Origin of the sequence: Alkalihalobacillus sp. BA299 (assembly GCF_017745675.1) — a bacterium.
Lineage (GTDB): Bacteria > Bacillota > Bacilli > Bacillales > Bacillaceae_F > Alkalihalobacterium.
Genome location: NZ_JAFLJM010000026.1, coordinates 1 through 53160, shown reverse-complemented (window position 1 = coordinate 53160; position 53160 = coordinate 1). Strand labels below are relative to the sequence as shown.

Here is a 53160-nt window from a genome sequence, read left to right as displayed (position 1 = left end):
AATATATCTACTGGTATAACCATGAACGATCAAAAGAAAAATTGGCTGGGATGAGTCCAGTTGAATATCGAACTCACTCCAGCCAATCAGCTGCATAATAAAACTCTAACTTTTAGGGGTAAGCACCGTGAGTGCCACTCTTTATTTTTTAAATTTTAATAGTTTTTGGATTTAAATAAGGATACCATCTGATAAAATTAAAGTTACCACACCAAAACCCATCGGAGGTATCCTTATGTTTAAACATTATACCATGACTCAACTCATTTTGCCGCTAGATTTAGAAGTAAAACTTCAAGAAAATGATATCGCCTACGCCGTCCATGATCTTGTGGAACAGATTCCTGATGAAGCATTCGCTAGCTTCCTACGTGAAACGGGTAACCCTGCTTACCATCCACGGATGATGATGAAAGTCATTTTATGTGCTTACACGCAATCTGTTTTCTCTGGAAGAAAGATCGACGCATTACTCAAAGATAGTATTCGCATGATGTGGTTAGCTCAAGGATATGAACCGAGTTATCGAACCATCAATCGTTTTCGTGTCCATCCAGAAGTTCAGGAATTACTACGCCAATGCTTCGTCCAATTTCGTTGTCAGCTCGTACAAGAAAAGTTGATAGAGGAAGAAGCCATTTTTATTGACGGAACAAAAATCGAAGCGAATGCCAATAAGTTTACGTTTGTTTGGCGTAAAGCGGTTGAAAAGTACAGCGCCAATTTGGTAGAGAAGTCCAACCAAATGTATGATGAGTTGTTGGAAAATGAAATTATTCCAGAAATCAAACGAGAAAACCTGGATGAACTATCTACGGAAGAACTCGTAAAAGTAGTGGAAAAGCTTGATGCCAAGGTTGAGGAATATGATAACCAAATCGAAGCAAGTAAAGATGTAAGTGAACGAAAACAACTTCGTTCGGAACGCAAAGCTCCGAAGCAGTATCGGAAGCAGTTCAAAGATTTTGTAGCTCGCAAACAAAAATACCAAAACGACATGGCCATATTCGGAGAGAGAAACAGTTATTCAAAAACAGATCATGATGCCACTTTTATGCGAATGAAAGATGATTACATGAAGAACGGCCAACTAAAAGCTGGTTATAATGTGCAAATTGCGACGGAAGGACAATACACGCTAGCTTTTGATGTATTCTCTAACCCGACAGATACACGTACACTCATCCCTTTTCTGGACAAAATCGAGGAAGGTTTCTTTAAGCTGCCCCCATATATTGTCGCTGATGCAGGCTATGGTAGTGAACAAAACTACATAGATGTAATCGAACATCGAGAGCGTACCCCATTAATTACTTATAACATGTATCGTAAAGAGAAGAAGAAAAAATATAAGAATAACGCTTTCCACTCCACCAATTGGGACTATAACGAGGAAACGGATTTTTACACATGTCCAAATGGGAAAAACTTAGTGTTCCGATACCTATCAAATCGAAAAGACAAAGATGGATTTACACGAACGTTTAAGGTCTATGAGTGTGAAGACTGTTCAGGCTGTCCATTCCGTTCCCAATGCACCAAGGCTAAAGAAGGCCACCATCGGAAAATACAGTACAACGAAAAATGGGAACAACAAAAAGAATACGTTAGACAACAGCTTTCAGAAGAGAAAACCGGTGAAATCTACGGTAAGCGTAAAACCGATGTGGAACCAGTTTTTGGATTTCTGAAGGCTAATTTGCATTTCACTCGTCTGTCAGTGAGAGGCAAAGAGAAGGTGAAAAATGAATTAGGGTTTGCGTTCTTGGCGGTGAACTTGAGAAAGTACATCGCCACAAGCGGTTAATCGGAGAATAGAATATGAAAAAACTAACTAAAAAGGTTCCGAACATCGTTTTCTTTGATGTTCGGAACCTTTTTACAATTATTTTAGCTAGTTATGTCCCAGCCTCTACTAAGACATCTAGTATAAGCTTAAAAATTCTCCTGTGAGCTCACTTCGTTCTAAGCGGAGCGGTGCCTTTACACAGGGTGGTCTCCTTTGGTAGCCTCTAGCGACGGGAGGAGCGGGTGGTTGGAAGGTGCTTTTCCTTCCTTACATTCGGGTTTCCAAAGGGGATAGGGCCCCAGTGTCAAGGCTAGAACAATGAGTTTTTTTATTTTTATATTCTTTAGGTTGTCGGACATCATGCAATGTCAGTAGATCTTTCAAGACGAAATTAGAGGTAAATTATACCTAGTAATATGTAAAGACGATGTTCTTAATATGAGATTTAATTATATTAATGAATTTTTATATTACAAAACATTTACAATCAAACTAACATTCAGAAAAGTATTGAATTTGCTTCTCATAGCCATTAGTATTAGTTCTTGGGATAAGTTTTCAGGGGAGGATATTATGTTAGTTAAGTTAAGCTATGATGATTTGTTGGAGGCATATAACAAAGCCATTGCATGTAATTTACCAAAAGACTTTATTCAATTGTTAGAACACGAGTTAGAAAGAAGAGAAGCAACTGAAACAAGTGAAACTAAATAGTTATTTAGTACAGTATATCTTTTCTTGTAACCATTTTATATATTCTATTTCTTTTTCTAATAAACTTCTATTTAATTTAGTTTCAAAATATATCACTAATTGATCGAATTCCTGTTTGGCCGACAAATTCCTCACTCCTTATCAAAAATATATGGAAAATGCCTGCTAATTTCAACCGTCTTTTGTCCCCTCTTTTTTTGAGTGGGCTTTTTATTTTTTAAATTTAGGTTTTCATTTTACGATAAAATTTTCTTTTTGATCATAGAAACGTAATATATGTTTTACATATTTTCTTGATCTTAACACGACGTCGTTCTTTACCCCACCACTAATTTTCGATATAATTCTACAATGATTGCAAAAGGCAAACTTGTTGAAAAATAAGGACGCAAAGCTATAGGGACTAATGGGAAACCGATGTCAGCCAGCTGCCAATGAAAAGTACTCCTTTAGAATACCATCACGAAGTTTTCATTTGGCACCAATTTTTTTGAAGGAGTGTAGAGGAAATTAAAATGGAATTAAATGAACCAGAACTTAAAGATGCATTAGAAAAAATGGGCAATATGCTTGTTACTCTGCCCGATAAGAGAGATTCTGTATTACCTTTTAAACATTTTATTACTTCATTTTTAGGAATAACAACCACAAACGTATCTTTACCCGTCACTGAAGTCATGGCATTCATCAAAAATAAAAAACCTACTGTATTCTCAATCTTAAAAAATGAATATCAGCGTAATTTAATTGTTTATGCAGTCACTCAAGTCGATTTTGAATATAAAATAGCCTCGAAAAGACTTTATGAGTTAAAACTAAAATTAGGAATTTTACAAAGACAATAGTTTCTGTTCGAATGATACTTAGGAATAAATTAATACAAACTTGAGATTATTATGTGGGTTAATCATTCTTTTTTATGCAACCGATGAATAAAGGACTTCTTTTTTCGTAAAGACAGAGTTCCTCATGACAAGTCCCATTAAGTGGGACTTGTTTATTTAAAGAAGTATTAGTATTTTTCCTCCGCGCAATGTACTATGATAGCTCAATCACTATTCCTAACCCTCACCTATTAAGCAACTCTTTCCTACACTAAAATCACAATTAGCTTTTGTTGGTAATCATCCTATCTCATTAATCCACTTTTGGTAAATAAGATAAAAAATAACTATACATTATGCCATTACTTTACCATCCAACCTACTCTTTTCATTTTATTCTTTAATTAGGTAGAGCGATTAATGAGGTGATGAAATGAAAGGATACTTTCGAAAACGTGGGGATAAGTGGTCATTTACAATCGATCTTGGAAGAGATGCTAATAACAAGAGGAAACAGAAAACCCAGTCTGGCTTTAAAACCAAAAAAGAAGCACAACATGCTTGCAATAAGCTAATTAACGAATTAATGAAAGGGGAATACGTTGAGCCAAGTCAAAAAACAGTGGAAGAAATATTACTCGAGTTTATGACTACGCATGGTAAACACGCATTCCGTCAAAAAACGTACGAAACCCATATGTATATCATTCAAAAACACATCATACCAAGCCTCGGACATGTCAAAGTCCCCAAGTTAACACCTGCGATGGTGCAAGGATTTTATTTACAAAAGCTCCAGGATGAAAACTATTCGGCTGAATATGTACGAACCATGCATGCCGTATTACGGAAGGCTTTTAACAAAGCAGTTAAATGGCAATACATCAATAAAAGTATTATTGAACTAGTCGATCCCCCACGTCTCGAAGCGAAAGAAATAAGAACGTGGACGCTAGAAGATGCAACAACCTTTCTCGAGTATGTGAAAGGCAAACGGTTTTATATCGTCTTTCTCCTTGCAATCTATACTGGGATGAGGCAAGGCGAGATCCTCGGCTTACGCTGGAAGGATTGTCATTTAAAAGATGGAAATATCAGTGTAACGCAAACGCTTTCCAGGACCGCTAAAGGATTAATTTTTCAAGAACCTAAAACTCGCGGATCAAAGCGACTTATCTCAATCCCTAAGCACGTCACCGAAGAATTAAAGCAGCATAAAAAAGAACAAAACGAACAAAAGATCTTACTCGGCCCCGCCTATGAAGATTACAATCTAGTTGCATGTATCGAAACTGGAAAACCTATTGATGCTAGAAACCTCATCCGATATTACAAAAGAATGATTAAAGAAAGCGGCGTACCCGACATTCGTTTTCATGACTTGAGACATACCCACGCCACGATCATGCTGCAGCTGGGGGAACATCCGAAAGTCGTATCCGAGCGGCTCGGCCATAGTAAAACAAATGTCACCCTAGACATCTATAGTCATGTTGTACCAGATATGCAGAAAAGTGCGGCAGATAAGTTTGAGCAGGCGATGAGGAGTGTGAATAACAACAATATAGTATGATGATTTTACTAATTAAATAAAAGCAAAACGATGATATAATAGAAGCAATTAATCGGAGGGATCAAAATGGAGAATACATTAAAACTTATTCTTAGTGAGTTAAAAGAAATGCGGTCGGATATTGATGTACTGAAAGATGGACAACAAGGCCTTGCTCAAAACCAACGAGAAATGCAATCTGATATAAGTGTACTGAAAGACGGACAGCAAAGCCTTGCTCAAAATCAACGAGAAATGCAGTCCGATATTAGTGTACTGAAAGATACCCAACATAGCCTTGCTCAAAACCAACGAGATATTCAATCTGATATTAATGGACTAAAAGCCGGTCAAGCAAAACTCGAACTTAGCCAACAAGAAATTCGTTCGAATATCGTTGAGATGAAAGAAGGCGTTGAGAAGTTAAACCAAAACTTAATTGATAACCTAGGTGCTTATACAGAGAAAATTGCTCATCATGTGGATGATAAGACGGCAGCTTTGAATAAACGAGTTTTTGATATTGAGACGGTGGTGCAGCGGATTAGTAGGCAGTGATTTTTTCATTTCCTTAAGCTTTATTTATATTTTTCATACTTATAGGTAACGCGTTCAGTTTCGGGAGGAGACGTATTCACAAGCTAGATAACAGTGTATTTTCACATTTAAATCCTCTACAAATTTATAATTAGCATACAAGAACGCACAGGTTAATACCTGTGCGTCTTGCTTTTATTTTCCACTAAAGCACACGTTTGTAATATAAGTACTTTAAGTACATTTTTTTCACAAAGTTGTTGATTCAATGCGCAGTATCGTTGTACTGTACAACAATGTAACTCTGTTTTAATAGTTGATAATCTCAAAATAAAATTCAATTAAATATAGTTGCAAAGTGTAAAAAAAGAAAAAGACCTTTATTAGCAATAATACATCAATGTGAACTGTGTTAAAATAAGGAAAAGCTAAAGAATTATGGGAGGAATCAATGAGTAAAGAATTAACTTTAAATGATTTGATTAAGCAAAAAATTGATCCTAAAATACAAGCGGTGGACATATCAACCCAGATTAAAGATATTCAACAGAAACTTGAAAAACAAAAAATTACCATTGATCCTGAGATAACCAGGAGCTTCCAAAGGTTAAGCGAAAGTTATAAAAAATCCACTGAATCTATTGCTACTGCCTTAAAAAAAGCAGTTAGTATGAATAGTATTTTTCTTAGTAATTCATCACTCCATTTACCGCTTGCCGTAAATAAAACATTAAAGAACATAGACTTTAATCGTATTAGAGAGGGGCTAAGGATAAGGCTTGAGGCATATGAGAATTCAATGGGAAAATTCGATAAAGATCTATGGGCAATAGATCGAGATATGTTCGATTTATTGGATGAATTTGAAAGTGAAGATACTCCTTCGGATGAAACAATCGAGCAATATGTAGAAGAGCGAATTGATTCTTATATGGATTATTTTAAAACTGATGAAATATACAATAAATATGCTTTAATTCTTGAACAGTCGTATTCAGCATTTAAAACGAAACAATATGCTCTTGCTACTTTTCCTCTTTTTTCTGTAATTGAAGGTCTGATTGGTACTACTTTTGAAGAATACGAGATTGATATAACATTGAAACCAAAGCTAAAACATCATAAAAATAAGCTATATTTTAAATTAGTTGACTATGTAGAAAATACAGAAGACGAGCTTGCTATAAACTTACTTTTCTTTAGAAGAGTATTTAAAGTTTTTGAAGAGATTTTTAAACCTTCCTGGGAAGAACATCCAGAGAATATTAATCGTAATTGGATAATGCATGGGGCTTTTAATTATGAGAGTATTACAAGGAAAGACGTTCTCAAGCTGTATCAGTTAATAAAGGCAGCAGAAGTAGTGAGGAATATATCTTTCGAAAAAGATGATAAAGAAGCGTCATAAAGACGTAAGACTTAGACCTTCAATAAATATTTAATGCAAAACTCAATATATATTGAAGGTCTTGGATTATTGAACTAACGCTTCCGTTAGCATTCCTGTAGTGCGTTAATTTCAACTTTGAAAAAAATAGAGCCCCTCAGTAAGATATGAGTAAAGACACCACTCTAAACTCAAAAATCTAAGGAGGAAGCTCTACTATGAAGTATAAAATGCAAAACAAACAAAATCAATTGATTGAAAGAATTACACATGAACACCTTGTTGTAGGAGTAGATATAGCCCAACAATTTCATGTAGCTCGTGCTGTTAATTTTCGTGGGATTATCGTTGGTGAGCCTCTTACATTTGAAAATAAAGAAGATGGCTTCGCTAGATTATTAGAATGGATAAATCATTTAATTACTAAGGCGAACTTTAAAACAGCTATTGTTGGAATGGAACCTACGGGACATTACTGGCTAAACCTCTCCAAATGGCTCTACAATCATAACGTTGATGTTGTAACTGTCAATCCTCACCTTGTAAAAAAGAATAAAGAAAACCGAGATAATACACAATCTAAGAGTGATATTAAAGACGCTCTAGTTATTGCTGATATGGTCAAGAATGGGTAATATGCGATTATTCGCCCGACTTCAGAAGCCTTTGAACAATTACGAGTACTTATGTCAAACCGTGACGTGATCGTTAAAAGATTAGTCAGTTCTATCAATCAGATTAACCGTTGGGTCGATTTTGTATTTCCAGAACTTCGACAAGTATTTAAAGATGTCAAAGGCAAAGGAGCTATCGCAACTCTCCGTTTATTTCCTACACCAAGCGATCTTCAATCTTTAGAACCTCAAGAAATTATTGATGGATAGAGAACTGTGATGCAACGACACGCAGGGTTACATAAAGCACGTTTACTTATTGAATTAGCTAAACACTCTGTTGGAAGTACACAAGCTACCGCTGCTTATAAACTTCATTTAGAACAATTACTTGAAGAATTTGATTTAGCTACAGCTCAACTTGCAAGGGTAGAAAAAGAAGTCACAAACGCACTCAAACAGATTACTTTTACAGACAAACTACTTGCCATAAAAGGTATTAGTAAAATTTCTCTGGCTGGAATCCTTGGAGAAGCAGGAGATTTAAGTGGTTTCGCACACGGTAATTCTCTCCTACGACACGCTGGTTTACATCTAGCAGAGGCGAGTTCAGGCAAATGGAAGGGTCAAATTGTGCTGTTCAAGCGTGGAAGGTCTAGGTTACGCCGTTTCCTTTACTTAGCGACCATATCACTTATTGCAAATAATCCTGAATTCAAAGCTTATCACGCCCACAATGTACATGTTAAAAAATCAAAAAAATGAAATCCATTATGAAATTGATTGGCAAGCTCGCAAGACTTTTAGTTAGGAATGGCTAAAAGAGATGAATCTTATTGTCCTAAAAAACTACAAACTTTTTCACCTATTGCAGCTTAATAGCTAGAATAATTATTTTGAATGTTGTCTTATTCGTTGGATCTCAAAAAAGCACGGAGTACTGGATCTCTTAAACAAAAGGGCACTGACCCGTTCCGTTAGCAAAACAGCCTCCACCCCTTGGATAGGCATGACGAAGGAATAAAAGGGCTTAGACCCGTTGAGACATGGGAGGGATAGCCTCCAGGGGCGGCGTGGAGAATACGTGCTTATATTGGTAATAAATGGAGTTAGATACTACCTCCTCTATTCCCGCACGACTTCATGTAGCTCTTACTCTCAAAACACAATCCATTATTAAGTCATAGTACAATCAAGTAGTTTGAAATCCTGTGAATAAGTGAGCATTTGAGAGATATATCTATCTAACTTAGGGAGTTTAATAAGATTAGCGACCCCTAATTCATTAATCGCGCTCTATTCCTGAAGTAGGCAGTACATCTTTCAATTAGAATGTACTGCTTTAACTAAATGATACTCCTCTATGAATTCCATTATTTTATTGCAACTCAGGGTTCACATTTCCCCTTAAAAATTCGTCTATTTTCAGTTTTGTATCCTCTAATTTTCTACCTCCTCTCGTTGGATTGTACGACCTTATGATGACGTTTTTGTAGGGTTTATCTAAGCAATGTTGTTTGAAGAAATCCCATGCAAAATTTCTTGTAGAATCACTTAGATTTTTTTTAGTCCCTGCCATATAATCAAACTTATTATTAAAGTGATACAAATTACCATCATGTTTAATGGATAACAGATAATACTGCCCACCTGGATTTGGTACTTTAAACTCCCATATTTCAAAGTAATGCGACTGTGGAGTGCTCATTAATGTATCCTTATATTGCTCAAACATAAAATCAAAACTCTCTATTCCTATGGGAACTTGAGGCAAATCGCCAACAACATTCTTTATTGCAGTTAAAGGATTACTATAAATACCTTCAGTCTCATCATCCGTAAAACTGCTAATTTCCTTAATTTTCTCGAAATTAATTTTCATCGGAGTAATATTACAGTATTCCATGGCCAACTTTAATTCCTTTGAAAATCCCTTTGCTAATATATAAACTTTATGTACATTAATATTTTTCATTTTTAATTTTGCGTAGTACTCCATCACCTGTGCAATATTTGGGTAATCAGCTTCATGTCGTTTAATCTCAACCAAGTGAAGTGTTCCGTCTTTTTTGCTTTTATAAATAACATCACATCTTAGATTCGTTGCAACCCATTCTTGTTTTGAATATATCACCCAATCAGGATTGAACTTTTCTGGATGATTAGCATACATACTTTCAAAAAATGATTCTCTTTCATCAATGGTTGACAAAGGGTATCATCTCCTATCCTTATGTAAGATTAAATATTCTATCAATCTTTGATTTTGCAAAGTAACTTTTACAACAACAGTATCCTGACTTCTGTTTGAAGTGATTCTTTATGACCTATCTGTTATTTAATAAATAAGGAAAACATCTTTTTAATTACTATGGTCGAAGTAAGCTATCTGTACCCAAGACCTAATTATATAATCGGTTCAAACCATCATCCGTATCTATTTTACTTTTCTTAAGTTCTTTGTCTTTACTCAACGATTTCACTACCAAATTTACCTTACCATTAACCTTACCCCCTATTAATTCTAATTATATTTTACAGTAAATGCTCATTCCTGTTGTGACTTCTTATTGCACATTATGGCCTGTTTGTTGAACACAATTTAAACATTGATCTTCAACTAAACTCCCTCTATAAATAAAGGACAATCTTACGATTTCTCTTGTTTTCTCATGATTTCATCAGTGATCAGCTTATAATAGAGATTGAATGGTTGGAATAAAGTCGTATTAGAGGTTAATTCTGGAGTCAAAGAGCAAAAAGAACCATAGTTTCCTAGCCACTTTAACCCAAAAAGTGGATATCTAGCTAATTTATGATCGCACTGGTGGATGTCCACTTTTCTCAAGGAGGTCAACCCTCCCATGTCTCACAGAGTCTATGCTCCAAAATTCCTTCGTCCAACCTTTCCATGAGGTAGATGTCAGTACATGCTGCTCGACAGGATCAATGTCCGTACGTTAGTTGTTTTACTTACTAATCCGTGCTTCAAATGTCTATATAAAATAAATCCAATTATTAAAATCAATAAGAATATTACAATCGAAATCTAAGCCGCTACTTGTTGTAATCTGTCCATATGAGGAATATCCTTTAACATTTTCTCTTCACTAAACCTGAATTGCTTTTTACCAATAGCGAACAATACACGTATTAATTTATTACATAAAGCGATAAGAGACTGCATTTTCTTAAGTGGATTTTCAGGCCGTTTTGTATAATAATACTCATGTAAGGCTTTAAAGGCTGAATTCTTGGCGACAAGTGGCATGGTAACTCTGAATAAGAGGGCTCTTAGGTTTTTCCTGCCTCTCTTTGTAATCTTTGTTTGTCCCTTGTGCTTTCCAGATGTATTTTCTTTTAAGCTAAGCCCTGCAAGTTTTATAATTTGCCTTGGATGAGAGTAATATTTCAGGTCTCCGACCTCTGCAAAAAAGCCCGCAACTGTATCTTTTCCTATACCAGTTATCGCTAACATTTGTTCAACTCCAGGGATTTGTTCTAGTAAGGTATCCCTTTTAGATTCAAGCTCTTCGAACTTCTGAATAATTAATTCGTACTTATCTATCAAAGTACTTAGTTCTAATTTAGCCATATCAGAACCTTCTCGGATTCCAATTGATTCACTAGATACTCGCTTTAAATCTTGTATTCTTTTAATACCAACTGCACGTGTTACAGCTTTTCTTAGATGGGTTAATATCTCTTGATCAGATAGTTTTATTAACTCATGTGGTAACAGGTTTAGTTTTTTATATTTGTAGGGCTGATAAACCTTCCCAGTCCTTAAATACGGTCAGGAACTCTGGGAAGTACCGATCAATCCAATTATGAATTTGACCTTGTACAGATTGGAGGTCAACAGATAAGAGATCGCGTAATTTTTTTGCCACACGAAGCTCTGCATAGACGGAATTAACTGATGAAGAAATCACAAAGTTGAAAGCTGAAAAGTATGATAAATTAAGAAAGCCGTTCGATGAGCTTACTGAAAGTGATTACAACAAGATGATTTTCGGCGCAGCTAGTCTTTTGGTAGATTCTTGTCTTCAGGACAAAAAAATAGAGGAATTAAAACAAGAAATTGAAGAATTGAAGTTATTGGCAAGAAAGAGTGTAACTAAGGAAGACCGGATGGTCTTGAAAGGTTTGGGAGTCTCTATTTCGGAGATTACCGATAAATTACCTGACAAGTTGACAGTGTTAAAGGGGTTGAAGTATTAGATGCCCGTCACGATTCTATTAAAATTAATTTTATATACAATAATTCAAATTATCGAGCTAACGTGCAATCTTCTAATCTCTACTCAGACAAGAAACTTGATGAATGGACCATTTACACTATGAAAAAAATCGGTGGTAGAAAAGCTAACCAAACAACTGTAAGAAAAATTATCCACGATGCTGTTCGTAAAACCTTCCTTGAGTTATATAGATTAGAAAGAGAAAGTGGTGACTCGTTTTATTACTTGTTTTGAAAAACTAACTAGTTGACGAAACATAACATAAATACCATGTTAAAAGATAGTATTAAAAAACCTTAGAGATTATCTTAACGGGTTTACGTCAGAGGTGCAAGCCATTCACAAGCAAAAACACATGCGATTTCACACCAGGAATCACATGTTTTTTTTGTTGTTACATCAATGTTTTATTACTTAATAGACATGAAATCAAATAGTAATTCAGACACCTATTCACATAGGTGAAAATATAGATACTCTAAAAGAGTAATTAAGCTAACGGATACGTTACTTTAAGAAGCCAAACTAAAAAAGTCGATTCCTTATACCCCTACATATATTTTTATAACTTCCCACAGCAAACTTTGTACTTTTTACCAGAATTGCATGGGCATTTTTCATTTCTACCTATTTTATATTTTTTCCGTGATGTTAAGCTATTATCTGTTTTCACATCAGAAAAATGATTCCAATTTAAAATATCATCAAAATAACTTGACGGTGGTCCGTATAAAATGGTTAATGTGTCATTCATTACTCTTATTTTCGGTAAATATTCATCTAATATTACACATACATTATTAACACAATCCTTTTTAAAAAGGTCAGGATATTTTTCTCGAACGTAGGTAGTGGCGACAAGCATCCTTACTCTTGGCGGGTACTCCTCCCAAGGAGTGTTTTCTTTAATGCTCAATAAATCCTTTTCGTACTCTTCAGTTTGTCCTTCAGGAAAGCCACCAATAGTATCTAAATTCTTAGCTAAGAAATCCCTTGCTTCTAACCATTCATCATTATTAAAACGTATTAAATTTAAGGTTGGGATAGTGTCATTTATAATATTAATCATATCTTCGATAGAAATCATACTCCCTTTGATTCCATCTAATCGCATTGATAATAATAATATATATGAAGCTACCTTAATTGGTACAGAGCACCCCAATGTTAAGTCATGAAATTCAAGTAGCGTTATAGTTTTATCTTCATTATACTCAATTGCACAAATAAAAGATTTTCTTGCTTCGTTATCTTCATAGTACTCCGCATCACCAGATGCTCCAGCATACCTGCCAGGCTTCCCGTTTTCAACTGCACCATTTACTGCCACCATTAGAGCTTTAACCAAAGGGTGAGGTATATAATCTTCATCTTTTTTCATCTGTCTGTTTACATAGTTTACATATGCTTTTAAGCTTAAATCAAATTCCTCAGTCTCTAATTCTCTGTTCTCTCGCATCAAAAAGAACTCCCATCATACTATTATTTAATCTTTCTCTTTCTTTGTGTATTTTAGCGGTGCTTGAGGCATAGTCCCAGATACCATAAATAGCGGATAACCCACCTATTACTGATGATAGCCCAAATGTGGCAGGTATACTAGCGATTGTCCCTCCCGCAACGATAATTGAATCTATTCCAAGTTTCCTTTTCAACTGCTTTGAGTAGTCAGTTACCTTTTTAGAATGTTCAACTAAAGCTTCTTCTAAATTTCTAACTGCTTGACGTGCAACTTTTTCTTCATTAAATTCACCTATTGTTGTATGGATATTTTTTCTAATTACACTTCGTAATTTTAAGATTTCTTCTTCGTTCCTAGCTATATTTAATTTATCTATGTCTATATTTTCAAGCCATTTAAAATCGTCCAACTGCATTGAATTTAATAATATATGCTCTATATCAAATGTAACACCTTTTTTTTGGCTTAAATCCCATTTATATAAATCCCAATATTCTCTTCTATCAAATACTATTTGAGACGACAGGCGTTGTGCCTGAAATACTTGCGTACCTATATTAGAAAATTGACCATAAATTTTATATCCAAGCGCAGTTCCCACTGTAATGTTATTATTATTTTTCCATGATTCTTTAATATCAGTATATAATGAAAAAACACGTTCAGGTTTATCTGTCGTATCAGGAAAAAAGAAATTAGAATTCTGTACTTTTAACATTAAGTTATTTACTGAAGTAATATTGTTTAAAAAATCAAATACATCCTCGGTATTCATAAAATCTCTTTCAAATAATAATTTGAAATACTCATCTCCACTTTGATTTATAATACCATTTATTTTAGACCTACTCTCATCATTGGTAAATGGTGGAAAAATTATTAATAATGGTACACTCCCTTCACCATAAAACAACTTTTTCAAGTCAAGAAGGTTAAAGGCGTGTTTTATCATCTGGTTTAAGTAAGCTCTATCGGTTGCGACTTTTTTAGTTTTTAATAAGAACATGATAGGGTCTTCAATAAATAAGGAATCCAAATAAAGAGCTGTTCTTTTTACAAAAGTAATACCGTTAAGAGGTGAAGGATTACCACAGTATAAAACTTTAAATGTATTAGGATCTTTTGAAATTTCAATGAGACTTTCCCCGTACTTGTCCCAAAGTTTATTTAGGTCTTCCTCTAAGTCATTTAAACTTAGTATAATAGTTTTAATTGCGATATCCATATGGCTAATTTTTTCTGCCATTAAATACTTGTCCAGACCTGGCTGGTAAATACCTCTAAAATATTCTTCTAGAATTTCAAAATATTCCGTTGCAATATTTTCCATTCTTTTGATTTCAAGAAAATTCATAATCTTTTTCTCCAATAGGGTTTATAATAGATTGTTTATTTATAACTAATATTACTGGTACACTACATCAGTCTTCCATAATTGAGTCTAATTGTTCGCTGATTTTTGTAACATCTAACACTGATGTACCATATGCAGCAAGATACCTTTCGCATTGAACTAGCATAACCTAGAAGTTTTTCATTTTTATCCTGTAACCCGTCTCTCTCTATCTTGTACAGTTTTGCCATTTGCTTTTTTGTTTCTAATTCCTTAGATAAATTTGCATTTTTGTTTCTTTCTAATCCAAGAGTTGAATTTAGATATTTAAAAAATCAATTTGTTCAGGATTTTTTTTAGCATTTCTAACGACAAATCGATGTACTTTCATAGCTGGGTTCATTTTTACCATCATTTTATCATAAACACCATATTGCTTTTGTAAATACTCATCTACATCACTGTGTTCAGTCGGTTCAGGCGGCACTGTATTGTGAGGAAAGTCAAAAAATACAAACATATGATATTGCCCTTCTTCCATCGGCTTTAGTTGACTTATAGTATCTATTTTTTTCGCTTCGTCCTCTCCATAGGAGCACCCTATTAGCAATAAAGAAAGCAGTAATATTATATTTAAAAATCTAAAAGTTGCACCTCTCCAATCATTATAAATGTTTGAAAAGCTTTTACTAAAAAGTAGCATAACCTATAAAACTTCTTAAACTATAAGCACCCGTTACTTTAAGTGCAATATTTCACAAACTCAATTATATTTTAACATAAATATCCAATTTAAAACTCATTAGGTTATTCCGAATCTCACTTAATTTGTTGCACAGTATACTGTCTAGCAGAAACTATAAGATATTACTCTACCAAGCTGTTTATGTTCTATACCAGGACTTTCACCAATATCATTTGCAACAATTGCTACACCATCTAATTTTGTATCAGGTTCTACTTTAGGTTGAATGGATGTATTACTATGTTGTTCCATCATATTTAAGCTGTGCAAAGAGTTCGATACCTCCTCCATAAAAAAAGAGGATACTTTTAGATTGAAATCATAGGTTCTTCTTATCGATCATCTCTATATACGTGTTGATCATAAAAAGGAAGCGTTTTAGGATAAAAACAATGAAGAGTAAAAAGTATCCAAATAAAACCAAATCCTTTTCTGGTTTGAAATTCCTATACAATCTTGGGCTTACTTAAAGGAAACTGTCTGTGTAGGAACTTAACCTATAATTAGCTTCCGCCATATAAGGGGTTCACCGTCAAAAAGCATATTTTATACGTTAAGGCTGAAACACCTGATGTGTTAGGCTTTTGATTACAACTATCCAAAAATGATATCTGCTATATCTTTTGGTGTTTTGATTTTGGTATGAGTTTTGGTATGAGTTTTGGTTATGAAATTCTATATTTTTAGCAAATAATGAAGCTATTTTATAAACGTTCGTTTTTGGGTAATCTCTTAAGGTATAATATCCCCTTTGTCGGCTGAACCCCTTATGGTAAATGTAAAATTTATTTTTGTTATTTAACTTTTAAATATTACATAAATTTAGATAGATATTTGTTGTTATTTTAATAATTCTTTCATTTTTTTATTTAAATTTGCTTTCGAAACAACATCTTTATATTTCCAGAGGATTAATTTAATTCCATTATCCTTGCATTTTTTTTCTTTCAGCTGATCCATTTTCTTTCTATAAATAAACGCTTCTTCTCCACCAAAAAACTCAATAGGTTCATAATGTTGTTGCCCTTGATATTCAATCGCTATTTTAAGGCTAGGGATATAAATATCCAGTGATTGATACTCTAACCATCGCGCTCTATATTGAAATATTGCATCAGAGTAATGCTTTTTCACAAGTTTAAATAATTCTATTTCATTTTTCCATTTAACATTCGCTTTACCTTCAATAATAAGTCTTTGATAAATATCATCTCTTTTTTTCTTATATTCATCTAGCGGCATAATAATATTATTTTCTTTAAAGTATTCTTGCCTATTTAATAAATAATTAGTGATTGGTAATAGAAAATTGTAGTGTAAATAACACGCTAAATGAAGCTCTGTTTCAATTTTCGTTTTATCCATTAAGCTATTAATAACAAATCTAACCGTATCATCATCTTCATTAGTTTGTAGTCGATTTAATGGAGTTACTGTTCTGATAGATTGATAAAAACGATTAAAATTTAATTCATAAAATTCAGGTTCTTTAATATTCATTCCATTAAATTTACACCTCATAATTATGGTAGGAAGAGAGATTCCTAATAATTTAACACCTTCTAATGGATTTTGCATAAACTTCATGGATAAAAGAAAACTCATAAACGCTAAATCTTCTTTTTGTGTAAATGTAATAAAATAATTCTCATCCTCATCGTCTAAGCCTTCAAAGTTTAATAACGTGCTACTATTCGCTTTTTTGATGTATTCTGTTACAATCTCTCGATCTTTGCCCACGTCAGGAGTAATAAAAAATCCAATTCTATCCTTATCAAACGTTAAATTGGTAAAAAAATTGTTTTTCATTTTCGACTCTTTAATAATTTTAGGAGAAATAACTTCTAATTCTTTATTAATAGCTCCTCCAATACTTATTCGTTTAGATGCGTTTTGTTGGTACTCTTTGATTCGATTCTTCTCAGCAATCACAAACTCGTTAACTTCTTCCATCACTTCTTCACCCAGAGAATGAATCATCTCTTTCATTTTAGCGACATATTCTTTGTTATGCGCATGCGTAAAATGCGATTCTCTTAACAATTGATTTACTTTTTTTCTAATTTCTATATTAGTGGTTCGCTTCGTTTTTCTAAAATACTTTTGAAAGTTATCATAATTTTCATGTATGTCCTCATCATTATATTTAAATTCAAGCAGCGCCTTCAAAGCTTCGAGATCTTCCCGTTGTTCTTTTACTAAATAAGGTTTCTTTGCCATCTTGCTAACGATTTTAGAAACCTCACTGTGCATTTCTTTTCCGCTCTTAAATCGAACTTTATAATAAATCTCTCGATAGTTACGAGGCATTTTATCATATTCGTGAAAAACGTTCACTATATTTCCCCCATCCCTAATTTATTCAATTCTAAAAATGTATTTATATCTCTCCTGGGTTATTAAGTAACATAAACATGCGCTTTAATAAACATTAGAACTTTATAAAGACACCTATACTCATTATCCACTTCACGTACCCTTTGCTTCTTTGCCGTAAATGGGTGATAATGTCCATAAAATTTCTTTAGAACGCCGTTGCTATCTTGCCAATCATACCAATACTCTACGATTTCGTCTGTAAAATTATCAATTTAATCTACACAATCAAGAGGTGGAATATCTAAATCAATTTTAAATTTTATGCGCTTTACCTGGACTGAGACATTTGAGCCGTGGTGAACTGAAACTGTTATGTATTTGTAGTAAGTCAGTTTTCGCCAATAACTTGTCCGTAACTTCCCCTCCCCCATCAGGATTATCTATAATAACCGTTCCGTATTCCAACGATCTACCAAAAGTGTTGTTCTCAACATTAGGTTCTATTCGCACTCTATAGTTGTGAGACCCAGATGATCTAGCTCCAACGATGAAGTACTTAAACTCACTAATTTCAATAACTGCACCAGTAGCATTTAGGCTAGTAGACCCTGACGTTACATTAAAATTTAACCTTTCAGCTAATAAAACTTTCCTGCTCGGTTTAAGTACATGTTTCACAAAATCATCTGAAAAAGAAGACATTTATTGCACAGTATAATGTCTACTTCACATTAAAAGACCTAAGACTTTCTTATTTTTGGATCTTGATTTTAAAATTAATTTCCTTCTAATTGATATAAACTAGTATGCAAATTTAATGTGGTCAAAATGTGGTCAAAGCTATTTGAAGAGGAAAATTGAGGTCGAGTAGTGAATCCGCAAAAACAACAAAACCCCTTGCTATGCAAGGGGTTGAACGTTTATATGTATGGTGACCCGTGACGGGATCGAACCGCCGACCTCCACCCTGTCAAGGTGGCGCTCTCCCAGCTGAGCTAACGGATCATGAGTCATATTTCTTAGCGACAAAATAAATATACCTCATTTCTCCCATAGTGTCAACTCCTTTTTAATAATAGAAGTTCGTACACCTACTCAACTAAATATAACACTCCTTCTTGTTCCAACACTCTCTACTATATTATTATTCAAAAATAACACTATACCAAAAAGTAAACGCTATTTTCTAGATGAATATACTACAATGTACATTTCAATCACTTGGAGGTCTACTACAAAATTATATATATAAAACATTTTTTCGATATTAATACTGCTAAATTTGTAAAATATCGTAGAAAATAGGCTGAAATATGTATATTATTAATTAATAGGAGAGTCAATTTTTGTTCTTTCAGTAGGGAGGAACTTCACTTGGGTTTAGAAGAACTTTTATTAAATTTTTTATTTATTATTGCTAGTATATTTTTCTATCAATTTTTCTTAGCTGAAAAACTGCAGAGATATTCTACTCAAACTGAATCTATTCTAATTGGTATTATTTTTTGTATTCCTGCTATTTTTTGTTTGATGTTTCCCTATTTAATAGGTGAAAATATCTTTTCCATTGATATGCGGGCTGTTCCACTAATACTTAGTTATTTATATGGTGGGTTACCGGCCGGAATTATCACAAGTATTCTCATTTTCATCCCACGTGCATTTATTGGGGTAAATTACGGGTTGCTAGCATTTTTTCTTATTGAAGTTATTATATTTTTCGTTATGATCTTTATTCTACCAATTTATAGAAAGGGTAGTAGTAAGCAAAGGTTAATTTATGGGACTACACTATCAACTCTTTTCAGTTTACTCATTGCAGCAACTGGTTTGTTTCTTTTACAACTACATGCAAGTGATTATTTAACGGATATCCTACATTATTACTCATTATCCATCTTGTTTGTTTTCTTTACAATATGGGGAGCGATTTATTTTATTGAGCATCATCATCGCCATATGAAGATGAAACAAGAAATGACTGAAATGGAAAAGATGAAGCTTGTCAGCGAATTAGCTGCATCAATTGCTCATGAAATTCGGAACCCAATGACAGTTGTTCGTGGCTTTATTCAAATTTTTAAAGATGATGATCAAATCAATACAAAATATAAAGCGTATTTTGACATTATGTTAAAAGAATTAGACCGAGCACAATTTATCATTACTGATTACCTTTCTTTAGCAAAGCCGCAAAAAGATCAAGAAGAACCAATCTCGGTTAACCAGCTAGTGCAGACGACAATTGAAGTAATCATCCCTTTTGCGAACTTGAATTCGATTCATGTACATAGTAATTTAAATGACGATTCTATCATTTTCGGAAATGCAGGTAAACTTCAGCAATGCCTAATCAATATTTATAAAAACGCGATCGAAGCGATGCCTGATGGCGGCACTTTGCAAGTCACTACATATGAAAAAGATCATCAAGCTGTAATTGAAATTAGCGATACTGGTATTGGAATGACAGAAGAAGAGTTAAATCGCTTAGGGAAGCCATTTTATACGACGAAGTCAAAAGGAACCGGACTTGGAATGATGGTATGTTATAGCATAATTTCTAGCATGAATGGTATTATTGATGTCCAAAGCCAAAAAGAGGAGGGCACGATTTTTACCATTATCATTCCTATTCACTTGTCATAGTACAACACATGAAACGATAAAATATAAAATAGACCGTTCACAGACCACTATTTTTGATATTGAAAGTTAGGAGTGATCACATGGCGAGAAGCATTTGGGGGGTTGATTCAGCAGCGGCCGTAACTCCTGCCTTATACGATTGTGTCATTGAAAACTTTGGAAAACCGGAATATTGGGGAAGATACTTAACAACGATACCGAATGTGAATGATGGATTGACGTCAGAAGAAATTAATAGGTTACGAGGAAATGGTGTTCGTGTCATGCCAATTTATAACAATTTTGATGAAGCTGTCGGTTATCGTGCTGGGGAAATTTCAGCAGCAAATGCTATATTTCAGGCAAGAAGGCTCGGCTTTCCTACAGGTGTGAGAGTATATGCAAATATTGAAAATTTCTTTGATGTTGATGAAGCTTGGCTACGTGGATGGGTAGATGCGTTCTATCCAAGTGGTTACAAACCAGGGTTTTATAACGATCCGGTAGAGGGACCTTTTAGTGAAGCCTATTGTGCAGCGATTGCAAACAATGAACAAGTGCAGATTCAAGCAGTGTTATGGAGTGCAGAACCGGAACGCGGTGTCACATCGAAAAAAAACCGACCACAACGGTTTAATCCTAGCAAACCACCTTGTGATGCCAATGTTTGGGCATGGCAATATGGACGTGATGCAGAAGCATGTCCTATTGATACAAACTTAGTGGACCGTCGTTTATATGATGATATGTGGTAAACAATCATAAAAAATTTATGTATGAAGATCGATAAAAAATGGTGACAGGCACCTTTAGTCTAAAAAGGTGCCTGTCACCATTTATATATCATTAGTGGCCTGACGTAATTCCACCGACTTTATTCATTAAACTTCTACTATCACACTTAATTATTTTGTCCTCCATCAAGTCCATGCGTTATTTTTGTTTTTTCTACCATTTTATTTGTATACTACATATAAAGAATTGTTTTCATTGAATGGAGGGAAATTTTCGTGAATAATAACGTTGAAACAGCAACATTTGCTGGAGGTTGTTTTTGGTGTATGGTCACTCCTTTTGACGAGTTACCAGGAATTATAAAAGTCATATCAGGCTACACCGGCGGTCATAAAGAAAACCCAACTTATGAGGAAGTTTGTAGTGAAACAACAGGACACTATGAAGCTGTACAAATCACATACGATCCTAAGGTTTTTCCATATGAAAAACTTGTACAAACGTTTTGGCAACAAATTGACCCGACGGATGCAGGTGGACAGTTTTATGACCGAGGTCACTCTTACAAAACCGTTATCTTCTACCATACCGAAGATCAAAAAGAAGTGGCAGAGGCATCGAAGAAAGCAATAGAAGACAGCGGACGTTTTTCAAAGCCGATTGTAACAGAAATTTTACCTGCGGCACCTTTTTATCCTGCTGAAGATTATCACCAAGATTTTCACAAGAAAAACCCATTTAGATACACAACGTATCGAAAAGGTTCAGGTCGCGATAAGTTTATAAAAGAACATTGGTCAGTAACAAAAGATCCCGAGACATTAAAGAAAACCCTGACACCGATGCAGTATGAGGTGACACAAAATAACGGTACAGAGCCACCGTTTCAAAACGAGTACTGGAACAATGAAGAAGAAGGAATTTATGTAGACATCGTTTCAGGTGAGCCTTTATTCAGCTCCTTTGATAAATTTGACGCAGGCTGTGGCTGGCCGAGTTTCACAAAACCTCTTCACCAAAATAAAATTGCAGAAGATCTTGACACAAGCCATGGCATGAGACGGATTGAAGTTCGGAGTAAGAACTCTGATTCTCACTTAGGACATGTATTTGATGATGGCCCACAGCCGACTGGATTAAGATACTGTATTAACTCAGCTGCACTAAAGTTTATTCATAAGGATGATCTAGAAAAAGAAGGTTACGGTGAATATAAGAGTTTATTTGAATAATTTAAATGAAGGAGCGGGCTGAAATGGTTCGCTTTTTTTTATTGGAGTTTCCCGCTATTTTGCAGCTCCATTCTTCTCGTATTTAATGTCAAACCATAGTTTTATTTGGTAAATGGTCATCACCCTGTCTTATGACAATTTTTAGGTTTGATGTAATTGACCCTTACCTTTTATACTACCGCGTTTCCTATTGTTTAGATAAGCTAATATAAAAAGAAAAAAGGATAGATAAGCTAAATAAGTCCTAGCTTTTATCTATCCATTACACACTTTATTATTTTTCTTTGTGATTTATTTTATGACGTCTTATCTCTTGATTAAATACTAAGATGCCAGATTCATATTTTCAATATACACGAAACAAAAAGCTAGGAAAAACAACAACAAAATATACAACCAAAATACTCTTTTCATTTTCTTCTCACCTTTTACTTATTCTTTACTGTTACATTCATCGTAAACAATCTTGTGGTCAATCGATAGGATAAAAAGGCAAATATCATAAACCCTATCCAATAGAACACGATAGTCAGTATATTACCATTCATGTACGGCGTCAAGCTTGAAATTAACATTCCCCCTAATAAAGCAAAACAAACAATGATTCCAACTTTAAAAATTGGCTGTAACCCTTTAAAAATAAGGAATTCTCCATTATGTTCGGATTTATTTACCATATACAATTTGGTCGCAATTATAGTAAATAGTATTGTGGCTACGATTGGAATTAAGATTGGTTTGCTAGAGTACGCATCCACACTATAAATCGGCCACACAAAGTATCCAAGCGTGTTAGGCTCATGTAAATAGTGATCAGTATGGATCATCCAAAAGCCTTGAACTAAATAATAGAATCCTAATGGAAAGAATGTGAATATAAAGGTAAGCACCATTTGAGAAATCATTTCCCCAGCAATCGTTCCCATCAGCATTGCAAAGCTAAACAACGTGATAAACCCTAATAGCGGCATAATAAATAATTGCACATGCGAAAACTGTTCAAGAAAATAACCATAATCAGAAGACGCTACTAAAAAATAGGCTGCAACATAATTAACCGTGTAAAAAGACGTTATCGTCAAGAACCCAATTAACCATTTTGTTAAAAACATCTCACTTCTTTTATACGGTAGAGCAAATGAGAAATCATTTCTTCGCGTATTTCTCTCTGAGCCAATTAGAACTCCTGCAAGTAATACGATAAGAATCATCCCTAAGAATGTTGCAAAACCACCAAAAAACAACGAACGTACCATAAAATCATGGACAATTGGATGCGCATAAGATCCAGGGTCTGATGCTGCTTGCTCCTCCATTGCCTTCCAACTTTCTAAGCTAAGCGACACCCGAATCGGAAAGTCGAAAAAGAATAATAGGAGCAATCCCCAGATCAAGGTTTTAGTATGTTTATATTCTTTCATCCATAACGCTTTAGTCAACATACTCTTCACCTCCAAGCTTTGCAACGAAAATATCTTCTAATACAACCGAAAGCTCTTCATATAACAAAGGCTCATGTTTTTTTATTTCTGCCTCTCTCTTAGTTAAATCGCCATCTAGCAACAATGTATATACTCTACCACTTTGATGAAGTACTTTTACTTGTCCTTTTAATTCACTTGGTAAATATTCTTTAAAAACGACTTGAACCTTACGATAGGACTGTTTCATCACATCTAAGTCATAATTTGATTCAATTGTCCCATTTTGAATGACGATAATTTGATCCGCCATAAATTCAAGTTCATCCAGACGGTGTGAAGAAATGATAACAGACACTTGCTGCTCTGCTACTTCTTCAATAATATAGCGCAGGATTTGCTTTTTTACGATCACATCAAGACCGTCTGTTGGTTCATCTAACAAAATGTACTTTGCCCGGGTTGAGAAAGCTAAGACAAGCGCAAATAAGGCTTTCATCCCTTTGGAGTAATTTCCAATCTTTCTTGTTTTCGGTAATGAAAAACGCTCAAGTAGCTCATCAAAATACTCTTCATCAAACTTAGGGTAAATTTGTTTATACAATTTAACAATTTCTTTAGTAGAATAGCTTTTAAGTGCTTCAGGAGAATCAGGTACGAACACAATTTCCTTTTTCACTTCAGGATGCTGGTAAATACTTCTTCCATCTAATAAAACATCACCTTTAGTCGGTAGAAGAATTCCTACTAAAAGACGTAAAAGTGTTGTTTTTCCCGCACCATTTCGACCGATCAATCCTATAATGTTTCCTGGCTTTAATTGAAAATTTATATCGGAAAGGACTTTCTGATTATGAATCGACTTTGATAATTGTTTAATCTCGATCATCCAGATCACCACCTAAATCTTTGAATAATTCATTCATCCATTGTTGAAGTTCTTCTTTCGTAATCCCTAGATACACGCTATCAATAACGAGTTGCTCTAGAGACTTCTTCATCTTCTCTCTCTCCTTTTCCGACGCTTCGACCGTTTCACCTTCTGCTACAAATGTACCTTTTCCTCGAATCGTTACAATAATCCCTTGTCGTTCCAGCTCCTTATACGCTTTACTTACCGTGTTCGGGTTTATCACAATTTGTGAGCTTAACTCACGAACAGACGGAAGCTTTTCATTCGTCTGAATGATGCCTTTTGCTCTCAACTCTTTAATTTGTAAAATAATTTGTTCATACAACGGTACATTACTTTTCGGGTCAATTCGTACAAGCATGTAATCACCACCTTAAAGGTTGCTTCAGTGTATTAAGTGTATCATTCGATGTAATACACTTAATACAATAATGTATATGCATGATGATGTCAATACATGAATACAACCTTTAAAAACTGCGTGAATAACTTTCTTATTCTTGAATCAAAAAAGATCCTTCTTCATCCTGAAGAAGAACCTTACTTTTTTCATTAGAATAACATTCCAGCTACTGACCCGCTCAATAAGGAGGCTAACATTCCAGCAGCTACAGCACGTAACCCAAGCTTCGCAATGTCAGCTCTTCGGTTTGGGGCTAAATTTCCAAGACCGCCTAATAAAATCGCTAATGAGGAAAAGTTAGCAAAGCCACAAAGCGCAAAGCTAACAACAGCTACCGTTTTTTCAGACAACTCACCAATTTGTGGTGCAAATGAAAGGTAAGCAACAAATTCATTTACAATGAGTTTCTGTCCGATGAACCCTCCTGCAGTGACCGCTTCATGCCACGGTACACCGATCGCAAAAGCAAGGGGAGAAAACACAATTCCTAAAATTCCTTCTAGTGTGAGTCCACTTACTCCAAATAAACTACCTATCGCTCCTAGAATCCCCCACAGAATATTCACCTTTTCCACCTCATTGTAAAAATATATAAGAACTACATTTGTATTCCTTGTAATAGGTTTATTATTAGCAATGTTGGAAATATCATTCAGTTAAGATAAGGTAGACCTCTAGCAAATAATAATCAAACACCCTTTCCAGAAAAATATGAATAAGCTCGCTACTTTATCCATTTTCAAGATTATCTTATTGTAAAATTTATAAATTAAAGTAATTGGTATTGATTCACAAGAAGTATAAAAAGCTAATAGTATAATGAACGTTTGGAGGAATGAAAAATGGAGTTTCGAATCGAAAAGGATACGATAGGTGAAATAAACGTACCAACCGAAAAGTCGTGGGGAGCACAAACACAAAGAAGTTTAGAAAATTTTAAAATTGGTATTGAAAAAATGCCGATGCAAGTCATTCGTGCATTTGCAATTTTGAAAAAATCAGCTGCAATTGTAAATCACGAAATTAACAACCTCGAAAAGGAGAAAAAAGATGCCATCGTTAAAATAGCTGATAAGATTATTTCAGGCGACTTAGATGCGCACTTTCCTTTATCTGTATGGCAAACAGGAAGCGGCACGCAGTCCAATATGAACGTAAATGAGGTTATTGCTTATGAAGCTAATCAATTTCTAATAGCCAAAGATAGTAAAGAACGTGTTCATCCAAACGATGATGTGAATCGTTCCCAAAGCTCCAATGACACATTCCCAACAGCCATGCATATCGCTGCTGTCGATCAAGTGGAAAGTCTTTTAGTTCCTGCGATTCAGACGATGAAAACAACGTTAAAAGAGAAAGTAGAAGAGTTCCAGGATATTATTAAAATTGGACGAACACATTTACAAGATGCGACTCCCTTAACACTAGGGCAAGAAGTTAGTGGCTGGCTGCGAATGCTTGAGAAATCTGAAACAATGATCCTCGAAAGCATAGAACATGTGAAGGAACTAGCAATCGGCGGAACCGCCGTCGGAACGGGGATTAATGCTCATCCAGAGTTCGGAGATAAAGTGGCTGCTGAAATAAGTAAACTAACAAACATATCCTTCACCTCAGCTCAAAATAAATTTCATGCTTTAACAAGTCATGATGAGCTCGTGTACGCTCATGGTGCACTAAAAGCACTTGCAGCCGATTTAATGAAAATCGCAAATGATGTCAGATGGCTAGCAAGTGGGCCTAGATCAGGAATTGGTGAAATTACAATTCCCGCTAACGAGCCTGGTAGTTCGATCATGCCTGGAAAAGTTAACCCGACCCAAAGTGAAGCATTAACGATGGTGGCCGTTCAAGTGATGGGAAATGATGCAACGATAGGATTTGCGGCCAGTCAAGGTAACTTCGAATTAAATGTATTTAAGCCGGTTATCATTTATAATTACTTGCAATCGGTCCAACTACTATCTGATGCCATGCGTTCATTTAACGATAAATGTCTCGTTGGAATAAAAGCGAATACAGACATAATTGATAGTCTTTTATCAAGATCGCTCATGCTTGTTACTGCACTTAATCCACACATAGGCTATGAGAATGCTGCTAAAATTGCTAAAAAAGCACATGCTGAAGGAAGTACATTAAAGGAAGCAGCCATAGCAAGCGGATTACTAACCGACGAAAAATTCGATGAGATTGTTCGTCCTGAAAAGATGATTGGAAAACCGTAAATAATACCGAGGCTGCCAAGTTAGCCTCGGTATTTCACGTCATTTAAAATTGAAATATTCTATTTAATAAAGTTATATTCCATTTTATTGGGTTTTCCTTGTAACTTAGCACTAATCTAAGTTACAAGGGAAAACTATGGGAGATTTATTTTCAAGTTTAGAGCATTTATTTTCAACTTCGTACATTTTATTTTTAACTTTGTATATTTTATTTTCAACTTTCACTCATTTATCGATTTATCGACAAAATTCAACAAAAAATACACCGAATCCATCCATAAATTAAATGCGCATTTCTAACTTCCTACAAAGTAAAGAAAGAGACATCAGGACCATTCTGACATCTCATCATACGTATATCTAACCACATACTTATTTGTTTTTAATTTTTTTATTTCAACGCATGGCCCAATTTCATACCCATTCTGCCAATTATCCTCAAGCTTAGCTTTCAAGCATCCAGCTTGAAACTTTGATTGAAATGTTTGCTTCCAATAAATCCAACGTGGCCGTTTTCTCATGACGTTTCCCTTGCCTTTCAACGATTTTTTTTTATTTTATCCAATATATTAATAAAAGTTTACTCTTTTATAAAAAATTGGGATATTTTTATATGTAACCTAAAATAAAGTAAAATTTCATTCAGTAGGGGCTTTACTTCATCCCCCACTGAACTTTTAGTTAAAACCGGATAAAATGGATCGAGGCCAGAGAACTTAAACCTATCTGTATTTCGTCATAAGAAATACACTCACAAATTATATCGAGTTGCTTTGTTCTAACCTATTTTATCTTCCATGTCACGCTTTTCTAATTCTATTCGGCTACGATTTTCGTCTCGATCACGTAATCGGTGTGCTAACCTCGCAGCTGCACTTGCAGCTACACTTGCGACTAAATCGTCTAAAAATGTATGCGTTTTTTCCTTCCCAGCGTCAAGCTCCTTAATAATCCCAAGCTTTGCTTTGTCAAGGTATCCAAATGTCGTAACAGCAATACTACCAAACCCAAAAACAGAACCGAGTGCGATCGTCTCATCTACACCAAATAATCCCTCATCAGATTGGATAATCGAGAGTAAAGGTTCTGATAACTGTCCTCTTTCTGCTAACTCGTCCAACTCAATGCCGACTAGGATCGCGTGCTGTATTTCTCGCTTAAACAATACAGCGTCGACACTCTCTAAACAATCTTCTATCGTCAGTTTACTATAATACTTGATTTGGAGATCATAAACGATTTGTGCGATATCTTCTAAAGAAACGCCTCGTTTTTGTAATTTAGCTCGTGCAGCTTGTTCGACAACATTTGATGGAACAGGTACTTTCATTATTATGTCTCCCCCTTTGATAGATCGCGTTGTAAGAAGGTGTAATAGTTCATTTAAGCTTATAAGAATAAATAAAGAAATCCAATTATTTATCAAATTCTTTTACGACACCTATAAACCATACAACGCTTTTAGTCATATTTTTGTAGCTTTTATGATCCCTTTTATTATTGTAACTAAAATATTCTAAGAAGTTTACTAATTTTAGAATTTTCTACAAATAAAAACAGACTCCTTTCATCGAGTCTGTTTTCTGAGCAATTTTTAAGTACTAAATCAGCATAACATTTATTTTAAATCTTTTAGTTCAAGAATGACATACTTACACCATTTCTGATACTGCAATTTTTCTTTCCAAATCATTGAAGCTTCACGCCCCATTTGAAGTAACTCTTTTTTATTTACACTATCCAATACTTCATTCAATTGATGAACTGAAGGTAAGTAAAAGCTTACTCTTTCCCATTCAATATACTTTTTAAATGGTCTCGTATCAACATCCCCAATAATTAAAGGAACAACACCCATCTGCATCGATTCAAAAAAACGATAGGAGTTTACACCTATTCCTCTAGGACAAAGTGATATATACGATTCTAATAACTTATTTACAAAGAAAGGGGTACCTTTATTTCCATTGTACAAAAATATATCATTACGATGTTTAAGCTTCATAAACATTTCCAGTCTAACGCGATGAGTACTAATAGAGCCGATAAAAGAAGCTAAATAATTTTTTGGGGGAACTAGCTTTGGAAGTTGATGTGGACTTGAAAGAAGTGGTACATCAATCGTGTTTTGTTTTCGAGTCGTTGTGAAAATTAATGTCTTATCAAGTGAGACAAAAGGAGCATCTTTATGATGACACACCGTGAAAGTCTTACTATCATTAATAATAATTTGATCTATATCTTGTTTTAATTTTTTTAATCTATCTCTTTTTAAACCATAACTCACCCATCTAGTCCAAAAAACAGGTAGGTAGTGCCAGTCTGCATCGATTGGATTCGTTACAAGAAGATTATCTTCCTTAATTAAATATTTAAAAAAATCTTCTTCTATATGATAATCCTCATTATGAATAGGGTACTTTTTCGTTGCTAAGCGTAAAGGTTGTAGCCGATCTGGTACAGGTAATATATATATTTTGATCCTAATCTCCTCCTGTTCTCCTTGTATAAATATCAACCACGAGCATTCCTCTAGAACATTAATATGTCTATTCAGCTAGTCTTGAAACTCGTTTTTTTGTACCTAATTTTTGTCGTTCGTTTTTAAAACCGATTTTTCTGCATATATGTTAGAATAATAATATTACCACTATGAAAATCTGGACAAAGTGAAAGGTTGAAAAAAATGAGTAATCGACTTTATGGAACAATGAAAGAAGAACAAATTTATAGCAATTACTTAAAAAAAGAACTGCCGCTACTGATCTACTTACCTCCAAACTATTCGCCTTTATATAGCTATCATTTACTCATTGCACAAGATGGCAAATATTATTTTCAGCTCGGTCGAATTGCTCGCCAAACAGAAGAACTTATTTCTAACAATGAAATTGAAGACGTTATCATTATTGGCATTCCTTATAAAAATGTACAGGAGCGCCTGGAAATGTATCATCCAAATGGCAAAATGTCTGATGCCTATATTCGTTTTCTCGCAGAAGAGCTAGTCCCTTATGCAGAAGAGCACTTTCAGACGTATTCACTTGCCGCAGGACGTACTCTCATCGGAGATTCCTTAGGTGGAACAGTATCTTTATTAGCTGCTCTTCATTACCCGAATACATTTGGTCAGATCATTTTACAATCACCATACATTAATCAAGCCGTTCTAGACCAAGTCGCAGCATTCGACAATCACCATTTAAAGATTTATCATGTAGTAGGTAAAGAGGAAACGAATGTAGAAACAACGAATGGTAAACGAAAAGATTTTCTCATTCCTAACCGTGAATTGAATAAGATGTTAATAAATTTGGAAATAATTTATCATTATCATGAATTTGACGGTGACCATCGTTGGACGTTTTGGCAGCCAGATATTAAACAAGCGCTTCAATATATGTTTACTAAATAAATAGTTTGTACAGGAGGTTGATGTTTATGAAATATGGGATTGCGGTATTTCCATCAAAAGCTTTACAAGACCAGGCAAACTCTTACCGAAAGCGGTATGACTCACATTATTCATTAATCCCTCCACACATCACGATCAAACATCCGTTTGAAATCCCTGGTGAAAAGCTAGATAGTACGATTCGTTATATAAGAAATGTGACAAAATCCATTACACCATTTACAATTCATATTTATAAAGTGGATTCTTTTTTTCCAAACACAAATAAAATCTTTTTTAAAATTCGCTTAAACCCATCGTTAGAAAAACTGCACGAATTACTACATGAAGATATACTTTTAGAAGAAACACCTCAGAAGTTTACACCTCACGTAACGATTGGGCAAGATTTAACGAATCAAGAACATTTTGATGTGCTCGGACAATTAAAAATGCTTTCGGTTGACCATGAAGAAACGATTGACCGAGTACAACTGCTCTACCAATTAGAAAACAGTTCTTGGACTGTTTACGAAACATTTCATTTAGGAAAGGATTGTTAAGATTGAAAGTAACCGTCGTTGAAAACAAAGACCAATTAAAAGATGCCTACACCGTACGAACTACCGTATTTGTTGAAGAACAAAAAGTACCTGAAGAAGAAGAAATTGATCAATTTGAAGATGAAGCCACACACTTTGTTGTCTACGACGACAATAAACCAATTGGCGCTGGCAGATTAAGAACCGTTGATGGCTATGGGAAAGTGGAAAGAATTTGTATCTTAAATGATTATCGAAAAAAAGGAATTGGTAAATTGTTAATGGATGAAATTGAGAGTGTTGGTCAACAGCAGGGGCTAAAAAAGTTTAAACTTAACGCACAAACTCAAGCAGAAGCTTTTTATCAATCGCTTGGCTACGAAACGGTTTCAGACGAATTTCTTGATGCCGGGATCCCTCATGTGACGATGATCAAAAGTGAGCAATCATCATTATAAATAAAGTGAAACTTCATTCAGTAGGGGGTATCTTCATCGCCGACTGAATGTTAGTTGAACGGGATAACTGAAAACGCGGCTGATTTGAGGAGATCAGCTGCGTTTTTTACTTTTCTATTTTTTTCTTATTCATTAGTATGATGAACTTTCGGTAACTCAATGGTAAAAGTCGTTCCTTCATTTAACTTACTCTCAACTGAAATGCTCCCGCAATGTTTTTTTATTATTTTGTAACATATCATTAATCCAAGTCCATTTCCCTTTTGTTTTGTCGTATAAAATGGTTTTCCTAAATAAGTAAGCTTTTCAGGGGGAATACCACAGCCCTGATCTGAAATTTTAATAAAAACCTTTTCGTCTTGCTGTGTAACATCGATATGAATAACGCCTTCTTTACTCATTGATTCGATTGCATTTTTAATAATATTAAGAAACACTTGTTTAATTTGGTACTCTTCACCTTCTATGAACACATCTTCATCTATATTTTGCTTGATCGTAATTCTTTTCTTAAATGCTTCTGTATCTACTAAAAATAAAACATCTTCCATCACTGTACATAGCTTCATTTTTTTTCGTGTTTCAGTACGTGGTCTAGATAAAACCATAAACTCGTTCGTAATAAACTCAATGCGATTAATTTCAGATTCCATAATTTCAAAATATTTATTATCTTGTTCCATTTTCATTATTTGCAAAAAACCTTTAATAGCCGTTAATGGGTTTCTAATTTCATGAGCAATCCCAGCTGATAGTTCTCCAACAACAGATAGCTTTTCTGATTGAATTAACTGCTGTTCAGCCTCTTTTAATGGGGTAATGTCAACACACGAACCTATCAATTGTATGACTTCACCATTTTCAACAATTGGCTTGATTTTTACCAATAGATAATAGCCATTGCTCGTTGTGTACTCAAATGTCACTTTTTCCTGACTTTCCCATGCTAAATCATATTGATTGACTAAATAATCGGCTGTTTCTTTTTCAAAAATTTCATATGGAGTTTTACCAACTACTTCTTCTGGCGTCCAGCCTATCACATGAACTAATTCACCTGTAAAAATAGCGTAAATATATTTAAACTGTTCTTTAATAATTTGAATAACCATCCCTTGTTGATTTGAAATAATATTATTTAGTTCATGTTTCGCTTGTAAGAGCGTTGTTTCATACTTTACTTTTTCACTAATGTCTCTTGTAAATGACAATATTTCAAGAATTTCTCCTGTTTCATCACGTATCGCTTTAATCTTAGCTTCTAGCCACATATATTCCCCATTTTTCATTTGTTGTCGGAACGTTGACTCTACAGTTTCCTGTCCTAGTAATAAACTTTCATAGCTTTTCAATGCTGTATTTAGATCATCCTTATGAATGAAATCACCAGGAAATTTATACAATAACTCACAGCTCTTATATCCTAACGTTTCCGTAAAAGATGGGGAAACATAACTATACCTGCCATCAGGATAATGGATAGAAATCATATCTATTGAGTTATCAATTAACCATTTGTATTTATTTGTTCTTGTTGAATGGAAAGATAGGATAGGTTTACAGTTATTTAAATTTTCCATATAACTTCCCCTTTGTACAAATTTTTCCAATTCTATCTTATATTACATTTCTACATAAGTAAATAAGAAAAGCGTAAGCGACCGTTTAGCGGCGTATGGACTGGAGCCCTCCCGTATGAGATAAAGGAAACACGGAGAGCGCAAGCGTCCCGATGTTGACTTATCGTAAGGAGGGGGAGCGAAGTCCACTAGACGCTGGGCGTTGAAGCTAGACATGAAGAAAAGCGCTGGATAATTGTCATTAACATGGAGACAAGTCGTCATTCTTCTGTAGGAAATTGCATAACATCTCATAAAGACAACCTTCTAAGGTGGGGAGCAATGGATGAAAATTTTTACTGAATTTAAAGAGTTTGCAATGCGTGGCAATGTTATTGATATGAGCGTTGGTGTAATTATAGGAACGACATTTGCAACGATCGTTCAATCTTTCGTAGAAGACATATTAATGCCTCCGTTTGGTCTATTATTTGGAAAAATGGATTTTTCAAACCTTTACATTAATCTATCTAATTATGAATACACTACACTTTCTGAAGCTAAGGATGCTGGTGTCGCTACCGTAAACTATGGCCTTTTTTTAAATCATACAATTCATTTTTTAATTGTAGCTTTCGTATTATTTTTATTCGTGCGGCAAGTCAACCGACTCAGACGTCCATCCGGTGATCCATTAGAGCACATGAAACAAAAGATGTGCCCTTATTGCTTTTCTAATATCCCTCTTAAAGCAACACGATGTCCAAATTGTACATCTGAACTTACTGAAAGTGAAGAAAGTGAACGTAATAAGCCAACAAAAATTACGATTAAAAGAAGGAGTAGTTAACACTTTCTTTTTTTTAAACAGTATAGTCGAAGGTAACTTTCTCAAAAAATTTTATAACTTCTTTTCACCACCATCTAAAAAACTATATCCTGATTTATTCCTTATATATTTTACAATCGTTTTACAGAAAGAAAATTATTTTCAAAGACAATTTGTACTTGTTGATCTTCGACTAATTTTTTAATATACGAACAAACCGCCGTCCTATAAAGTGCCCATGAAGTCATATTGTCAACCTTCACTCCTCGATACTGACAAAATTCTGCAATGATCACATCAATTGGTGTCGACTTTTCTCGGGAAATAATCTTAAGTAACTCAGCTTCAACTTGTTTGTGATAGACAATATTTTTTTCTACAGTTTCTTTAAAATCTTCTTCATAATCACCATGACCAGGTAATGCACCTTTAACATTCATTTGTATCAGCTTTTGTAATGTATCGATAGTTTCTGTTCCATCAATAATGTATGGAATATTATGTTTTATAAGCGTTTTTTCATCAAAATAACTATCCGCCGCATACAGAATATCATTTACTTGTACAGCTAACATATGATAACTATGTCCTGAAACATTATGTAAGGTTACTTCCAAAGAACCTATCCAATATTTCCCTTCTATACATGTTTCATCAATCGCTACCGATTTTCCTTCTACAAATTTATTTCTTAACTCTTTATATGGTTTATTGCCATTTTGTAAATAAATTGGTTCTAGCACTGGAAAGTTAATAATCGCTGACTCTATATCAGGTGCGTATACTTTAATCGCCTTTTTCTTTACTAGGTAGGCTGCTCCGCCAAAGTGGTCGGCGTGTGCATGAGTAATAAATAAATGGGTTAACGGCCAACTTCTTTCATCAATTTGTTTGATCACTTTTTTGATCGCAGACTCATCAAGACCAGCATCAATTAATATTCCTTCATTATCTGTTTTAATGTAGCCTATGTTCACTGCTCCTTTAAAATAGTAACACTGCTCATCGATTTGCTTAAGTTCCATCTTCTTGTCTCCTCTTTATTTGATACATTCGTACAATTGTTAAAAAAATAAAATTAATACCTACCACTAAGCCAATAAATGGGCCAAATAAAAATTGACTTCCAATCGATAATCCAAAATACAATATCGTACCTGCCCCTATTGTAACAATCATTCCAAGAATTAGAAAAGGAACCATTATCCTATCACCTCTACTATATCATGCAACTTTTGCAATAATTGAAAAAACAGACCTATTTTAGGCCTGTTTATCAAAAAATATTCCTTTTTTTACTAACTCGTTTACGATCTGCTTCTGCTTATCGTATACGGAGGATTTTCTACCTACAAATTCCTCTTCTTTTTTGTGTTGTTCTAGTAGGTCGGCAAAATGAACTTTTTGAACCCGTTCTTTTCTTTTGATAGAAGCTTGTCTTATTTGCATTCTACTCCCATAATGAACAGCTACAATATTATGATGTGGAGGTACATATCCCATGATTTTTCCTCCTCTGCATTAAACAGAATATTCATAATATTATATGCTGCTACTACTATAATTATTCCACTTTTTTTCTCTTAATCTAGTATCATTTCCTCTACAGTTAGTAGTTTTCCTTTGTGACGATTTGTGCTACAATGCTACTTTAGTTATTGCCCGTTCATTTTAAGGAGGAACCGTTGTGGAAGTCGCATATTGGAATGAACGACTCGTTCAATTGTCAAAGATCCAGCCTAATCAATATCAGCAACTTTATCTAGATAGTAAGCAAGGCAAAGTGACTTGTGCACACTGTCATGAAAAAATGGCCTTCTCAGTCAGTATCGAGCATCCACCACAGTTTGTTCATTCGCACGATAACACTGAATGTCAAAAAGCCATTGCCACTCTTATCGAACAAAAACAGCCATCCAAACCAGCCTTAAATAAAACAGCGGTTGGATTTCGTTTACCAGAAAGACGCTCGATCACAAATAGTGCTTCATCTCCATCAGCTGAAGCTCATTGGAAGAAGCCAGAAGTTGTTTGTCGTATTTCTGCCTTTCAAGAACAAACGGATGAATCAAAGCCTATCGACCATAATTATTACGCTGAATTAGCTCAGCGCGGCTTTAGGTTAGACCCATATCAATGGGAAGCGGTTACAACTACTGAAGGTCCACTACTTATTTTAGCCGGAGCAGGAAGTGGCAAAACGCGAGTTCTTACAGCAAGAGCCGCCTTCATGATGACTGCAAAACAAATTCCTGCTAACCGGATGCTACTTGTAACCTTTACCGCTAAAGCAGCACGAGAAATGAAGGAACGAATGTTACAATATCCTAACCTTAACCAGAAGGACATAAAACAGCTTCTTGTAGGAACCTTCCACAGTATTTTTTATAAAATGCTACTACACCATGATCCAAACCGCTGGCATCAAGATCGATTGTTAAAATGGGAATGGCAAAAAGAAAGGATTGCTAAGCAGGTTGGTCGTGAATTAGGTCTAGAAGAAAAAGAATTTGCCTATGATCAGGCCCTTACACAAATCGGTTGGTGGAAAAATAATTTAATCATTCCAGCAAAAGTTAAACCAAAAGATCTTTTTGAAGAACGAACGTTACATATATACAAACAATATGAAGAAATAAAGGTAAAAGAACAGCTATTTGATTTTGATGACATGCTAATTGGCTGTTATGAATTTTTATCTGAAAATCTGAGTCTACTAGAGAAATATCAAGAACGTTTTTCTTATATTTCGGTTGATGAATTTCAAGATATTAATCGGGTCCAGTACAAAATTGTGCAAATGTTAGCTGAACCACATAATAACTTATGTGTAGTTGGTGACGATGACCAATCGATTTACTCATTTCGAGGAAGTAATCCAGAGTATATTTTAAATTTTAAGAGAGAGTACCCTGAAACCAAAACAGTCATTCTTGCCAAAAATTATCGATCTGTTCATTCGATCGTTAGTACGGCAAGCCATGTTATTTCAAAGAATAAACATCGATACGATAAGAAGCTCTCGGCATTGACTAATAGCTCTTTTATGCCACTTGTATTTTTTCCATACGATGAAGAACTTGAGGCAACGATTATTGTCGAAGATTTAAAAGCAAGAATTTCACAAGGTGCCAACCCTGCTGATTTTGCCATTCTTTATCGAACAAATGTATCCACCCGTGCTTTATTTGAACGTCTTGTTCACTCTAGTTTACCTTTTGTTATTGAACAAGAAGGTGATTCGTTTTATCAACGGAAAACAGTTAGAAAAGTTTTAGCGTATATGCAATTAGCGATTAATCCAAACGATACAGCAGCGATGAGTGACCTAATTGGAGCCTTATTTTTGAAACAGGATGTTTTACGAGACCTAAAGGCGCTCAGCATTATTGAGGATTGCTCATTAGTAGAAGCCTTAACAAAGTTAACACAGCTTCCCCCATTCCAATTAAAGAAACTTAAAACGATTGTTCCTTTGTTTGAAAAAATACCTGGATTAAAACCCATTGAAGCCATTGACTTTATTGAAAAAGAAATGGGCTTAACCGATTACTTGAAAAAGCAAGGAAATGAAGGAAATACGATGGATAAGGGATCTGATGACGTAAGAGATTTACGAGTTGCAGCTCAAGCACACAGATCTGTTCATGAATTTCTTGAGTACGTTGATCATATCATCCACAAGCATAAAGAAATTACCGCAAATAAAAACAAAATAGCTGGAGATGCCATCCAGTTAATGACCATTCACCGCTCAAAGGGCTTAGAATTTAACCATGTCTATATCATCGGCGCCGTTGACGGTGGACTTCCTCACGACTATGCTCTTGATTCGTGGCGCGACGGTAACGACGAACCGATGGAAGAGGAACGACGACTCATGTATGTTGCAATGACACGCGCCAAAGAAGCGCTCTATATTTCCGTCCCATCCATGCGCCGCGGCAAAAAAGCGATCCGGTCTCGCTTTCTACGTTAAGTAAAAAAAATGGTGTCAGGCACCTTTAATGTGCCTGACACCATTTCATTACTCATCATCATCTTCATCTTCATCTTCATCATCTTCATCTTCATCGTCGTCTTCATCTTCATCTTCATCTTCATCTTCATCTTCATCTTCATCTTCATCTTCATCGTCATCATCATCTTCGTCTTCGTCATCATCTTTATCTTCATCGTCATCATCTTCATCATCATCTTCGTCTTCATCTTCGTCATCATCTTCGTCATCATCTTCGTCTTCTTCATCATCATCTTCGTCTTCTTCATCATCATCTTCGTCTTCTTCATCATCTTCATCATCTTCAATTATAAACTCAACTGTGTTTCCATCTGCAAATGAAATCTCTACATCTAATTCACTAAAGGAATCATTACCTAACGCATTAAGAATGTTCTCAATTAATTGTTCTTCTGTCATATCGGAAGAAATGGATAAGTCATTCATAAAGTTAGTGTTTACTACTGAGCCCGCATTTGCAACAACTTCTTCACTGTCACCTGTTTTCTTATGGATCGTTAACTCCCCAACTTCACCATCATATTCTAATTCATAAAATATATCGTCTTGAAATTCAAGTTCGATCGTTAGTTCATGAAGCTCACTACTCATCTTGATCCTCCCTAAACATATAAATTGTTTTTTGATTGCACTGCTATAAAATATGTTATGAATTTATAATGGTATAGGTATTTGAGTAGGATTTTGAATTTTTTACATAAGCTTTACAAACTATCTGTTCATCTAATTTTGATTGCTCAGATTAACCTTCTGCAATGTACATTTTCTTCAATAATTCGAAATAGTCTTTGTTTGACCCAATATCATAACGCTCCCCTGTAACCTCATATCCGAAGCACTTTCGAACTTTTAACATCTCTTTTAACGCATCTGTTAATTGGATCTCTCCACCAACACCTGGCTTTATTTTCTTGAGAAATGTAAAAATATCGGGATGTAAAACATACCGACCAACAACAGCTAGATTAGAAGGAGGGTCACTTTGAGGCTTTTCAACAATATCGACGATTTCATGTAATCTAGCTGAAACCTTTTTCTCCTTGATCACACCATAATTTTTTAACAGCTCTTGTTTTACTTGTTGGACTCCTATCACACTACTATTCTTTTTCTCATAAGCTTTTATCAATTGCTTTAAGCTCTGTTTTTTTTCAAAAAATAGATCATCTGGTAGAAGAACGGCAAACGGCTCATCATTAATAAATGGCATCCCCATTTCTAAGGCATTGCCTAATCCTCTTGCATAAGGTTGACGTACAAATTGTATATGTGCTTTTGGAACCGATAACTTTTCTAATAAGTGCTTTTTATTCGTTTCCGTTAAAAATGCTTCCAATTCAAGTGAACGATCAAAATAATCGATAATCATATTTTTATTTCTCGAGACAACAATTAATATTTCCTCAATACCCGAGGCGACAGCTTCTTCAACAACATAATGAATCGCTGGTTTTCCATTAATAGGAAACATTTCTTTTGGAAGAACTTTAGTTATCGGGAGACTTCTCGTTCCATATCCTGCAGCTGGAATAATTGCTTTTTTTATTTTCATGTGGCTCCCCCTTTAAAACTTGTTCCTATTACTAAGATATTCGTCCATGGGATAAAAGGAAATTGTCCTATTAAAAAGGGCTATAGTCATTTGTTTTTTGTAATGATTCAGAAAATCATTAGCCAACTCCTTAACTTAGTACTTAAACTCACCATTTTTCTTAATAAATTCTTTCGCCCCATCCAATGGATCAACCAACCATAGATAATTCCACCTTTTTCTTTCTTCATAAGAAAAATACGTCCCTTCTTCACTTAAAATCAGAATTTTAGGATATAACCCCTTTAGTTCTTTCACTATCACTTCATTTGATTTTTTATCAGCTAATGTTAAAGGAGAGTCATCTTGTTTACTTTCAACCTCAAAATCTGCTTTTTGATAGATTTCAAAAATACGTTCACCTGCTTTAAGAGCTATATAATTACATCATTCAAATTAATTTTATCAAGCATGTTTTAAGCCCACCATTATGTAATTTCGTTATCCAGTTGCATCATTTTTCAATATTTCCCTACTACTTATCCATTTCATTATAATAAGTGAGCAAACTAGCCTTCAATACTACTTCTGCCCATTTATTCAAAACTTTTTATCGATAAATAGCTTTGTCTAGTGAGGTGCCTACACTAAATACCTAGTCATGCATACCGTATATTAGGCTTCTTTATTACTTTGAAAGGAGGGGTAGCTATGGATGTTAATGGGCTATCTAATAAAAAATTTGCGGAGATGTTTGTTTCAACTGTTTTAAAAAAACATAATATTGATATGAAAAATCAACTCACGAAAGAAGAGAAAAAAATATTAAAGTCTATCATCAAAAATATTTATAGCGATTTGAATACCTTTTTAGAAATGAAGAACTTGCAACGAACAGAAAGTAATTTTAAAAAGAAACTTAAAAAAGATGGCACCAGCCAGAACCAAATTTTTGTAGACACAAATGATATAAGTTCAGTAAAAACGTTTATTAATCCCTAAAACAATAAAATAGAAGTGTTAGAAAATATAGAGAGACTTACTCAAATTAGTCGTAACGGCTGATTTGAGTATGTTTTTTTAGAAAGAAAACAGGATGGATAAGTATTCCATGTTAACTGACCTTATACGTTACCATTTATTCTATTTGATTGTTTTTTATATTTTTTGGCTCTGTCAATGTTTAGTGTTGATTTTGGGTTCATTATTGAAAATATGGAAGGAAATTCAGTGAGAACATGCATTTTCTCAATATTTCATTCCATTTTTCAACCTTTTAGTATACTGAAAAGCGTGTAAAGCTAAAATTTCACACGATGAACCCAAAATCTACGTTTATCAACAATGGGCTTTAACACAGCCAATTGTTTAATTACTTTTTAAATAATCAGTAACGAGTTTACCTACCCTTGGTATGTAAAGCTTCATTATCAACTCTCCAACAATGGGCAATATCCAAAGGATAAAAGCCTTCACTAGATTATTCCTAATAGCATAACGTAATACTAGCTTCTAATATAATTTAAATGGAGGGATATTAATGAATCTTGATTCTAATAAAATATTAGCGGAGTCGTTAATCGCAAAGGTATTAAAAAATGATAATATTAATACAAAAAAAAAGATGAAAAACGGTACTCTCAATAGAAGTGAAACCGCAAGTAAAAGTAAAACTTTTTTTAATCCTAATAATGTAAATAATGCTATAACGTATCTCGAAAACATTATATCTAATAAACGTAAAAAATAATATCTAATTATTTCCCTCCCAAAAAGAGGGTTTTTTTTTACAAAGATATTGTAAGTACAAACAATGTATTACGATGGTTTAAAAATTAAGTTTCCCTTTGACAGGTTCCGTGTTTCAACCAATAGAAAAAGATGTTGACAGTTGTTGTCAACATCGATCTTTTAAAGGTATTGTTTATCAACCATTTTTTTCCTTTATTACATAATTCTTATCCTTATTATGGTGCTAATGGTGGTACAAAAACTTGTTGAACTTGTAACACTTTTAATTCTAAATCTAGAATTATTTTTTCTCTGAGTGTTCGGAAAACATTGCAGCCTGGCTTCCAATCTTCTGAAATATCCAATTCAGTAATGAATGCCTGCTCTAGTTCGCAAAATGGTTTTTCATTAAAATTCTCGACTGTAAGAATCCCTCGTTCTTTCATATCCATTCCCATGCCTTTTTTATCGTTGAATAGAATATCTACTACACCATTTTTAATACTTGATAGTTGATCTTCAAAGTTGGTTGTTGTAAGAGGTACGACACAGCTAAACGGTACTTCCACTGTATGATGTTCGATGGCCCCAGAACAACTTGTGACAAATTCAATATTTTTACGTACAAAGCCGGCTAAAAATAATTTTACATTCCCTGTAAGACCAGACTGAACAACTTTACATTGTGTTAAGTGAACATTTTTACGAATTCGCTTAATTTCACGGGCTGGTTTTGGAAGTCTATCTACAGATTCAATATCAACTTGTATTTGCTCGTGTGCAACGACAACTGGAACTTTTACTACACGATCTCCTACGCCTGTAATATCTACAGGCGTACTCTCACATTGGGATAATGTTTGTGCTTGGTCTGCAGTTTTACAACTTGCTGCTTTATTAAACTTGTTGAACTTACCTTTTGAATGAAAGTTCATATTTATCCACCTTTCTATAATTTATTTGTCTGTTACACTATATTAAATGCACAGGGGTATTTGATGGTAACGGACAAGAGTCTATTTATATGAAGCTATAACAAATTAAGTCATTTATCCTTGTTTTATATTAGGCACACTTCTAGATTAACAATAAAAATTACTCAATAGATTTCTAAAAGGAAGTATCCATAAGTAAAAAACCAGGCAGTAAAATCTGCCTGGTTATCTTCTTTGCGTTTTGCTTCCACATCCACATCCGCCGCTTTTTTGTTGCACGGGTTGATTTGTTGATGAAAAAACTTTATATGGTGAGGTACTTTTATTTCCAGTTGGTTGATTCATATAAACATGGCCGCTAGTATTATATGTCCTAGAAACTAACCGTCTTTTATTTGGGTTCAAGTTGATCCCTCCCTATTCTATGTTACAAAACACTATAATTTAATCATACTTTATTATATGCATTCTTTTTAAAAGTTGTTTCCGCGTTAAGCTCTCTTCACCTTAAGCTTCCATAAAAAAGAGAATAGCCCTGGAGCTATCTCTTTATATAAGTTCTAGCTTTAAATTAGTAACCTGTTTATTTTCATTAATGCTAAAACAGCAAACAGTTGGTTCTTTTTTTAACAAAGAAACAATAATGTAAGCAAGGTTTGGATATGAATGATTTTTAATATCATAATAGGATGGATACGCCCTCGTGTTCGGGTGAGAATGAAAAACTCCTGTTAATTGTTCTCCTTTCCTTTCCACTTTACTAAGCGTTTCCTTCATACTCTTTTCTGAAATCTTAAACTGGAAAGGGCTATTTTCTTCATTAGGAACTGGCCAAAAAGAAAGTCCTTTTTTATCTATCCCCGAAATTAACCCGCATGCTTCAAGTGGCGCCTCTTTCTTGCAGTATTCTACGATTTGTTGATAAACTTCTTTTTTCATATAATAAATATTTTGATTATTCTTTTTCATCCACGTTTTCTGTTTGATTTAATTGTTTATTTTCAACATGGGGGTTTACAGGATTTTGATACTTCGGTTGTGATGATCGTTTATTTAATGATAAAAATGAATCGACTGAAGGTCGGTTATTAGCTTGAATTGATTTTGGTTTAGAATTAAGCTTAGAATTTACTTTATTTTTAAGCGAGTTTTGATCTCTTAAGTTTCGTAAAAACCACGAATTGGAATTGCTTACTGTTTCCTCATATTGCCTTACAACTATTTCTTCATTTTTTATATTTGTTTGCTGACCTTTATTACTTATATCCATTCTCGGTTCAGCTTTAAAATTAGCATTAGAGTTTTGAAGGAGGTTAACTAACAATTTTTTATCTTCCAAGTATTCATCCCTTTGTTCTTTCGTACGGTTTAATTCTGCTGTTTGCTTTTCTAATTGATGTTCTAATTTCTGATATTCCTTTTTTATTTCTTTAAGACTTTTTTCCGCTTGAGTTAATGCTTCTTTATACTCGCTTAGTTGATATGCATTTCTATTCTTTTCTTCTTCCAGCTTAGTAAATTTCTTTTCAAATGACTTATAGTCTGCATGGAGTCCTTTTATTTCACCATGCAAAGCCTTGTTTTCTTTTATAACCTTTTCATACTCTTGACTATGATCTTTTTGTTGTAATTTCAGTTGATTTAATGTTGATAAATGTTTCTCTAATTCGTTTTCTAAACGACTGTTTTCTTTTGTTTTTACTTTTAGATCAGCATGAATTTCATTAATTTCTTTCGTTAGAGCCGTAACTTCTTGCTTCATTTCTTTATTCAAGCTTTCATAATATTTAACATGCTCATGAATACTATTATTTTGTTGTTCTAGCCGCTCGAGTTGACTGCTTAATGATATATTTTCTTTTGTTAACCTTTCGTTTTCCATACCACTTTCTTTGTACTTATCCTGTAACTCAATTAATGCAGCTTTTTGCATTTCCAATTGGTCTACTATACGTGTTAATTCTTCGTTCTTCTTAACGAAATCCTTTTGAAGTAATTGCTTCTCTTCTTGCATAGTCTTCTTTTGTTTCTCCACTTCTTGTTGATTATCTTTGTAATTTACCAGTTGTTGATTTAACGTATTTTTCTCTTCTTCAATTCGTTTTAGCTGTTCACGTAATTGCTGGATTTCCTCATTATATTGGTTCGTCTCAGCTTCAAATTGTGTTATTTTTTCCAATTGTTGTTCATAATTATATTGTAATTGGTCTTTTTCATTGGTTATCTGTTCAAACTCCTGGATTATCTTTATTTGGTCTTGGTTAGATTGCTCCTGGAGGGTATTCAGTTTACTTTCAAGTGATTTAATCAATTCTTTATTTTCTTTATTTTCTTCCTCCAGTTTTTCGATCAGTTTTTGTAATTCTCCTCTTTCATTTTTATTGGAATTCCTTTCTTTCTCTAATTGATTAACCTGGGTCACTTTTTGTTGAAGTTCACTTCTTAATTCTTCTGTTTCACTTTTGAGTAAGTTGATTTCTTCGATAAAACTCGATTGACCTTGATTCACTTTACCTTCAACGTCTGTTAAATTCGCCTCAAGTTCAATTACTTTATTTTTTAATGTCTCTTTTTCTTGTCTTTCATTTTCTAATTGTTGATTTAAACTTTCTTGTTCTTGTTTATAAGAACGATTCGTTTCCTCTAATTTTGTTAAATTTGAAACTTTCTCTTCGAAATCGAGCTGTAGTTGGGCATAACGAGTTGCCGCTTCCTCTAATTCTTGAATTAATTTCATTTGATCTTCATCTGTTTTTTCACTATAAAGATTAACCTCTTCTTCAAGCTCACGAATTAATGCCTCATAGTTTGTTACTTGTTCTTCATAGGTGGTTCTTTCCGCTTTAAAATGATCTAATTCTTCATTAACATCTTGAATTTCGTGTTTTAATTCGTTGATCATTGTTTCTTGTTCTTCGTTTTTATTTTCCGCTTGTTTTAATTGCTGAATAAGCTCTAATTGTTCCTGATCGATTTTTTCCTTTAATAATTGAATAGTTTCATCACGCTCTTGAATAATCGCTTGATAATTTAAAGCTTCTGTTTCTAATTTTTGTATTTGTTTAACGTAACTTTCTATTTCTTTATTATATATTTCTAACTGTTCCTCTAGTTTATCTTGGTCGGTAATTTTTTGTTGAAGTTCTTGCTGTAATTTTATCTTTTCCTTCGTAACGTACTCAAGCTCCTCAATAATATGAAGTTGGTCAACGTCGAGTTGTTCTTTTAGGAGATGAATTTCATGTTGAAGCTGCTCATTGGCTGCTGAATATTTTTGGATTTCCTGTTCGTAGGATTCCTGTTCCCCCTCTAATGATTTCAGTTGTTGAATGATTTCCTCATTTTCATTAACCAATGCTTCTTTCTCTTGTAAATATTGATTTTTTAGCTCCATTAATTCATTTAGTTCTTTCGTTTTTTCCTCGAGTACATTTTGCAGTTCGGATTTTTGATGTTTTAGTTCATTGAGTTCGTCTACTAATGGTTGTTGACCTTCATCAAGTGTCGACTGCAATTGATTGATTTGTTCTAATAATTGTGCTTTTTCGGTTTCATAATAAGAGAGGGCTTCTTGAAGCTCAACTTGCTCCTTCCCTAAATCCTCCAAACGAGACAATAATGCTAGTTTTTCGCTATAAAACTCCCGACTTTCCTCTGTTACTTCGTTTAATTGAGAGATCTTTTCTTTAAATGCACGCTGTAATTCACCTTTTTCCTTTCTCAGTTTTTCAACCAACCGTTCAAATCTTTCTTCATTAATTTGATAGCGTGCTAGTTCTGATTTTAAGTGCAATAGCATTTGCTTTTGTTGTATGTTATTGAAATCGCTTTTGGTTTGGCGGCTCAAAACAATCTCTCCTTTCAAATACATTGTAATCTGCTTTATGGTTGCTTCCCCACTAATACATCAATAAGCCATTCAAGGAATTAGATTCCCTTGCTCCCCACCTCCACTATTGTATCGCTGGCTACGGCGGTTACACTTGACTTTCGAACCAAAGAATGACTATTTGCAAATTAAATAACCACATCTTTTTAACAGGCAGATATTATCCATCTATACTATGTATATGGGCGAATGATTAATTGTTTCTTTTTTATGCAAAAAAAAATTAGATAAATATTGATCAAATTGTGCATGCACCCATACAAATCATCAGGGCGTACATACTATACAGTGTGGTAAAAACCTACTAAACTTTTTTGAAAGGATGATTGAATTGAAGATTAGTCCAATTCAAGGTTGTCAAGAAACTCTATGTATTAAAGTTCCTAAGGTCTATGACTGGGTTACTCGACAAGCTGATTTCTTTAGATCATTTAACGGAACTAATGGTTTAGGAGAACTAAATTTTGAATGTAACGGTGTTACAGGACTCGCTGCTGATCCATGTGAGCTTTTGAATGGCAACGGCAATGGGAATAATAATGGGATCATTTGTAACAATCTAAATGTTGAGTGTATTATTACAGATTCATTTGGTAATCCAGTAAATCCAGAGGAACCTGGGGCTATTTTATGTCAAGAGTTAACAGATCCAAGAAACCGTGAAAGTTTTGAGTTCACTATTCCAAATGGAGTCACTCCAGATACTGTCACTCTCCAAAAAGTTAAAGTTTTAAAGAAAGGATTTTTCGTGATCCAAGTATCGAACGGCAATGGAGTAGTTTGTACTTCTGATGTTCAATCATTTGCTACAGTGGAAAAATTCTTCCTTTGTGCACCTCCAGGAACTTTTTTACAATGTGAAATTACAGACTTTCAATGTGATGCAACTCTTTGTTGTAATCCAGATGGTACATTCAACCAAGTCGATGTTCATATCAACATGTGTCAAAATATTCAAATGGAAGCAACTGTTAAATTGGAAATTACAGCAGACTTCTGTCAACCTCGCCAAGAACTACCGTTCGAGTGCCCTCCACTTCAAGTTCCACCACAATGTCCAGAAGTCTTTCCTGGTTAATGTGATGTAGCGAACCTTCCTTTTTTAGCTGCTGACTCCCCTAGGTCAGCAGCTTTTTTTTATTGACTGGATTACAAAACTTGAGGATAGAAAAGAAGGGATTAAAAATATTGAGAAGCTTGTACACTTACCCATTTTTAAAGTTCACCATTAGCTACCAACTTGAAAAACTATAATAACTGTAAGGACTGGACGGTTTATAGTCTACTACCTATTCAAATCCTAGATAAATATTCTCACAACATTTCCTAAAAATTATTCTCACAAAAATTTAGCCCTGACATAATATAACATTGGGAATAAACCCTAAAACACATGGTGTGAAAGGAGAAGTTTTTAAGTTATGGATATTAAACCAATTGAGGGACGTCAAGAAACCCTTTGTATTAAAGTACCTAAAGTCTATGATTGGGTCACTCGACAAGTCGATGTACCACTTCAAGCTTTTAATGGGGATCCCGGATTAAAACAATTAAACTTTCATTCAAATAGTAATGGTAGTAGTTGTTTAGATCCTTGTGCAGAACTAGCTGGAATGGGAGCTTTAAACGTTCGCTGCATTATTACGGATTCAGCTGGCAACCCTGTTGACCCGTTAGTACACGGTTCTATCCTTTGTACAGAAATTCCGCAACCAAACGGTCGACAAGAAGTTGAAATTACACTTCCAGATGGAGAAGTGGTTACTCTTCAAAAAGTTAAAGTGTTGAAAAAAGGACATTTTGTCGTCCAAGTAACAAATGCTGCAGGTACCGTCGTGTTCACATCAGATCCACAACACTTCGCTGTTGCTGAAAAGTTTTTCCTTTGTGCTCCTGAAGGTACATTTTTACAATGTGAAATTACCGATTTTGAATGTGATGCTCACTTAATTTGTGGAGAAGATGAGCAAGGAGACCCGGTTTTTCAACAAATCGATGTTTCCATTAACATGTGCCAAAACGTTCAAATGGAAGCTTTAGTCAAACTGGAGATTACGGCAGGATTTTGTCAACCACGCCAAGAGTTGCCATTCGAATGCCCGCCACTACAATTTCCACCACAATGTCCAGAAATTTTCCCGTCATAATCTAAAAAGAAGAGGGCCCCCACCCTCTTTTTTTTATTTGGTAAATGATTGTTCCTTTCCGATACAAAAATTATAAAAAAAGACTGGCACACAAGTTTTATGATTTCATACTATAAAATTAGACATTAGCCCAATCATTTATGAAAGGAATGATCAACATGTACGAAAAGTCAAGTAAGAATGGCAAAGAAACTCTTTGTATCAAAGTACCTAAAGTTTATGACTGGGTGACTCGGCAAGTGGATGTGCCACTACAAACGTTTACAGGTCACGACTCCTTAAAAACGTTAAACTTTAGCTGCAATGGTCATCACTGTGTAGATCCTTGTGCTGCATTAGCTGGAATGGGGTCATTATCGATTGAGTGTATTTTAACAGACTCCTATGGAAACCCTGTAAATCCACTTTCACCAGATGCGATTGTTTGTACGGAGATACCACAAAAGAATGGACGCCCAGAAGTTGAAATCACTATTCCAAACGGGGAAGTTATCACTCTGCAAAAAGTAAAAGTGTTAAAAAAGGGATATTTTGTCGTGCAAATTTCAAATTCTTCAGGATCTGTTGTATGCACATCTGACCCTCAATCATTTGCTGTTGCTGAAAAGTTTTTCCTTTGTGCTCCTGAAGGAACATACTTACAATGTGAAATTACAGATATTGAATGTGATGTCAATTTAATTTGTAGAGAAGATGAAGAAGGTGATCCGATCTTTCAACAAATCGATGTTTCCATTAACATGTGCCAAAACATTCAAATGGAAGCAATAGTAAAGTTAGAAATTACAGCAGACTTCTGTCAACCTCGCCCTGAAGTACCTTTTAATTGTCCGCCACTTAACTTCCCAACACAATGTCCAGAAATTTTTCCTGGTAATGACGACTATTAAATTAAATATTCATCATCTATCGGAGGTTAAAACCTCCTTTTTATTTTTTCTCCACTATATATATGATGAATTTGGTGTGATAGACCTCCCTTTTCACCTCTCTACTCTATATATATTCAACAACAAAAAATAGTACATGACATACGGCTAAGGCGCACGTGGAATTTTTTAGGTTTTTTCCTTTTAAGGAGTGGAACACCTAACTCCAACCTCAGTGTTTATAAAGGATACACATTATTAACTAGATAAAATCATCAATTTTACTAAATTGGACTTTATCTAAACGAATGACTTATCCAAATAGAAAGGCTAATACATACTATGAAGTAGTCCAAAATTAGGAAGGATGACTATAGTATGAATAAAATTAGGCCAATAAGTGAAGCCCTTTGTATTAAAGTTCCTAAAGTTTTTGATTGGGTCACCAGGCAAGTCGATTTCTCAAGAATGTATAATGGAACGACTGGTTTAAGTGATCTCAATTTTGAATGTAATGGTGTTACAGGCATTTTTGCTGACCCATGTGAATTTTTCAATGGCACTAGCAATAGTATCAATAATATTGGAATCGTTTGTAACAGCTTAAATGTTGAATGCATTATAACTGATTCCTTTGGAAATCCAATTAATCCTGAAAAACCTGGGGCCATTTTATGTCAAGAATTAACGGATCCAAATAATCGTACAAATTTTAACTTTGAGCTTCCTGATGGTAACTCTGTCACTCTGCAAAAGGTTAAAGTATTAAAAAAGGGATTTTTTGTAATCCGAATATCAAATGGTAATGGAGTCGTTTGTACTTCAGACCCACAATCGTTTTCAATAGCTGAAAAGTTCTTCCTCTGTGCACCACAAGGAACTAGAGTACAGTGTGAAATTTCAGATTTCCAATGTGAAGCTATCCTTTGTTGTAATGCAGACGGAACATTTAATCAAATTGATGTTCATATCAACATGTGCCAAAACATTCAAATGGAGGCTTTTGTTAAGCTGGCAATAACAGCAGACTTCTGTCAACCTCGTCAAGAAATTCCGTTTCAGTGTCCACCGCTCCAAGTTCCACCTCAATGCCCTGAAATTTTTCCGATAAGTGATATAAGGGATGTTCGCGGTAAAGTGTGTAAACCTGTTTTTGTAAGTTTTGGTCCTAATCAAACGGTTACTCAAATAAACTCCGTCACACCTATTGGGATTGCAAATGTAACTTTGGAAACAAGAAATGGTGAAGCTGGGGTTCGTGTACATTGTAAAAAACCTGGAAGTGCTACTGCTGTGATTACAGTGAGAAATAATCAAACAGGAAGAACAAGAAGTGTAACCCTCCGAATCGAATGTACGTAGACAGCATTAATTGCTGTCTTTTTTCTTTGTCTTAATATTGGCGAGCCCTATCACATACATATGAATTAGTAAGGGATTTTCTTAAGGAGGTAAAATAATGGCGGATGAACAAAAAATATTAAAAGGTCAAGCATTTTTCAATTACTCTGTTATCTTACCAGATTTAGATGATGAAGAAAAAGAAGTACTCATTATGGGGAATTTTATAATTGAAAACACGGGAGAAGAAGCGCTAAACACACCCGTGATTTGTATACAGATAAAACCAGCAGAATCCGGAAAACTTGGTGGAAAAATTGATGCAGCTCCTCGCAATGAAATGATTGTCGATGCCACAAATTCTGAGGAGTGGCAGTACTTAAATCAGGAACGTAAAGAGAAAGCAAAGGAAACTGGAGAATACTGGTTACGTCCTAAAGAATGTGACAAATTACAGCCTGCAGAAAAGCTTTTTTTCTCAAATTTCGACTTAAAACTAACAAAGCCTAAAGAAAAAAACTCAGTAATAGTAGATGGGTATATTTACTTTAAAGAGCTTCAGCAAGGAACACCTGCCTTGAATAAAATCATCATTAATTTTTAATACATTCAATTAACATTACTAGGTTAATAATTTTAAAAAAGCTACATCCCATCCTAAGTTAGTACTAGCATCAATCATTATCTCTTATTTATCCCCTTAAAAACTCCATATTTGTATCAATCCATTCATCTAGTCCTTACAGGTGATTAAACCATAGGATATAGTATCTGAGTGTAGAAGGGGATGAAAATATGAAAATTCAACCGATACAAGAAGCCCTATGTATTAGAGTTAATAAAGTTTATGATTGGGTAACCCGGCAAATCGAGGTTTCCCGAAGTTTTGAAGGGTTTACAGGTTTAAATCAACTTAACTTTGACTGTAATGACATCACAGGAATTACAGGAATGGACGCGGACCCTTGTTTATTTGGAACAACAGCAACATGCTTTCTATCAGATCAAGCTGGAAATCGAATTGACTTTACCGATCCAAATGCGATTACTTGTGAAGAAATAGCTCAACGCGAGGATGTAACCGTAACCCTTCCTTCAGGGCAAACGACTACCCTACAAAAAGTCAAACTAATTGCTAGTGGTTTTTTTGTTGTAGAAATAAGGGACGATAATAATCAGGTTGTTTGTGTATCAGACCCTCAACCATTTTCGAGCCGACCTCAACATTTTATCCTATGTGCCCCACAAGGTACTACAGTGGTCTGTGATCTATCAACCTTTTCTTGTGAAGCTACTTTAATGTGTGACAATTCTACCTTCGTAAGCCTAGATGTGGTAATCGACTTTTGTTTAAACGTACAAATGGAAGCTCCTGTTAAAATTAAAATAACAGCAGAGTTTTGTCAGCCACGTGAAGAATTACCAGTTACTTGTCCTGGAGTTACACCACCACCACAATGTCCACAAGTGTTTCCAAGATCATAAGGATAAAAGGGGGAGCTTTCCCCTTTTTATTTTTATTATTATTTAGACTTCTTACATAGTAGATAAAAGCGGATGTATGAAGATTTCTATATATCCTATGTAGCTATACGCCCTCTTGATCCTATAGATAAATAATTAATTAAATATTTTTTAGCCTTAAATGCATAAACATAATTAGGTTAGTCTTTTTAGAGGTTAAGGTAGATAAAGAAAAACGAAAATAAAAAATCCTTTTAGAAAAGGTGATTTTATTGAAAATTTTATACATTCCATCTGGCTTTAAGCGAATCTACTTGTACTTTGATCAGTCCATCATGAAATCATTATCCCAGTTAAATCATGCCGTTAGAAGCTTTAATATCTTTTATGGACTCGATTCTCTAAAAAAAATGATAAATACCTTTAAACCCGATCTTATTCTTACAATGGTAGGATTTAAAATGCCTACTTCAATGCTTGATTGGATAAAGAAACAAAAGATACCTACGGCCATTTGGATGACAGAGGATCCTTATTTTACTGATAAGACATTAAACCTTATTCATCACTTTGATTATGTATTTACGATTGAGTCATCTTGTGTAGACTTCTATAATGCAGCAGGACACAAAAATGTTCATCACCTTCCACTTGGAACAAATCAAAACATTTTTTTACCACAATCAAAAAATAAAAACGGCTATTATGATCATGATATTTGCTTTGTTGGCTATGCCTATCCAGAACGAATCAAGTTTACGAAATTCCTTCTAGATCATTCCTCTCACTCTATCTTAACGATTGGAGGGAATTGGCAGCTTGATTTCGCCAAATATCAACACAATCGTAGAATACGAATTATAAACCACTGGGTTGAACCTCAACGTGTAGCATCAATATATAATAGAACAAAAATTATTCTTAACTCACACCGTCCGTATCAATTTAAATACAATCGTAACGGAAAAGGCGTGATTAACCAAAGTATAAACAATCGAACATTTGATATTGCTAGTTGTGCAGCCTTTCAACTCATTGATCATAAACCAGACCTAATTAACCATTTTAGCGAAGGCAAAGAGATTATTTCATTCACATCAACGGAGGATTTACTAAAGAAAGTGAATTATTACCTTGAACATGAAAAGGAGAGAAAGGAGATTGCTAAAAATGCTAGACAAAGAGTATTATACAATGATACATTTACTCATCGACTTAATAGAATGATGAATATTATTAAGAATTAATAACTCAACTTTCGCACCAATAAAAGTTCAATAAGTTCAACAAGTAGTAGTTGCTGACGTCATTGAAATACTTACATTGACACTAAAAATTTGCATGAAAAAACACCCATCTGTTTGGTATAG

At 34.4% G+C, this 53160-nt stretch carries 51 protein-coding genes, 1 tRNA gene, 3 pseudogenes and 1 riboswitch; of the genes and pseudogenes, 27 read left to right on the top strand and 28 right to left on the bottom strand.

What is annotated here, in order from left to right:
* Positions 1-5 precede the first annotated feature (5 nt).
* The 8 genes and pseudogenes from J0N78_RS26590 (at position 6) to J0N78_RS23130 (ending at position 8296) form a co-directional block, all read left to right on the top strand.
* Positions 6-98, top strand: coding sequence for an IS3 family transposase (locus J0N78_RS26590; RefSeq protein ID WP_374193901.1), 93 nt, complete (start codon positions 6-8; stop codon positions 96-98).
* Positions 99-235: 137 nt separating this feature from the next.
* The gene (locus J0N78_RS23160; protein WP_209125455.1) at positions 236-1807 is read left to right on the top strand and encodes an IS1182 family transposase; all 1572 of its coding nucleotides are present in this window, start codon (positions 236-238) and stop codon (positions 1805-1807) included.
* Between the two features lie 555 nt (positions 1808-2362).
* Positions 2363-2503 (top strand): sporulation histidine kinase inhibitor Sda, encoded by a 141-nt coding sequence (gene sda, locus J0N78_RS23155; protein WP_209125454.1) that lies wholly within the window; start codon positions 2363-2365, stop codon positions 2501-2503.
* Positions 2504-2856: 353 nt separating this feature from the next.
* Positions 2857-2939, top strand: a riboswitch (cyclic di-GMP riboswitch).
* 79 nt (positions 2940-3018) lie between these two features.
* Positions 3019-3348 carry a hypothetical protein gene (locus J0N78_RS23150; protein WP_209125453.1) on the top strand — a complete coding sequence of 110 codons (330 nt, stop codon included), beginning with the start codon at positions 3019-3021 and terminating at the stop codon, positions 3346-3348.
* A gap of 412 nt (positions 3349-3760) precedes the next feature.
* Positions 3761-4900 (top strand): site-specific integrase, encoded by a 1140-nt coding sequence (locus J0N78_RS23145; RefSeq protein ID WP_209125452.1) that lies wholly within the window; start codon positions 3761-3763, stop codon positions 4898-4900.
* Positions 4901-4966: 66 nt separating this feature from the next.
* Complete coding sequence (locus tag J0N78_RS26005) at positions 4967-5437, top strand: hypothetical protein (RefSeq protein WP_247747502.1); 471 nt, start codon at positions 4967-4969, stop codon at positions 5435-5437.
* A 430-nt stretch (positions 5438-5867) separates the two neighbouring features.
* On the top strand, positions 5868-6824 hold the full coding sequence (locus J0N78_RS23135; RefSeq protein WP_247747501.1) for a hypothetical protein: 957 nt from the start codon (positions 5868-5870) through the stop codon (positions 6822-6824).
* A 197-nt stretch (positions 6825-7021) separates the two neighbouring features.
* Positions 7022-8296: pseudogene (locus tag J0N78_RS23130) on the top strand (IS110 family RNA-guided transposase).
* A gap of 499 nt (positions 8297-8795) precedes the next feature.
* Here the strand turns inward: J0N78_RS23130 and J0N78_RS23125 are convergent.
* The 3 genes and pseudogenes from J0N78_RS23125 to J0N78_RS23115 all read right to left on the bottom strand — a co-directional run.
* Positions 8796-9629, bottom strand: coding sequence for a hypothetical protein (locus J0N78_RS23125; RefSeq protein ID WP_209125451.1), 834 nt, complete (start codon positions 9627-9629; stop codon positions 8796-8798).
* A 438-nt stretch (positions 9630-10067) separates the two neighbouring features.
* The gene (locus J0N78_RS23120) at positions 10068-10265 is read right to left on the bottom strand and encodes a hypothetical protein (RefSeq protein WP_209125450.1); all 198 of its coding nucleotides are present in this window, start codon (positions 10263-10265) and stop codon (positions 10068-10070) included.
* 201 nt (positions 10266-10466) lie between these two features.
* Positions 10467-11328: pseudogene (locus J0N78_RS23115) on the bottom strand (transposase); the annotation flags it as partial.
* A 28-nt stretch (positions 11329-11356) separates the two neighbouring features.
* Between J0N78_RS23115 and J0N78_RS23110 the strand changes: the two are divergent.
* Positions 11357-11641 (top strand): hypothetical protein, encoded by a 285-nt coding sequence (locus tag J0N78_RS23110; RefSeq protein ID WP_209125449.1) that lies wholly within the window; start codon positions 11357-11359, stop codon positions 11639-11641.
* Between the two features lie 582 nt (positions 11642-12223).
* Here the strand turns inward: J0N78_RS23110 and J0N78_RS23105 are convergent.
* From J0N78_RS23105 to J0N78_RS23075, 7 genes are all read right to left on the bottom strand, one after another.
* Positions 12224-13120, bottom strand: a complete 897-nt coding sequence (locus J0N78_RS23105) for a YecA family protein (protein WP_209125448.1) — start codon at positions 13118-13120, stop codon at positions 12224-12226.
* A complete protein-coding gene (locus J0N78_RS23100) occupies positions 13092-14477 on the bottom strand; it encodes a hypothetical protein (protein ID WP_209125447.1) in 1386 nt (461 codons plus the stop codon). Before J0N78_RS23100 ends, J0N78_RS23105 begins: the two co-directional genes overlap by 29 nt.
* A gap of 298 nt (positions 14478-14775) precedes the next feature.
* Positions 14776-14976, bottom strand: coding sequence for a hypothetical protein (locus J0N78_RS23095; protein WP_209125446.1), 201 nt, complete (start codon positions 14974-14976; stop codon positions 14776-14778).
* Positions 14977-15303: 327 nt separating this feature from the next.
* A complete protein-coding gene (locus J0N78_RS23090) occupies positions 15304-15471 on the bottom strand; it encodes a hypothetical protein (protein WP_209125445.1) in 168 nt (55 codons plus the stop codon).
* A gap of 570 nt (positions 15472-16041) precedes the next feature.
* Positions 16042-17538, bottom strand: a complete 1497-nt coding sequence (locus J0N78_RS23085) for a PDDEXK family nuclease (protein ID WP_209125444.1) — start codon at positions 17536-17538, stop codon at positions 16042-16044.
* Between the two features lie 294 nt (positions 17539-17832).
* Entirely contained in the window at positions 17833-18198 is a 366-nt protein-coding gene (locus J0N78_RS23080; protein WP_209125443.1) for a hypothetical protein, read from the bottom strand.
* Between the two features lie 251 nt (positions 18199-18449).
* Positions 18450-18525: transfer RNA gene (locus J0N78_RS23075), tRNA-Val, on the bottom strand.
* Positions 18526-18894: 369 nt separating this feature from the next.
* Here J0N78_RS23075 and J0N78_RS23070 point away from each other — a divergent pair.
* The 3 genes from J0N78_RS23070 to msrB all read left to right on the top strand — a co-directional run bounded on the left by J0N78_RS23070 (position 18895) and on the right by msrB (position 22115).
* Positions 18895-20169 carry an ATP-binding protein gene (locus J0N78_RS23070; protein ID WP_209125442.1) on the top strand — a complete coding sequence of 425 codons (1275 nt, stop codon included), beginning with the start codon at positions 18895-18897 and terminating at the stop codon, positions 20167-20169.
* Between the two features lie 80 nt (positions 20170-20249).
* The gene (locus J0N78_RS23065; protein ID WP_209125441.1) at positions 20250-20903 is read left to right on the top strand and encodes a glycoside hydrolase domain-containing protein; all 654 of its coding nucleotides are present in this window, start codon (positions 20250-20252) and stop codon (positions 20901-20903) included.
* Positions 20904-21158: 255 nt separating this feature from the next.
* Complete coding sequence (msrB, locus tag J0N78_RS23060) at positions 21159-22115, top strand: peptide-methionine (R)-S-oxide reductase MsrB (RefSeq protein WP_307794994.1); 957 nt, start codon at positions 21159-21161, stop codon at positions 22113-22115.
* A 428-nt stretch (positions 22116-22543) separates the two neighbouring features.
* Here the strand turns inward: msrB and J0N78_RS23055 are convergent, their stop codons facing one another.
* The 4 genes and pseudogenes from J0N78_RS23055 to J0N78_RS23040 all read right to left on the bottom strand — a co-directional run.
* A complete protein-coding gene (locus tag J0N78_RS23055) occupies positions 22544-23557 on the bottom strand; it encodes an ABC-2 transporter permease (RefSeq protein WP_209125440.1) in 1014 nt (337 codons plus the stop codon).
* On the bottom strand, positions 23547-24425 hold the full coding sequence (locus tag J0N78_RS23050) for an ABC transporter ATP-binding protein (protein WP_209125439.1): 879 nt from the start codon (positions 24423-24425) through the stop codon (positions 23547-23549). The genes J0N78_RS23055 and J0N78_RS23050 overlap by 11 nt, the downstream gene beginning before the upstream one ends.
* Positions 24412-24810, bottom strand: coding sequence for a GntR family transcriptional regulator (locus tag J0N78_RS23045; protein ID WP_209125438.1), 399 nt, complete (start codon positions 24808-24810; stop codon positions 24412-24414). Before J0N78_RS23045 ends, J0N78_RS23050 begins: the two co-directional genes overlap by 14 nt.
* A gap of 191 nt (positions 24811-25001) precedes the next feature.
* Positions 25002-25463: pseudogene (locus J0N78_RS23040) on the bottom strand (nucleoside transporter C-terminal domain-containing protein); the annotation flags it as partial.
* A gap of 231 nt (positions 25464-25694) precedes the next feature.
* Between J0N78_RS23040 and fumC the strand changes: the two are divergent.
* Positions 25695-27080: a class II fumarate hydratase gene (gene fumC, locus J0N78_RS23035; protein ID WP_209125437.1), complete on the top strand. Its 1386-nt coding sequence runs from the start codon at positions 25695-25697 to the stop codon at positions 27078-27080.
* A gap of 326 nt (positions 27081-27406) precedes the next feature.
* Here the strand turns inward: fumC and J0N78_RS23030 are convergent, their stop codons facing one another.
* From J0N78_RS23030 to J0N78_RS23020, 3 genes are all read right to left on the bottom strand, one after another.
* Positions 27407-27601 (bottom strand): hypothetical protein, encoded by a 195-nt coding sequence (locus tag J0N78_RS23030; RefSeq protein WP_209125436.1) that lies wholly within the window; start codon positions 27599-27601, stop codon positions 27407-27409.
* Between the two features lie 257 nt (positions 27602-27858).
* Positions 27859-28410 (bottom strand): phosphatidylglycerophosphatase A family protein, encoded by a 552-nt coding sequence (locus tag J0N78_RS23025; RefSeq protein ID WP_209125435.1) that lies wholly within the window; start codon positions 28408-28410, stop codon positions 27859-27861.
* Positions 28411-28698: 288 nt separating this feature from the next.
* The gene (locus J0N78_RS23020) at positions 28699-29598 is read right to left on the bottom strand and encodes an exostosin domain-containing protein (protein ID WP_209125434.1); all 900 of its coding nucleotides are present in this window, start codon (positions 29596-29598) and stop codon (positions 28699-28701) included.
* A gap of 168 nt (positions 29599-29766) precedes the next feature.
* Here J0N78_RS23020 and J0N78_RS23015 point away from each other — a divergent pair, with 168 nt between their 5' ends.
* Genes J0N78_RS23015 through J0N78_RS23005 form a run of 3 tightly spaced genes read left to right on the top strand, consistent with a single transcriptional unit; the run spans position 29767 to position 31474 of the window.
* The gene (locus tag J0N78_RS23015) at positions 29767-30495 is read left to right on the top strand and encodes an alpha/beta hydrolase (protein ID WP_209125433.1); all 729 of its coding nucleotides are present in this window, start codon (positions 29767-29769) and stop codon (positions 30493-30495) included.
* A 26-nt stretch (positions 30496-30521) separates the two neighbouring features.
* A complete protein-coding gene (locus tag J0N78_RS23010; protein ID WP_209125432.1) occupies positions 30522-31037 on the top strand; it encodes a YjcG family protein in 516 nt (171 codons plus the stop codon).
* Positions 31038-31039: 2 nt separating this feature from the next.
* On the top strand, positions 31040-31474 hold the full coding sequence (locus J0N78_RS23005) for a GNAT family N-acetyltransferase (RefSeq protein WP_209125431.1): 435 nt from the start codon (positions 31040-31042) through the stop codon (positions 31472-31474).
* 125 nt (positions 31475-31599) lie between these two features.
* On the opposite strand, the gene J0N78_RS23000 is transcribed toward J0N78_RS23005, so the two are convergent.
* Positions 31600-33054 (bottom strand): PAS domain-containing sensor histidine kinase, encoded by a 1455-nt coding sequence (locus tag J0N78_RS23000; RefSeq protein ID WP_209125430.1) that lies wholly within the window; start codon positions 33052-33054, stop codon positions 31600-31602.
* 331 nt (positions 33055-33385) lie between these two features.
* Here J0N78_RS23000 and mscL point away from each other — a divergent pair, with 331 nt between their 5' ends.
* The gene (gene mscL / locus J0N78_RS22995) at positions 33386-33883 is read left to right on the top strand and encodes a large conductance mechanosensitive channel protein MscL (RefSeq protein WP_209125457.1); all 498 of its coding nucleotides are present in this window, start codon (positions 33386-33388) and stop codon (positions 33881-33883) included.
* A 110-nt stretch (positions 33884-33993) separates the two neighbouring features.
* Here mscL and J0N78_RS22990 read toward each other — a convergent pair whose 3' ends face one another.
* Genes J0N78_RS22990 through J0N78_RS22980 form a run of 3 tightly spaced genes read right to left on the bottom strand, consistent with a single transcriptional unit; the run spans position 33994 to position 35365 of the window.
* Positions 33994-34887 carry an MBL fold metallo-hydrolase gene (locus J0N78_RS22990; protein WP_209125429.1) on the bottom strand — a complete coding sequence of 298 codons (894 nt, stop codon included), beginning with the start codon at positions 34885-34887 and terminating at the stop codon, positions 33994-33996.
* Positions 34877-35065: a hypothetical protein gene (locus tag J0N78_RS22985; RefSeq protein ID WP_209125428.1), complete on the bottom strand. Its 189-nt coding sequence runs from the start codon at positions 35063-35065 to the stop codon at positions 34877-34879. The genes J0N78_RS22990 and J0N78_RS22985 overlap by 11 nt, the downstream gene beginning before the upstream one ends.
* A gap of 60 nt (positions 35066-35125) precedes the next feature.
* Positions 35126-35365: a hypothetical protein gene (locus J0N78_RS22980; RefSeq protein ID WP_209125427.1), complete on the bottom strand. Its 240-nt coding sequence runs from the start codon at positions 35363-35365 to the stop codon at positions 35126-35128.
* A gap of 184 nt (positions 35366-35549) precedes the next feature.
* Here J0N78_RS22980 and J0N78_RS22975 point away from each other — a divergent pair, with 184 nt between their 5' ends.
* Complete coding sequence (locus J0N78_RS22975; RefSeq protein WP_209125426.1) at positions 35550-37841, top strand: ATP-dependent helicase; 2292 nt, start codon at positions 35550-35552, stop codon at positions 37839-37841.
* A gap of 48 nt (positions 37842-37889) precedes the next feature.
* Here J0N78_RS22975 and J0N78_RS22970 read toward each other — a convergent pair whose 3' ends face one another.
* From J0N78_RS22970 to J0N78_RS22960, 3 genes are all read right to left on the bottom strand, one after another.
* Entirely contained in the window at positions 37890-38474 is a 585-nt protein-coding gene (locus tag J0N78_RS22970; RefSeq protein WP_209125425.1) for a hypothetical protein, read from the bottom strand.
* Positions 38475-38625: 151 nt separating this feature from the next.
* Positions 38626-39435: a UTP--glucose-1-phosphate uridylyltransferase gene (locus J0N78_RS22965; RefSeq protein WP_209125424.1), complete on the bottom strand. Its 810-nt coding sequence runs from the start codon at positions 39433-39435 to the stop codon at positions 38626-38628.
* A 135-nt stretch (positions 39436-39570) separates the two neighbouring features.
* Positions 39571-39819 carry a 3'(2'),5'-bisphosphate nucleotidase CysQ family protein gene (locus J0N78_RS22960; RefSeq protein WP_307794995.1) on the bottom strand — a complete coding sequence of 83 codons (249 nt, stop codon included), beginning with the start codon at positions 39817-39819 and terminating at the stop codon, positions 39571-39573.
* Positions 39820-40125: 306 nt separating this feature from the next.
* On the opposite strand from J0N78_RS22960, the gene J0N78_RS22955 reads away from it, so the two are divergent.
* On the top strand, positions 40126-40416 hold the full coding sequence (locus tag J0N78_RS22955) for a hypothetical protein (RefSeq protein WP_209125423.1): 291 nt from the start codon (positions 40126-40128) through the stop codon (positions 40414-40416).
* Positions 40417-40954: 538 nt separating this feature from the next.
* Positions 40955-41164 carry a hypothetical protein gene (locus J0N78_RS22950; RefSeq protein WP_209125422.1) on the top strand — a complete coding sequence of 70 codons (210 nt, stop codon included), beginning with the start codon at positions 40955-40957 and terminating at the stop codon, positions 41162-41164.
* Positions 41165-41381: 217 nt separating this feature from the next.
* Here the strand turns inward: J0N78_RS22950 and J0N78_RS22945 are convergent, their stop codons facing one another.
* From J0N78_RS22945 to J0N78_RS22930, 4 genes are all read right to left on the bottom strand, one after another.
* Positions 41382-42080, bottom strand: coding sequence for a CsxC family protein (locus J0N78_RS22945; protein WP_209125421.1), 699 nt, complete (start codon positions 42078-42080; stop codon positions 41382-41384).
* Between the two features lie 225 nt (positions 42081-42305).
* Complete coding sequence (locus tag J0N78_RS22940; RefSeq protein ID WP_209125420.1) at positions 42306-42485, bottom strand: hypothetical protein; 180 nt, start codon at positions 42483-42485, stop codon at positions 42306-42308.
* Between the two features lie 144 nt (positions 42486-42629).
* Complete coding sequence (locus tag J0N78_RS22935) at positions 42630-43049, bottom strand: M67 family metallopeptidase (RefSeq protein WP_209125419.1); 420 nt, start codon at positions 43047-43049, stop codon at positions 42630-42632.
* Positions 43036-45927, bottom strand: coding sequence for a coiled-coil domain-containing protein (locus J0N78_RS22930; protein ID WP_209125418.1), 2892 nt, complete (start codon positions 45925-45927; stop codon positions 43036-43038). Before J0N78_RS22930 ends, J0N78_RS22935 begins: the two co-directional genes overlap by 14 nt.
* Before the next feature lie 373 nt (positions 45928-46300).
* Between J0N78_RS22930 and J0N78_RS22925 the strand changes: the two genes are divergently transcribed.
* The 7 genes from J0N78_RS22925 (at position 46301) to J0N78_RS22895 (ending at position 53037) form a co-directional block, all read left to right on the top strand.
* Positions 46301-47047 (top strand): BMQ_0737 family morphogenetic spore coat protein, encoded by a 747-nt coding sequence (locus tag J0N78_RS22925; protein ID WP_209125417.1) that lies wholly within the window; start codon positions 46301-46303, stop codon positions 47045-47047.
* 343 nt (positions 47048-47390) lie between these two features.
* The gene (locus tag J0N78_RS22920; protein ID WP_209125416.1) at positions 47391-48116 is read left to right on the top strand and encodes a BMQ_0737 family morphogenetic spore coat protein; all 726 of its coding nucleotides are present in this window, start codon (positions 47391-47393) and stop codon (positions 48114-48116) included.
* 158 nt (positions 48117-48274) lie between these two features.
* Positions 48275-49006, top strand: coding sequence for a BMQ_0737 family morphogenetic spore coat protein (locus tag J0N78_RS22915; RefSeq protein ID WP_209125415.1), 732 nt, complete (start codon positions 48275-48277; stop codon positions 49004-49006).
* A 357-nt stretch (positions 49007-49363) separates the two neighbouring features.
* Positions 49364-50347 carry a BMQ_0737 family morphogenetic spore coat protein gene (locus J0N78_RS22910; RefSeq protein ID WP_209125414.1) on the top strand — a complete coding sequence of 328 codons (984 nt, stop codon included), beginning with the start codon at positions 49364-49366 and terminating at the stop codon, positions 50345-50347.
* 97 nt (positions 50348-50444) lie between these two features.
* On the top strand, positions 50445-50930 hold the full coding sequence (locus J0N78_RS22905) for a hypothetical protein (RefSeq protein WP_209125413.1): 486 nt from the start codon (positions 50445-50447) through the stop codon (positions 50928-50930).
* A 191-nt stretch (positions 50931-51121) separates the two neighbouring features.
* Positions 51122-51811 (top strand): BMQ_0737 family morphogenetic spore coat protein, encoded by a 690-nt coding sequence (locus J0N78_RS22900; RefSeq protein ID WP_209125412.1) that lies wholly within the window; start codon positions 51122-51124, stop codon positions 51809-51811.
* Positions 51812-52062: 251 nt separating this feature from the next.
* Complete coding sequence (locus tag J0N78_RS22895; RefSeq protein ID WP_209125411.1) at positions 52063-53037, top strand: CgeB family protein; 975 nt, start codon at positions 52063-52065, stop codon at positions 53035-53037.
* Positions 53038-53160 lie beyond the last annotated feature (123 nt).

Bases quoted from the DNA above. Each gene is read 5' to 3' on its own strand.
- J0N78_RS23160 (WP_209125455.1), top strand. From the start codon at position 236: ATGTTTAAACATTATACCATGACTCAACTCATTTTGCCGCTAGATTTA.
- sda (WP_209125454.1), top strand. From the start codon at position 2,363: ATGTTAGTTAAGTTAAGCTATGATGATTTGTTGGAGGCATATAACAAA.
- J0N78_RS23150 (WP_209125453.1), top strand. From the start codon at position 3,019: ATGGAATTAAATGAACCAGAACTTAAAGATGCATTAGAAAAAATGGGC.
- J0N78_RS23145 (WP_209125452.1), top strand. From the start codon at position 3,761: ATGAAAGGATACTTTCGAAAACGTGGGGATAAGTGGTCATTTACAATC.
- J0N78_RS26005 (WP_247747502.1), top strand. From the start codon at position 4,967: ATGGAGAATACATTAAAACTTATTCTTAGTGAGTTAAAAGAAATGCGG.
- J0N78_RS23135 (WP_247747501.1), top strand. From the start codon at position 5,868: ATGAGTAAAGAATTAACTTTAAATGATTTGATTAAGCAAAAAATTGAT.
- J0N78_RS23105 (WP_209125448.1), bottom strand. From the start codon at position 13,120: ATGCGAGAGAACAGAGAATTAGAGACTGAGGAATTTGATTTAAGCTTA.
- J0N78_RS23100 (WP_209125447.1), bottom strand. From the start codon at position 14,477: ATGAATTTTCTTGAAATCAAAAGAATGGAAAATATTGCAACGGAATAT.
- J0N78_RS23095 (WP_209125446.1), bottom strand. From the start codon at position 14,976: ATGTTTGTATTTTTTGACTTTCCTCACAATACAGTGCCGCCTGAACCG.
- J0N78_RS23065 (WP_209125441.1), top strand. From the start codon at position 20,250: ATGGCGAGAAGCATTTGGGGGGTTGATTCAGCAGCGGCCGTAACTCCT.
- J0N78_RS23055 (WP_209125440.1), bottom strand. From the start codon at position 23,557: ATGTTGACTAAAGCGTTATGGATGAAAGAATATAAACATACTAAAACC.
- J0N78_RS23050 (WP_209125439.1), bottom strand. From the start codon at position 24,425: ATGATCGAGATTAAACAATTATCAAAGTCGATTCATAATCAGAAAGTC.
- J0N78_RS23045 (WP_209125438.1), bottom strand. From the start codon at position 24,810: ATGCTTGTACGAATTGACCCGAAAAGTAATGTACCGTTGTATGAACAA.
- fumC (WP_209125437.1), top strand. From the start codon at position 25,695: ATGGAGTTTCGAATCGAAAAGGATACGATAGGTGAAATAAACGTACCA.
- J0N78_RS23030 (WP_209125436.1), bottom strand. From the start codon at position 27,601: ATGAGAAAACGGCCACGTTGGATTTATTGGAAGCAAACATTTCAATCA.
- J0N78_RS23025 (WP_209125435.1), bottom strand. From the start codon at position 28,410: ATGAAAGTACCTGTTCCATCAAATGTTGTCGAACAAGCTGCACGAGCT.
- J0N78_RS23015 (WP_209125433.1), top strand. From the start codon at position 29,767: ATGAGTAATCGACTTTATGGAACAATGAAAGAAGAACAAATTTATAGC.
- J0N78_RS23010 (WP_209125432.1), top strand. From the start codon at position 30,522: ATGAAATATGGGATTGCGGTATTTCCATCAAAAGCTTTACAAGACCAG.
- J0N78_RS23000 (WP_209125430.1), bottom strand. From the start codon at position 33,054: ATGGAAAATTTAAATAACTGTAAACCTATCCTATCTTTCCATTCAACA.
- J0N78_RS22990 (WP_209125429.1), bottom strand. From the start codon at position 34,887: ATGGAACTTAAGCAAATCGATGAGCAGTGTTACTATTTTAAAGGAGCA.
- J0N78_RS22985 (WP_209125428.1), bottom strand. From the start codon at position 35,065: ATGGTTCCTTTTCTAATTCTTGGAATGATTGTTACAATAGGGGCAGGT.
- J0N78_RS22980 (WP_209125427.1), bottom strand. From the start codon at position 35,365: ATGGGATATGTACCTCCACATCATAATATTGTAGCTGTTCATTATGGG.
- J0N78_RS22970 (WP_209125425.1), bottom strand. From the start codon at position 38,474: ATGAGTAGTGAGCTTCATGAACTAACGATCGAACTTGAATTTCAAGAC.
- J0N78_RS22965 (WP_209125424.1), bottom strand. From the start codon at position 39,435: ATGAAAATAAAAAAAGCAATTATTCCAGCTGCAGGATATGGAACGAGA.
- J0N78_RS22955 (WP_209125423.1), top strand. From the start codon at position 40,126: ATGGATGTTAATGGGCTATCTAATAAAAAATTTGCGGAGATGTTTGTT.
- J0N78_RS22950 (WP_209125422.1), top strand. From the start codon at position 40,955: ATGAATCTTGATTCTAATAAAATATTAGCGGAGTCGTTAATCGCAAAG.
- J0N78_RS22945 (WP_209125421.1), bottom strand. From the start codon at position 42,080: ATGAACTTTCATTCAAAAGGTAAGTTCAACAAGTTTAATAAAGCAGCA.
- J0N78_RS22935 (WP_209125419.1), bottom strand. From the start codon at position 43,049: ATGAAAAAGAATAATCAAAATATTTATTATATGAAAAAAGAAGTTTAT.
- J0N78_RS22920 (WP_209125416.1), top strand. From the start codon at position 47,391: ATGGATATTAAACCAATTGAGGGACGTCAAGAAACCCTTTGTATTAAA.
- J0N78_RS22915 (WP_209125415.1), top strand. From the start codon at position 48,275: ATGTACGAAAAGTCAAGTAAGAATGGCAAAGAAACTCTTTGTATCAAA.
- J0N78_RS22910 (WP_209125414.1), top strand. From the start codon at position 49,364: ATGAATAAAATTAGGCCAATAAGTGAAGCCCTTTGTATTAAAGTTCCT.
- J0N78_RS22905 (WP_209125413.1), top strand. From the start codon at position 50,445: ATGGCGGATGAACAAAAAATATTAAAAGGTCAAGCATTTTTCAATTAC.
- J0N78_RS22900 (WP_209125412.1), top strand. From the start codon at position 51,122: ATGAAAATTCAACCGATACAAGAAGCCCTATGTATTAGAGTTAATAAA.